Origin of the sequence: uncultured Salinicola sp. (genome assembly GCF_937921195.1) — a bacterium.
Lineage (GTDB): Bacteria > Pseudomonadota > Gammaproteobacteria > Pseudomonadales > Halomonadaceae > Salinicola.
This window is the reverse complement of record NZ_CALFQK010000104.1, coordinates 1-57,671: the sequence shown is the minus strand read 5'-3', so window position 1 is coordinate 57,671 and position 57,671 is coordinate 1. Positions and strand designations below refer to the sequence as shown.

The following is a 57,671-nucleotide window of genomic DNA, read 5'->3' as shown; positions in this document are numbered from 1 at the left end:
GAGTTGCAGCTGTTCGCCATGCTGGGCCAACTGCCGTGGACATCAATCACCTCGTTCGTCGGCATCATCCTGGTCATGGTGTTCTTCATCACCTCTTCGGACTCCGGTTCGCTGGTCATCGACTCGATCACCGCCGGCGGCAAGGTCGATGCGCCGACGCCGCAACGTGTCTTCTGGGCCCTGATCGAAGGCGCCATCGCCATCGCCCTGCTGCTGGGCGGAGGCCTGACGGCTCTGCAGGCGGCGGTCATCGCCACCGGCTTGCCATTTACCATCGTGCTGCTGGCCGCGTGCTACGCGATCATCCAGGGGTTGCGATCCGAGCCTCGTGGCTGACGACCTCGTTGCAGACGAGCATCATGAAAGCGGGCGGCTCCTGGAGCCGCCCGCTTTTTCTTTCGTCGGCGGGCTCGTCGCGCCCCGCCGGTAGCCGGCTCAACGCCACAGCGCGCCGACCGGCGTCTCCCAATCGTAGTGGTAGAGAATCTGCGCCTGCAGCAGCTCCGCCGTCGCCAGCGAATCGATCAGTGCGTGGTGTCCGGTATAGGCCGGAAGGTGATAGCGCTGGCGGCTCTCGTGCAGGCGAATCGACGCCATCGGTCGCCCCGCCCAGCGACGCAGTCTCGCCCACCAGGACTGCCGGTGGATCCGCGCCTCCAGCGACATGGTGTCGATCATCGGCATCAGCAGGCCATCGCCCAGCCGTTCTCGTATCGCGGCGTCGAGGAACGTTCTTTCCAACTGTCGGTAGTGCACGACGACCAGGCGGCCCGCGAGCATGGCCAACAGCTCATCGATGATAGCGGTGAAGTCGGGGGCGTCCGCCACCTCGGCGTGGGTGATGTGGTGGAAAGCGACCGATTCGCCGCTCAGCTTGCGGCGCGGTGACAACACCCAGTAGCGGCCGTCGGCCGGCCGGATCCGGGACAGGGTGAAAGGCATCACCCCGACACTGACGATGTCGTGACGGCTGCTATCCAGGCCGGTGGTCTCGAAGTCCATCGCGACCAGCGGCGCCTCGCCGATGGGTGTCTCGGGGTCCAGCGTTCCTCCGGCGAAGAAGCTGGCCAATCGGGGCTCGCGAACCCGCTGCGCGCGCGAGGCCATGTAGTCCGGCCAGGTCGGCGTGCTCTGCCCTCTCGCGGCGCGACGCAAGGTCATCGGCGGCTCCGCTGCGAAGCCTGGCTGGCGGAGCCTGCCGAGGAGGAGGTGTGGGTCTTGGAGGAACCCGACTTGGACGGCATGCTGTAGCGGAAGGAGAGGAACTTCTGGGCGTTGCTGATCGCTTCGAAGGCATCCTTCAGATGGTGGCGTTCCCGGCTGCCGATGTTCTCGGGATCGACGCTGTTGTCGGGCTCGGCGCCCCGCTCGATCGCATCGGCCTGATGGCGAATGCGGACCATCGACATGAACTCGAAGGCGTAGCGCAGACGCTCGGTGACGCCATCGGCCAGCAGTTTGGTCTGGGCGATGTCATCGAGGCGGGCAAAGCTGTTCTGCGCCTTGGAGCCGCAGGCCAGCGCATGCACGCGAACCAGGTCGGTCAGCGGCGCGGTTCCCCGGCGCTTGAGGTTGATCGACTTGCGATGTTCGCCGTCCTGCTCCATGACGAACTGACGGAAGAAGCCCAGCGGCGGCGTGCGATTCTTGGCGTTGCGTGCCAACGCCGCCAGAAAGACCGGCCGCTGCGGTGCCAGTTCGGCGATCAGGTCCTGCAACGCTTCGACCATGGGCGTCTCGCCATGCACTGGCGCCAGATCGAAGAAGATGGAGCTGTGCAGCAGCCGTTCGCCGTTGGGCTCGTCCATCCACTCGGTGAAATACTCCTTCCAGACCTGCAACGGCTGGCGCCAGCGCGGATTGGTCGCCATCACGTCGCCCTTGCAGTACGGATAGCCGCAGGCGTCGAGGCCGTCGCAGACGAACCTGGCCAGCGCCTCGAAATACTCGCCGTGCCGCTCGGGATCGTAGTCGTCATGGAGAACCAGCGCGTTGTCCTGGTCGGCATTGATGGTGGGCTCCTCCCGCGCCATCGACCCCAGTACCATGAAGCAGTAGGGTATCGGCGCCGGGCCCAGCTCGGCCTCCGCCAGCTCGATCAGGCGCTGCGTGAACGCCCGCCCGATCGTCGCCAGCGCCCGGCAGACCATCTCGGAGTTGGCGCCGTCGGCGACCATGCGCACGAACCCCGTGCCCACCTCCGGCGCCAGCCGTGCCAGCTGCTCGGGCGTGTTCTGGACGAAGATGTTGTTGACCAAAAACAGGCTGCTGTGGGTCTCGTGGCGAACGATATCGGAGAGGTGGAGCACGCCGACCGGCTGGCGCCGGTGCAGTACCGGCAGATGGTGAACCTGATTGCGCAACATGCACAGCATCGCTTCATAGACCGATTCGTCGGACTGGATGACGATGACTTTCCGCGACATGACCTCGCCCACCGGGGTCTGGGCCGACTTGCCCTCCGCCAGTACGCGGGTGCAGAAATCGCGATCGGTCAGAATGCCGTTGAGCTGCCAGTGCCGGCCGTCGGGGCCGGTGAAGGTATAGGCGGACTGGGTCTCGGTCACATCGACCACCAGCACGCAGGTGACGTTGGCGTCGCGCATCTGCCGGGCCGCCTGCTGCAGGGAGGTGGCGGCTTCGACCATCTGCGGCTGCCGGCTGATCAGCTTGCGCACCCGGGTCGTCATCAGGCCGCTGTCGTCGCGCTGCTGTTCCACCGTCACCTTGAGGCGCTGGCCACCGGTCTCCACGAACTCGGCGAAGTCGTCGTCCTCGTCGCAGATCGTCTCGAAGACATCGCCGGGGATGAAATAGATCAGCGTGTCCTCGATGGCGCTGACCGGATAGCGCACCCGGCGGTTGCTGCGCAGCAGGTCCGAGTAGCCGAAGATGTCGCCTTCGCTCAGGCGGTTGAAAAGCCGGCCGCTGCGCTGGTACATCTCCACCGCCCCGCTGCGGATGTACCACAGCGATTCGACCGGCTGGTCCTTGACCAGCAGTTCGCTGCCGGCCTGGAAATAGCGGATCTCGACCTCGCCGGCGATACGGTCGAGCAGCGCATCGGGAAGATCGTCGAACGGCGCGAACTGCGCCATGTGGCCACGGATATCCAACTGCTCAACGTTCATGCGCCTCTCCCCGTCGCGAGTTCTCATTGTCGAAGCGCCGGAAGATGGCGTCAACGACGACTTGGCCGCTATCCGGTTGATCTATCGATGGAAACGTCGAGGGTGTCGACCGGTAGGAAGATGACGCCGGCCATCCCGCCCACCCACCAGGCCCGGGTGCCAGGATCAGCGCTCGCCAGCGGCGGACTGCCTCAGGCGCTGTCGGCCCGGGAGAGCGGTGTGGGATGCTTGCCCTCGACCCAGCCCAGGCTGCCGCTATCGGTCGGCTTGAACCAGTCGAGACGCGAGGCCAACTCGACCACGCTGCCGATGACGATCAGCGTCGGCGGTCGAGGTTGATGATCGGCAAGACTCCCGGGGAGTCGTGCCAGCGTACCCAGATGCACCCGCTGGTTGGCCGTCGTGCCCTGCTCGATCAGCGCCAGCGGCGTGGCCGCGTCCAGCCCGTGTGCCACCAGCCGTTCGCGAATCAGCTCCAGCGCACCCAGGCCCATGTAGAAGACCAGGGTCTGGCCGCCCCGTGCCAGCGCCGGCCAGTCGAGGTCGCAGCTGCCGTTCTTGAGATGACCGGTGACGAAACGCACCGACTGGGCATGGTCGCGATGGGTCAGCGGCAGGCCGGCATAGGCCGCGCAGCCGGAAGCGGCGGTAATCCCCGGAACGACATCGAATTCGATCCCGGCGGCGACCAGCGCCTCGAGCTCTTCCCCGCCGCGCCCGAAGATGAACGGATCGCCGCCCTTCAGCCGAACCACCCGATTACCCGCCCTGGCCCAATCGACCAGTGCCTGGTTGATGCCCTCCTGCGGCACGCTGTGCCGGGAGCGCGCCTTGCCGACGTAGAAGCGCCTGGCGTCGGGCCTGGCCAGTGCCAGGATTTCCTGGCTGACCAACCGGTCGTGGATGACGATATCCGCCTGCTGCAGCTGCCTCAGGGCTTTCAGCGTCAGCAGGTCCGGATCCCCCGGACCGGCCCCGACCAGCGAGACGTGGCCGCGCCGCCAGCTGCCCGGCACCAGCCCTGCCGCGTTCTCGGCCGCGTCCCGGGTCGTCACCCGTGGCGGCAGGCGCACGCTGCACAGTGCCGGATGCGGCGGTACGAAAACCGCCACGCCGGCCTCCCGCGCCCGCGTGGCCACCTGGCGATCGCGCGCGGCGTCGCCACTGGCCACGAGCCATAGCTGGCCGATCCCCGGTTCCGGCTCGTCGCTGCGTACCGCCCAGCCCTGGCCCTGGCAAAGCGCCGCCAGCGCCGGCATCGTCGAGCCGGCGTGCACTGTCACCCGCGGCATCAGCCCGGCGACGCGCTGCGCCAGCGCCAGCGCCTCGCTGCCGCCACCGATCAGGTGCACGTCGAGCTGCGACGGGTCGTACTGCAGAGTCAGGGAGTCGGTCACGAATCGAGCCGTCATTGGAATGGGAGGAGCCGGCCTTAGATCGAAAAGCCGAAAAGAACGCAATGCTTATAGCGAAATTGTAAGACCACGACGCCGACGAACGAAGGAACGCTTTTTTTTAGCGTTATAACCAAACGCACCCTCGCCGCCCATCGGCGACGGGGCGCGTCGAGCCTACTCGACGTTGAGACGCGTCGATCCGCCCATGTAGGGCACCAGTACCGCCGGCAGATCCACGCTGCCATCGGCGTTCTGGTAGTTCTCCAGCACCGCCAGCAGGCAGCGCCCCACTGCCAGCCCGGAGCCGTTCAGTGTGTGCACCAGCTGCGGCTTCTTCTGCTCGGGGCTGCGGAAGCGCGCCTGCATCCGCCGCGCCTGGAAATCCTCGCAGTTGGAGACCGAGGAGATCTCGCGGTAGGTCCGCTGGCTCGGCAGCCACACTTCCAGGTCATAGGTCTTGGTGGCGCTGGCGCCCATGTCGCCAGTACACAGGGTCACCACGCGATACGGCAGTTCGAGCGCCTGCAGAATCGCCTCGGCGTGGCCACGCATCGCCTCCAGCGCCTCGTAGCTGGTCTCGGGGTCGACCACCTGCACCATCTCGACCTTGTCGAACTGATGCTGGCGAATCATGCCCCGCGTGTCGCGACCGTAGGCACCCGCCTCGCTCCGAAAGCACGGCGTATGGGCGGTCAGCTTCAGCGGCAGCGCGGCGTGATCGAGGATCTCGTCGCGCACGAAGTTGGTCAGCGGCACCTCGGCGGTGGGAATCAGGTAGTAGTCGCTGTCGGCGAGCTTGAACAGATCCTCGCCGAACTTGGGCAACTGGCCCGTCCCGGTCAGCGTCTCGGCATTGACCATGTAGGGCACGTAGCACTCTTCATAGCCATGATCCCGAGTCTGCGTATCGAGCATGAACTGCGCCAGCGCCCGATGCAGCCGGGCGATCGGTCCGCGCATCACGGCAAAACGCGAGCCGGTCAGCTTGGTCGCCATCTCGAAGTCGAGATAGCCGAACCGGGCCCCGAGATCGACGTGATCGCGCACCTCGAAGTCGAACTCGCGCGGTGCGCCCCAGCGATGCAGCTCGACGTTGTCGCTCTCGTCCGCCCCCTGCGGCACGTCGTCATGGGGCAGGTTGGGCAGCCCCGCGACCAGATCCTCCCAGGCCTGCTGCACCTCGCCGAGTTCGCGCTTGGCGGCGTCGAGATCGTCGCCGAGCTGGCCCACCTCCGCCAGCAGTGGCTGAATGTCCTCGCCGGCGGCCTTGGCCTTGCCGATCGACTTGGAGCGCACGTTGCGCTCGTTCTGCAACTGCTCGGTCCGCGTCTGCAGCTCGCGACGGCGGGACTCGAGCGACTCGAGCTGCGCGGTGTCGAGAGTGAAGCCCCGCAGGGCCAGGCGCTGGGCGACGAACTGCGGATCGCTGCGCAACAGCTTGGGATCGAGCATGACGAAATTCCGTTGGTTGAAATCGAAGACGGTGACGACAGGAATCGACCGAAGACGCACGACGACAGACGAACGTGTTGATGGTCATTCTTTGCGAGGGGAATATTGTAGGGAAAACCCCACCCCGGCACCATGCGCTACCGGGGATTCGTGTCACATCTCCGCCTGGCACGCTAAACTGTTCCACCCCGGTGCCCATGGCGCCACGGACCGGTTCCCGCCATCCCCGCGGCGCCGGGAATCGACAATCTGTCGGATGGGTCCCCATCCGATGAAGGCCGCCTGACCGGCCCGACGCGATGGCTTGATGCATGACAATGATGACACGCCTTGACCCGACCAGCGCCGAGCTGACGCTGCCCGAGCGCTATCGCCGCTTCCTCGCCGAGCTGGCCGCGGCCGGCTTTCGTGGCGATATCGCCGATGACGCGGCCAACCGCATCGTACTGGCCACCGACAACTCGATCTACCAGCGCCAGCCAGCGGCCGTTCTTTATCCCCGCGACGCCGCCGATCTCCAGCGGATCGCCCGGCTCATGGCGCAGGCAGCGTATCGCGACGTCGTGCTCGCGCCCCGGGGCGGCGGCACCGGCACCAACGGCCAGTCGCTGACCGACGGCCTGGTGGTGGACGTCTCCCGCTACATGAACCGGATCGTCGAGATCGACGTCGAGAACCGCCGCGTGCGCGTCCAGGCCGGCGTGGTCAAGGATCAGTTGAATGCTGCGCTCCGGCCCCACGGGCTGTTCTTCGCGCCGGAGCTCTCCACCTCCAACCGCGCCACGATCGGCGGCATGATCTCCACCGACGCCAGCGGCCAGGGCAGCTGCGAGTACGGCAAGACGCGCAACCACGTGCTGGCGCTGGATGTGGTGCTGCCCGGCGGCGAGCGACTCGAGAGCCAACCGCTGGACGACGCGGCCTTGACCGCCATGTGCCAGCGCGATGATCGGGTCGGCGAGATCCATCGCGCGGTCAGCGGCATCGCCGAGGCCGAGCGCGAGCGAATCGATGCCATCTTCCCGCCGCTCAATCGCTGCCTGACCGGCTACGACCTGGCCCATCTCACCGACGACCAGGGGCGCTTCGATCTCAATAGCGTCCTGTGCGGTTCGGAGGGCTCGCTGGCGCTGCTCAACGAGGCCACGCTCAACGTGCTGCCGCTGCCCCGGCATTCGACCCTGGTCAACGTGCGCTACGCCGGTTTCATGGAGGCGCTGCGCGACGCCAAGGCGCTGATGGCCGTGAGCCGTCCGACCTCGATCGAGACGATCGACGACCGCGTGCTGGCGCTGGCCATGGAGGATTTCGTCTGGGACAGCGTGGCGGCGTTCTTCCCCGCCGCCATCGATGCAGACGGCGAGCGCGGGACGCCGATTCGCGGGATCAACCTGGTCGAGTTCAACGACGACGATCCGGCTCGACTGGCCGATAGGGTGCGGGCCTTCACCGATCACCTGGGCTCGGACGCCAGCGTCGAGCGGCTCGGTTACACCCTGGCCGAGGGCCGCCCGCAGATCGGCCGGGTCTACGCCATGCGTAAACGCGCGGTGGGGCTGCTCGGCAATGCCAGTGGCGAGAAGCGCCCGATCCCGTTCGTGGAGGACACGGCGGTGCCGCCGGAAAGCCTGGCCGACTATATCGCCGAGTTCCGCCAGCTGCTGGATGCCCGCGGCCTGGAATACGGCATGTTCGGCCACGTCGATGCCGGCGTGCTGCATGTGCGCCCGGCCATCGACATGAAGGACCCAAACCAGGCGCGGCTGATCCGCGAGATCTCCGATCAGGTCGCGGCACTCACCCAGCGCTACGGCGGGCTGCTGTGGGGCGAACACGGCAAGGGCGTCCGCTCCGAGTACTCGCCGCGCTTCTTCGGCGAGCTCTACCCCGCGCTGCAGCGGGTCAAGGCGGCCTTCGATCCGTTCAACCAGTTCAATCCGGGCAAGATCGCGACACCGCTTGTTATCCCCCCCGATGATGCGGGAAAGACGTCTTTTCCCAGCCCGCCCGAAGCCGCGGGCAAGGCGGAAGATACCATCACGCACTCCGCAGCGCCGGGAGAGAGGTCAGGCGAGATCGGTATCGTCGACGGCCACGATCCCGGGCTGCTGGCGATCGACGGCGTCACCACCCGGGGCGAGCTGGATCGCCAGATCGACGAGCGGGTGTGGCAGGAGAACGCCAGCGCGGTCCACTGCAACGGCAACGGCGCCTGCTACAACTACGACCCCGCCGATGCCATGTGCCCCTCCTGGAAGGCGACCCGCGAGCGGGTGCACTCGCCCAAGGGCCGCGCCAGCCTGATGCGCGAGTGGCTACGCCGCCAGGGCAACGCCGGCGTCGACGTGCTCGAGGTGGCGCGGGAGCAGCGTCAGGCCGGCTTCAGTCACTGGCTCACTGCCCTGCCCGGCAAGTTCAAGCGCTCGCTGGCGAAACGCCGCGGTGAAGAGGACTTCTCCCACGAGGTCTACGACGCCATGGCCGGCTGCCTGGCGTGCAAGTCCTGCGCCGGCCAGTGTCCGATCAAGGTCGACGTGCCGGACTTTCGCTCGCGCTTTTTGGAGAGCTACCACAGCCGCTACGCGCGGCCGCTGCGCGACTATCTGATCGGCGGGCTGGAGTTCGTGGTGCCGCACCTGCAGCCGGTGGCGCCGCTCTACAACGCGCTGCTCGACAATCGCCTGATCGATCGCTTCCTGGCGCAACGCCTGGGCATCGTCGACAGTCCGAGACTGTCACGCGCCAGCCTCGGGAAGGTGCTCGACGCCTGGGGCGTTGCCGAGGCCACGCCGCTGACGCTGGGCAGGCTGACCGACGCCCAGAAAAGCCGCAGCGTGGTGCTGGTGCAGGACGCCTTCACCAGCCATTTCGAATCGCGGCTGGTGATGGACGTGGTCGAGCTGCTGTCGCGGCTCGATATCCGGGTCTTCGTCGCCCCCTTCCAGCCCAACGGCAAGCCGCTGCACGTGCAGGGATTTCTCGGCCGCTTCGGGCGGGTCGCGGAGAAGCAGGCCGCCCGGCTCCAGGCGCTGTCGCGTTTCGACGTGCCGCTGGTGGGCATCGATCCGGCGATGACGCTCACCTACCGCCAGGAGTACGTCAAGACGCTGGGGCCGCAGGCGGTGCCGGAGGTACTGTTGCTGCAGGAGTGGCTGCTGTCGCTGGGACCGTCGATACTGCCCCAGGGCTGGAACAGCGGGCGCATCGAGCAGCCCGACCCGGGCTATCGCCTGCTGAGCCACTGCACCGAGAGGACCAACGCGCCGGGCAGCCCCAGGGGCTGGCAGCAGCTGTTCGAGCGCTTCGGCCTCTCGCTGGGCCTGGTCGACACCGGCTGCTGCGGCATGTCCGGCACCTATGGCCACGAGGCGCGCCACCGCCGGACCTCGGAGACGATCTACGACCTCTCCTGGCGCGAGCCGGTGGAGGATCAGGCCAACGCGGGCCGGCTGCTGGCCACCGGCTACTCCTGCCGCAGCCAGGTCAAGCGGCTCTCCGATCAGGCGCTGCCGCACCCGCTGCAGGCGCTTTTGAAGCACGTCAAGGTCGCCGGCGCCATGTCTTGACGATGAGATAGGGCTAGACCACCGGCGAACGTCAGCAACCGTCGATCTCGTGCCATACTTTGCCGACTCATGGCCTGTCGCTTTACGTTCTGGCCTGTCGCCTCACGTTGTAGATAGGAGCGCCCTTCATGTCGAGCAGCTGGATTCTGGTCAATTTCATCGCCATCTGGACGGTAGCTGCCGTCACCCCGGGACCTAACTTCTTCCTGACGCTGCAGACGGGGATCGTACACGGGCGCCGGGCGGCGATGACTGCCGTCGCCGGGCTCGCCACGGGCACATTCGCCTGGGGGCTGTTTGGCTACTTCGGCATTGCACTGCTGTTTGCGCTGGCGCCGTGGCTCTACCTCACGCTCAAACTGGTCGGCGGTGTCTATCTACTGTTTCTCGGCGGACGACTGATTCTGCACAGCTTCCGCGGCGCAGGCGACGAGGCGGTCCACACGCCTCCCGGGCTCTCCGGTGGTCAGATCTATCGTCGGGGCTTGCTCACCGGTGCCTCGAATCCGAAGACGGCGCTGTTCGTTAGCAGCCTGTTCGCCTCGACGCTGCCGGCCCATGCACCGATGTGGATGGGCGTCGTCTGCATCGCCGCAATGCTGGCGGTCTCCGTGGGCTGGTACAGCCTGATCGCACTTGTCTCCACCACGCCGCGACTGCGCGTCCTGTATCGGCGCACGCGACACTGGATCGAATGTTGCGCCGGCGCCGTGTTCATGGGTTACGGCGGCCGACTGATCACGCTGCGCTGAAGTCGCGACACGCGAACGCGACACATCTGGAGCGGTCCCCAAAACCGCGTGACTCAACGGCCGTCTGTCATTCGAGCAACTGCGCTCTGATTCATCTATGCTCGGCGGCAATCCTTTACCAGGAGCCCGTCTCATGTCCGACACGCTTCACCTCGTCTGCCCCCACTGCCACGCGGTCAACCGGGTTGCCAGTACGCGCCTGGGGGATGCCCCGAACTGCGGTCGCTGTCACAACCTGCTGTTCACCGGCGAACCGCTGGCACTGGACTCCGCCAACTTCGACCGTCACCTGACGCGCAGCGATCTTCCGCTGCTGGTCGATTTCTGGGCCGACTGGTGCGGCCCCTGCAAGGCGATGGCGCCGGGATTCGCCAAGGCCGCGGGCGAGCTCGAACCCCACCTCCGCCTGGCCAAGCTGGATACCGAAGCGGCCACCGATATCGCGTCGCGCTTCGGCATCCGCAGCATTCCGACGCTGATCCTGTTCCGCGGCGGCCGCGAGATCGCGCGCCAGGCCGGCGCCATGGGGCAGTCGGACATCGTCGCCTGGACTCGGCGACAACTCGCCACACCCTGAAATCTGTCCGCCTCACGATTCGGCATTGCATCCATGCGGTGCCGCCGCTAGTCTGCGCGCCTTTTGCCACGCACCGGAGAGACCGCATGGAAAACGCCGCCCTTGCCCTGACCGGCATCGGCCTGCTGGCGCTGGGCTGCCAATGGCTCGCCTGGCAGATCCGGGTGCCGGCCATCCTGCCGCTGCTGATCGCCGGTATCGCCGCCGGGCCGATCACCGGGGTGCTCGATCCGGATGCGGTGCTCGGCGATCTGCTGTTCCCGCTGGTCTCCCTGGCGGTCGCGGTGATCCTGTTCGAGGGCGCCTTGACCCTCGATTTCCGGGAGCTGCGGGGTCACGGCCGCACCGTCAGCCGACTGGTGACCTGGGGCGCATTGATCACCGCGCTGCTGGCCATCGTGGCCGCGCACCTGATCCTCGGGCTCTCCTGGGAGATGGCCAGCGTGCTGGGCGCGCTGCTGGTCGTGACCGGACCGACGGTGGTCCTGCCGCTGCTGCAGTCGCTGCGGGCCCGCGAGCACGTCAGCCAGATCCTGCGCTGGGAAGGCATCCTGATCGATCCGATCGGCGCCATCGGCGCGGTCCTCGTCTATGAGTTCGTCGCCCTGGGACTCTCCAACGGCGCAGCGGCCCATACGTTAGTGAGCTTTGCCCAGACTGCGGTGATCGGCTTCGGCCTGGGGACGGCGGGCGGCTATCTGTGGGGCAGCGTGCTGCGTCACTACTGGCTGCCGCAACGCCTGCACAGCTTCGGCACCCTGATGATCATGCTGACGCTGTTCACCGCCTCGAACCTGCTGTTCCACGAGTCCGGCCTGCTGACCGTCACCGTCATGGGGGTGTGGATGGCCAACATGCGGGGCGTGCCGACCCAGCCGATTCTGGAGTTCAAGGAGACGCTGTCGATCCTGCTGATTTCGGGGCTGTTCATTCTGCTGGCGGCGCGCTTGAGTCTCGAGCAGCTGGGGCTGCTGTCGTGGGAGGCGTGGGCGTTCCTGGCGGTCCTGGTGTGGGTGGCGCGACCGCTGGCGGTGTGGGTCTGTACCTGGGGCAGTTCGCTCAACTGGCGGGAGAAGGCGCTGCTGGCCTGGCTCTCTCCCCGCGGTATCGTCGCCGCGGCGGTGGCCTCGCTGTTCGCGATCCGGCTCGAGGCGCTGGAGGTGCCGGGTGCGGAGCTGCTGGTCCCGATCACCTTCCTGGTGATCATCAGCACCGTCGTGGTACAGAGCCTGTTCTCGCGTCCGCTGGCCCGGTTTCTGAAGGTGGACGCGCCGACGGCGTCGGGCTTTCTGATCATCGGCGCCAACCCGGTGGCACGGGCCTTCGGTAGCGCCCTGCAGGAAGCCGGCTTCGCGGTGCGACTGTGCGATCACAACTGGGATGCGATCCAGGAGGCGCGGATGGCCAGCCTCCCGATCTACTACGGCAACCCGCTGTCGGAGCATGCCGCCCAGCATCTGGGGCTGACGGGCATCGGCCATCTGCTGCCGCTGTCGCCCTACCGCGAGCTCAACAATCTCGCCGCGCTGCACTTCGAACACATTCTCGGTCACGGCAAGGTCTTTCGACTGGCGGTGGAATCCTCCCGCAACGCCCGTCGCCACCATCAACAGGCGCTGGCCCACCTGCCGCTGCTGTTCGACGGTCACACCACCTTCACCCGCCTCTCCAGCCTGATCGGCCAGGGCGCGGTGATGCGCCACGCCAGGATCAGCGACAACTTCGACATCGAGGATTACCGCCGCATCCATCAGGACCGACTGCTGACGCTGTTCACGCTCTCCGCCAGCGGCCGCATCCGCATCGCCACCTCGGCCAGGCCGCTCAACCCCAAAGCCGGCGACACGCTGATCAGCCTGATCTTCCCCGACTCGCCCGAATTCTGACCGCCCCAGCCCGGCGATGCCTGGAAGCGGCCCTTTCTCCCCGCCAACGTGAAGCGCCGCCCCCTTTCATGGAGAGCGGCGCTCGAACGCCGGCGATGTCGCCGCCTGCGGCTAGAAAAACATCCGACGCAGCGCGCTACCGGGCTCTTCCTCGCGCATGAACGCCTCGCCCACCAGGAAGGCGTTGACGTCGAACTCCCGCATCCGCTCGACATCGTCACGACTGTGGATGCCGGACTCGGTGACGACCGTGATGCCCTGGGGGATCCGCTTCAGCAGTTCGAAGGTGGTATTCAGCGAGGTCTCGAACGTGCGCAGGTCGCGGTTGTTGATGCCCACCAGCGGTAGATCCAGCATCAGGGCCCGCTCGAGCTCGAAGATGTCGTGTACCTCCACCAGCACGTCCATGCCCAGGGCCGTTGCCTGCTGGTGGAGATCCTTGAGCTGCGCATCGCTCAGCGCCGCCACGATCAGCAGGATGCAGTCGGCACCGATTCCCCGGGCTTCGGCGATCTGATAGCCGTCGATGATGAAATCCTTGCGGATCACCGGCAGCTCGCAGGCACCGCGCGCGGCAATCAAGTCATCCTCGTGGCCCTGAAAATAGTCGGCGTCCGTCAGCACGGAAAGACAGCTCGCGCCCGCCGCCGCGTAGTCGGCCGCGATCTCCGCGGGTCGAAAGTCTTCACGGATGACGCCCTTGGAGGGGGAGGCCTTCTTGATCTCGGCGATGACGGCGGGGTCGCCGCCCTCGATACAGGCGTCGAGCGCGGCCACGAAACCTCTGGGCGCGGCCTGGGACTTCGCCCGCTCGAGCCACGCCTGCTCGCTGACGACAGGGCGACGCTCGGCAATCTCCTCGCGCTTGCGCGTCAGTATCTTGGCCAGGATGGTCGGCAGTTCACTATCGGCGACATCGGTCATGTAGCGGTTCCTGTTGGGCTTGTTCGGCGAGAACTCACTCGGCGAAGATACGCGTGAAATCGGAAAGCTCCTTGAGCTTTTCCAGCGGAAGTTTGGAAGCCTGGGCGTCCTGGGCCATCAACACGCCCTCTTTCAGCGAATCGGCGATACCGGCGGCAAACAGCGCCGCCCCCGCGTTGAGCGCGACGATATCGCCGGCCACGCCCTTGCCCACCAGCGCCTCCTTGACCAGCTTGAGGCTGTCCTCGGCGGTAACGACCTTCAGCGGTTCGAGCGATTGACGCTCGATGCCCAGCGACTCGGGGGTGATCGTGTAGTCGTGGATCTCGCCATCGCGGAGTTCGGCCACCCGCGTCGGCGCCGCCACCGAGATTTCGTCCAGACCGTCCTCGGCATGCACGACCAGTACGTGCCGGCTACCCAGCTTGCGCAGCGATTCCGCCACCAGCGGCACGAGATGGGGCGCATAGACACCCAGCAGCTGGTTGGGGGCGCCCGCCGGATTGGTCAACGGCCCGAGGATATTGAAGACCGTGCGCACCCCCATCTCTCTGCGCGGGCCGATGGCGTGACGCATCGCCTGATGGTGACGCGGCGCGAACATGAAGCCGACGCCGACCTGCTCGATACAGCGCGCGATGGTCGCGGCGTCGAGATCGAGATAGATACCCGCGACGTCGAACAGATCCGCACTGCCGGCTGAGGACGAGACGCCGCGGTTGCCGTGCTTGGCGACATGGCCGCCGGCAGCCGCGACGACGAAACTCGATGCGGTGGAGACGTTGAAAAGGTTGGCGCCGTCGCCGCCGGTGCCGACGATATCGACGACGTTGTCGCAGTCGATCGATACCGGCTGCATCAGCTCGCGCATGACCTGCGCTGCCGCCGTGATCTCGTCGGCGGTCTCGCCTTTCATGGCCAGCCCGATCAGGAAACCGCCGATCTGCGCTTCGGTGGCCTCCCCCGTCATGATCGCCTGCATGACGGCGTGGGTATCCTCGTAGCTGAGGTCCTGGCGGCGCATGATCGCGCCAATGGCATCCCGCATTTGCATGTTGGCTCCTCGCCTGTTCCAGTTAGCCGCGCCGTTTGAGGAAATTCGCCAGCAGCTCGTGACCTTGGCGAGACAGAATCGATTCAGGGTGAAACTGTACCCCTTCGATATCCAGCGTCTTGTGTTTCAGGCCCATGATCAGTCCCGGCGTCGGATCGTCGTCGCCGACCCAGGCCGTGACTTCGAGGCAGTCGGGCAAGGTCCCGGCATCCACCACCAGCGAATGATAACGGGTCACCTCGAGGGGGTCCTCGAGGCCGGCGAAAACGCCTTCGCCGCGGTGACGAATGCGGGACGTCTTGCCATGCATCACCTGCGGCGCACGCACCACATCGCCCCCGTAGACCTGGCCGATGGCCTGGTGCCCCAGACAGACCCCCAGTATCGGAATCCTGCCGGCAAAGTGGCGGATCGCCTCCATCGCTATCCCGGCTTCATTGGGCGTGCACGGGCCAGGCGACACCACCAGATGGGTCGGTTCGTGCTGCTCGAGACCGGCGATGTCCGTCTCGTCGTTGCGCACGGTCACCACATCCGCCCCCAACTCCCCCAGGTACTGGACGATGTTGAAGGTAAAGCTGTCGTAATTGTCGATCATGAGGACTGACATGGTGCAAGCTCCTGATATTCATACTAGATCGAGTAAAGGCCGTGATTGCTTACCCAGGTGATTACCCAAGTCGATCATTCCACCTATGCCAAACCCCACGAAGCGCAGCAGACAAACGAAAAATGCCGCCCCGAGGGACGGCATTTTCTACAGACGTCGGCATGCCGCCCTTGGATCAAAGGCGCCACCACCACTGGTTCGGTCTGAGCGTCGGAATCATGTTCATGAGCGGTATAGTGCCGTGGAGCGCCGATCACTGTCAACGCCGCCAGACGGGCGTCGCGGCCGGGGGCGCCGCCACCTCTCCCGCGTCATCCGGAGGCGTGGTTCGCGCCCGGAGACATGACTACTCCTCGCGGCCCCCTCCCTCGAGATCCGTCAACAAGTCGTCGATGTCGGGGAAGATGGGTTCGACTACCCGTTGGTCGGCCCGCCGGGGACCAAGCCTGACCCGCAGGAACTGCCAGAAGACCAGGCCGTAGCGATCCATGTAGTGGCCGGCTCGGGACTGCCTTGGTACGCCCTCGCCCCGCGCGAGCCGCTCGGCCAGAAAAGGAACGATCAATGTCTGGAGTCCTTCGAAGGCTTCCATGTCGGAAGACGCCTCCGCCACCAGACCGGGCAAGGCAGGCACCAGTGCCTCCCAGCGCTGCCGCGGCGGCACTGCCGGCCTGATGACGACGTCGAAAATGAACTCTGGCATACGCCCCTCGGAACCCCAAGGCCAATGGGAAACGGTCGCCGGCACTGCGCTGCGACCGCTCCTATTGTGCGAGAGGCACGGCGGATCGAATGGGTGAAGATCCATCTTCAAGCGGGCCAATTCATTCCCGAACCCGTTCACCGAATGGCGACGACGGCGGTCGCAACCCGATGGTCGGTGAAGGCGGGCGGCTGCCCGGAAACCGGGCGAGGCTGCTGGAATTTCAGGCATGAAAAAGCCGCTTGCACGGAGCGTGACAAACGGCTTGTTCATGAAGATCTGGTGGAGCCTAGCGGGATCGAACCGCTGACCTCAACACTGCCAGTGTTGCGCTCTCCCAGCTGAGCTAAGGCCCCAAAAAACGCGCTGCCCTGATGGACGCGACGCACTATAAAAGCCCCCTTCCCCCAGGTCAAGCCCCGCTTGCCCGGACTCGCCGACATCGAGGTCACGACCATCGACCTCGAAGCCTCGCATCGCCGCGCTTTGCGGGTCGCAAATTCCCCGCCAAACATGGAGTATTTGGTCCGAGAACGTGTCACACTACTTAACAGAACGGAGATGAATTAACAGAGCGGAGATGGAACTTCCATACTTAAACTTGCAAGTTCCAATGATGACGCTGTTGGCGATGCGCGAGCTTTCGCCGGATCGCTGAACGACAGCGCACGACCAATCATAAACAAGGCCCGCCGGTTGCTGGTACGGCAACCAACGGCAGGGTCTTCAGGGGCAGCGGGAATCCAGGAGTCATCTTGATCAGGGTATTAGTAGCCGACGATCATCACTTGGTGCGCACGAGTATCGCGCGCGTCTTGGACAGCGAACCCGATATCGAGGTCGTCGCCGAAGCCGACAGTGGAGAGAGTGCGTTACAGAGCTGCCGGGAACACCTGCCGGATATTGCGATGATCGACATACGCATGCCGGGAATCGGCGGTCTGGAAACCATTCTGAAACTCCTCAAGACTCAGCCCGATACGCGGATCATCGTGCTGACGGGACAGGTCGAGGAGAGCACGGCACAGCGTCTGATCGATTCCGGCGTGACCGGCTTCATCAGCAAGGGCACTGAACTGGATCTGATGATCGAGGCCGTGCGTCGGGTCGCGGAAGGCGAGCGCTTCATCAGCCCGGACATCGCCCAACGCGTGGTGTTGGCCCGCAGCGAGGGTCGCCAGAGTCCGTTCGACCAGCTTTCGCATCGCGAGCTGCAGATCGCGACGATGATCATTCACTGTCACAAGGTCAGTCGCATCTCCGAGCAGCTCTGCCTGAGCCCCAAGACCGTGAATACCTACCGCTACCGAATCTTCGACAAGCTGAAAGTGCAGTCCGACGTGGAGCTGACCCATCTTGGCCTGCGGCACGGGCTGCTGGACGAATTCGAGCCCCGATCGTGACGACAGTCGAACGCAATGGAAATGCAGGGAGCCCACCGTGCTCGTACGGGACTTTGATATACTCGGGGCATGAGTGAATCCTCGATCGATACCCCATTGCGCTTCGATGCCAAGCACTTCCTGAAGTCGGTCTCAGAATCGCCCGGCGTCTATCGCATGCTCGACGAGCAGGCCAACGTCCTTTACGTCGGCAAGGCCAAACGTCTGAAACCGCGACTTGCCAGCTACTTCAGAGGCGCCTTGAACGCCAAGACCCAGGCGCTGGTGGCGCGCATCCAGGACATCCAGATCACGGTCACACGCAGCGAGACCGAGGCCCTGCTGCTGGAGCAGACCTTGATCAAGGAGCTGCGGCCGCCCTACAACATCCTGCTGCGCGACGACAAGTCCTACCCCTACGTCTTCGTCACCGATCGACATCCCTACCCCGCCCTCGAGTTCAAGCGCGTTCGCCAGAAGCGGCGCGACGGCCGCTACCTCGGCCCCTACCCGAGCTCGACCGCGGTTCGGGAGAGCCTTTCGCTGATGCAGAAGATATTTCGCATCCGCAACTGTGAAGACAGCGTGTTCGCGCATCGGCACCGGCCCTGCCTGCAGTACCAGATCAAACGCTGCAGCGCGCCCTGTGTCGACTACATCAGTGAAGCCGACTACCGCCAGGACATCGAGCACGCCGTGATGTGCCTCGAGGGGCGCAGCGAGCAGGTGACCCAGCAGCTCACCGCCAGCATGGAGCGCGCCAGCGATGCGCTCGACTTCGAGGAAGCGGCCCGCTTGCGCGACCAGATCCAGCAATTGAGGCGATTGCAGGAGAAGCAGTTCGTCGACAACGCCGATGGCGATGCCGACATCTTTGCCCTGGCCGAGCAGCCCGGCGGACTCTGCATCAGCGTACTGTCGATTCGCCAGGGCCGCATGATGGGTGCGCGCCATCATCAACCCGACAACGGCCTGGATCTTGGCGCCGAGGAGCTGCTCAGCGAGTTCGTCAGCCAGTTCTACCTCGGTCAGTCCAAGGAGATCCCGCTCGAAATCATCGCCTCGCACCCGCTGACGGATAGCGAGTTGCTGCAATCGGCATTGAGCGAACATGCCGGCCGACGCATTCGCGTCGCGTCTCAGGTGCGGGGTCACCGCGCCCAGTGGCGCCGACTGGCCATCACCAATGCCGAGCAGCACCTGGCGACCCAACTCGCCAACCGCAGCCAGTTGGGCAAGCGTTTCGAGTCGCTGCGCCAGGCTCTGGACATGCCGATCTCACCCGCCAGGCTCGAGTGCTTCGATATCAGCCACAGCCACGGCGAGGCGACCGTGGCCTCCTGCGTCGTATTCGATCAGAATGGCCCGGCCAAATCCGACTACCGTCGCTTCAATATCGAGGGGGTGGCAGCGGGTGACGACTACGCGGCGATGCGCCAGGCCCTGACCCGACGCTTCAAGCGCCTGCAGAAAGGCGAAGGCAAGCTGCCGGACATCCTGATCGTCGATGGAGGCAAGGGCCAGTTGAACATGGCCCGGGAGGTTCTGGTCGAACTGGAAGTCGTCGATGTCGCCCTGATCGGCGTCGCCAAGGGGACTACCCGAAAGGCTGGCCTGGAGACCCTGTTCATCGAAACGGTGGACCGCACCCTCAATCTGGACACCAGCTCACCGGCGCTGCACCTGATCCAGCATATACGCGACGAGGCCCACCGCTTCGCCATCACCGGTCACCGCCAGCGTCGCGACAAGCAGCGCCGCACCTCTTCGCTGCAAGATATTCCCGGGATCGGACCGAAACGTCGCCGGGAGCTGTTACGCTTCTTCGGCGGCCTGCAGGGCGTGCGCAAGGCAACCCGGGACGATCTTTCCCGCGTTCCGGGGATCAACGAACAGATGGCGGCTACCATACATCAGGCGCTCCATGGATGAGCGCACGCAGCAGGCGTAAAATGCCCGACTCTCATCTCCCAGTAAGGACGCTAGCGGCACGATGAACATTCCCAATATGCTCACCCTGGCAAGAATCGTGTTCATCCCGCTCCTGGTGGTGCTGTTCTACTTGCCCTACGCCTGGAGCCTGTTGGTGACGGCCGCCCTGTTCGGGCTGGCGGCCGTCACCGACTGGCTGGACGGCTACCTGGCCAGGCGCTGGGACCAGAGCACGCCATTCGGCGCGTTTCTGGATCCCGTCGCGGACAAGGTCATGGTCGCCGTCGCGCTGGCGCTACTGGTCGAACGTTACGAGGCGTTCTGGCTGACGCTGCCGGCGCTGGTCATCATCGGCCGCGAGATCGTGATCTCCGCGCTGCGCGAATGGATGGCGGAAATCGGGCAGCGAAAGCAAGTCGCGGTCTCCTGGATCGGCAAGTCGAAGACCACCTTGCAGATGGTCTCCCTACTGCTGCTCCTGGGCTTTCCGCCGCTCTCCCCGATTGCCAACATCGGCATCGTGCTACTCTATGCAGCGGCCTGTCTGACACTGTGGTCGATGATCCAGTATCTCAGGGCGGCCTGGCCGGAACTCACCCGCTCGCTGTGAGCGAAAAGTGGCATAAGCGTTTGACAGGTACGCACTTATCCTTATAATGCGACGGCGTGTTCAGCGGGAATAGCTCAGTGGTAGAGCATCGCCTTGCCAAGGCGAGGGTCGGGAGTTCGAATCTCCTTTCCCGCTCCAGACACACAGTGCAAGGAAACGGTAAGCGAGGGTCGGGAGCTGGAACGCCAGCCCGACGGATGGCCGCCCCATCGATCTCCTTTCCCGCTCCAGACACGAATCTCGATCCTGCCGATTCGACGCGAATTGTCATGGTAATGACAGTTCGGGAGACATATCTGCAGTGAATCGATGAAAGGCTGGATGGCAGAGTGGTTATGCAGCGGACTGCAACTCCGTGTACGCCGGTTCGATTCCGACTCCAGCCTCCACTTCTTCTCGGCGTCGAGTCTTCATGATTCGTCGCTCTCCTGGTCACCGGCGCCCTGTCCTGCGAACAGGCCCCCCGGAAAACTGACCGAATGCGTCCGGCCCGGATGGCGAAATTGGTAGACGCAAGGGACTTAAAATCCCTCGGTGGCGACACCGTGCCGGTTCGAGCCCGGCTCCGGGCACCATCATCTCCGAGACTCTATCAATGGCAGGTAGCCGTTCCTCTCCGCTCGCCATGCTGCGACTTTGCAGAACGACGCCCCGGGTCGCCACTCCAGGCGACACAGTGGGCTGCCGGAACCACTATCACGACAACGAGCCTGCCGAACGCTTTCTGGTCGGCGTGACAGGATAGAGTGTCGGAGAAAAAGCGACCCGGTGGCACAAGGTGAGAAACCCCACATGTACCGGGTCGAAGTCGTCGCAGGGAAGCGACACAAAGCGATAGCGGATCCCGATCGACGTCGAAATCCGCCCGGCTACCGGCGCTGAACCCTCGCCCCAGACCGTCTGGTGCCTCTTCTATCGGCAACCGCCCCCAATGACTTGAGCTCGATGCCCGAACTCCCCGGGCGTACGCCTGAAAGCGTCGCACCGGCCTCAAGGTCCCGATCCGTAGCTCGCCCTTCGCCCGCAGGCCATCGAAACCCAGTTCCCTCTATTGGACCTGCCGCGAAACAGCTCGATGACTCATTGACAATAGATCGGCGGCGCATAAAAAACCCCGGCCAGGGGGAGTGGCCGGGGAAGTTGGAGACGACTGGAGGTCTCTCAAAAGCGCCCCAGACTCTCGAGGCGCAAGGCAGAAGATTCTATAACTGCGATCTTGCTTCCAGCTCAGTCAATGCTGGCGAAAGTCATTTCGACATTGCCATGACCGGACGGCTGGCCAGCGTTCTGCAACGCCTGGGCAGCTGCCACGCTCTGCCCTTCACCAATCAGGCTGCTGTCACCAGCCGAGATGCTGGTGGCGCGCATGGTGCTGGCTGAGACATAAGTCAGAGCCTGATCGGCCGCATCGCTGTGGCCACCATTGACCGGATCGATACGGTATTGAGTTGGCAGCGCCTGAAATTCGGAAGTCTGCTGTACGTTCAGCGCCTGCTGCTGGCTGGCAAAAGCCTCTTCGGCCTGGGCGCTGTTGGCCTGAGCAGCAGCGGGCAGAGCGATGGCGAGTGCGATGGCGGCAAGGATACGGGTTTTCATGATTCGTTCTCCAATGACATATTTTTCGTTTGTTCGGTTGGCCTCTTGGCCTTGACCGTTGATGTCATTATGGCAACGAGACAGTTAGCATGCGAATCGAAAGCCTCGAAAGCGACTATCGTCGAGATCAATAGATGAAGCCATGACAGCCGGATATACCGGCGGTGACCTCTTGTGCTGTCGGCGTCATGGCCTGTTCAGAGGCGACTCCTGTCGCAGGCACTCTTCCCCCCGCTCACGAGGATGCGGCTTCTTCCTGGGCTTGCGCTGAAGCAACGATGCGCTCCAGCACGGGGATCCAGCAGGACTCGACGTTCAACCCGAACCGTCCGCCCAGGGTATCGATCATCTCCTCGACCGTGAGGCGGTGCTCTTCGATACCGCCCTCTACCCGTGCGATCTTCAAACGATTGCTCGCCAACGTGTAACGCGCCTCCGGTGTGGTCACAGCCACCATCAACCGACTGCGAAAGTGCGAGTCCGGATAGCGGGAGACGTAGTGGTTGGCCACCTGGTAATCGATGGGTTCGCAGGGGAAATCGAGAATTTCGTACAGGGCTTGCCAAGCGTGATCATGGTATGACTCGACCATGAAGCCGCTCATCGTTTTACGCAGCCGATAATCGCCGTAGGCATGTTGCTGAGGAAGATCCGGCTGCCAGGCGAGCGGCTCATTGGGCATGAAACTGCCGAAGCCGACGTCCACCAGCCACAGGGCATCGTCCACCACCACCTTCAAGGACGCATGCGTAGCGGCCGGGGCGGGACCTTCCGGCATGTGGCCGACCCACACCCGGGCCAAGTGGGTTTCAACCGAGAATCCCAGGGCTTGCAACACACGCTGCAGCAGGCTGGTGTGTTCGAAACAGTAGCCTCCACGTTGGCGATGGAGCATCTTGTCATCGACGGCTTTCGGGTCGAGCGAGATATCCCGCCCCAGCAGCACATCGATGGCCTCGAATGGAATGGAGGCCATGTGATGAGAAATGATGGAGCGCAGCGTTTCCTGCGTAGGGGGCAAGGCGCCCGAGAGCCCGATGCGCTTCAGATAGGCTGCTAGATCGACGCAGGCCATCTGCCGGTCAGAGAGTGAAACGATAGCTGACATGATGGAGCTCCTCTGGAAGACGAGCGCAGCGTAATTCCTCGACTTAACTTGAGGTCAAGCCCGTGATGATCCGATGAACTTCCGCTCAGGGGATCCTTCGAACGCGGAGGATTCGGCGGGCACCGGGATGAACGACGACACCCACGCTCCCTGAACACCGCGTCTCGCTTGACTACAGCCTTGAGCCCAATTCACCTATGTCGACGCACGCCATCGAGGAGGACGGCTCTGTGACGGATCCCCTTTCTTCCGTACAATGGCGCGCCACCTCGTGCCACGCCGCCGAAAAGTCGCCATGGTGTACCACCTCTTCCAGGAGAAATAGGCTCGACCGGCCAACTGGTACACCACGGTGCAGTGAGCCGGGTCATCGGCAGGACTCGATGGTATCAACCAGTGTATGTTTACACCGCAGGCCATGACGCAACTAACTGATATACCGACACAAAGCCCAGCAGATCGAGCCCGCCGATTTTCGGTGGCCCCGATGATGGATTGGACCACCCGGGACTACCGGGCCTTCGCCCGCTGCCTGACTCGCCGCGCACTGCTGTATACCGAGATGGTCACCACCGGCGCGATCCTGCATGGCTCGCCGCGGGAGCGTTTTCTGGGCTACGGCGCCATGGAACACCCGCTGGCACTGCAATTGGGCGGCAGCGATCCCGGGGAACTGGCGGAGTGCGCGGCCATCGCCGAGGCGTGGGGCTACGATGAGGTCAACCTGAACGTGGGCTGCCCGAGCGATCGGGTGCAGAACAACCTGATCGGCGCCTGCCTGATGGGTCACCCCGACAAGGTGGCCGACGCCGTCGCCGCCATGCGCCGCGCGGTATCGATTCCCGTCACGGTGAAATGTCGCATCGGTATCGACGACCAGGACGAGGATGCCGATCTCGAACGCTTCATCGATCGGGTCGCCGGCGCCGGCTGCGAGACCTTCATCGTGCATGCCCGCAAGGCCTGGCTCCAGGGGCTCTCGCCCAAGGAGAATCGCGACGTCCCGCCGCTCAACTATCCCCGCGTCTACCGGCTCAAGACGCAGCATCCCGAGCTGCATATCGGTATCAACGGTGGTATCACCACGCTGGACGCCTGCAGGACGCATCTCGATGCTGGCGTGGATAGCGTGATGATCGGTCGCGAGGCCTACCAGAACCCGTGGCTGCTGGCCGATGTCGATCGTGCACTTTACGGCGAGCCCTCGCCTGCCGCTAGCCGCCACGACGTCGCGCGTGCGTTTCGTCCCTATGTGATCGAACGGCTGGCCGAGGGCGCCAAGCTCAACCACATCACCCGGCATCTGCTGGGACTGTTCCAGGGCTGCGCCGGGGGCAGGCGTTTCCGACGCTACCTCTCGGAAAGCGCCCACAAGGAGGGCGCCGGTATCAGCGTCTACGATGACGCCATCGGCCTGGTCGACGAGAGCCGGCTGGCCGGACCGGTCCGAGAGCGCGTCTAGAAGCCGGTCGTCTCGTAACGCGACTGGAAGCTCTCCACCGCGTTCTCGACATCGTCGATCTCCTGATAACGGGCGACGTGGAACAGCGCCTCGCCCTCGTTGACCAGCGGCAGGTTGCTCATGCCGATGACGATGCCATCGGCGCTGGCGACCACCGGCGCCTCGTCGTTGCCGAAGGGATCGGCCACCACCCCCAGCGACTGATGCTTGGCGACCCGCGCCCCCAGCCTGACACGCGGCCGCAGAATGCCATCGATCGGCGCCCTGGCCCAGCTCGAACCGTTGGCCACTTCGGCGGGAGGCGGCATGCGCCGGCGGTTGTCGGCCGGCAGCATGCCGATCAGGCGCATCACGCGCCGAATTCCCCTCACGCCCGGCGCGATCGCCCACTCGTCGAAGCGCAGCGCTTCGCCGGCCTCGTAGGTGAGCACGGGAACGCCACGATTCTGCGCGTACTCGCGCAGGCTCCCCTCGCGCAGCTCCGCGTTGAGGATCACCGGCACGCCGAACGCCTCGGCCATGGCCTGGGTCTCGCGGTTCTGGCGCAGTTGGGAGCGAATCTGGGGCAGATTGGTGCGGTGAATGGCGCCGGTGTGCAAGTCGATGATGTGGGTGGCCCGGTCGACCATCTCTTCCCGCATCAGTGCGGCGATGCGAGAGCCCAGCGACCCGCCTTCACTCCCCGGAAAGCAGCGATTGAGATCGCGCCGGTCCGGCAGGTAGCGCGACTGCTGGACGAAGCCGAAGACATTGACGACGGGCACGGCAATCAGCGTCCCGCGCAGTCGCGACAGGTTCGGCAACCTCAGCAGCCGGCGGACGATCTCGACGCCATTGAGCTCGTCGCCGTGAATCGCGCCGCAGACCAGCAACACCGGACCAGGCTGGCGACCGTGCACCACCTCCACCGGAATGTGCATCGGCGCGTGGGTATAGAGCTTGGCCACCGGAACGTCGACCTGCCGGCGGGTGCCGGGTTCGATTCGCTCGCCAACGAGGGTGAAGGCTTCCTGCGCCATGACGATCCTTGACAATGGTTGGGTCGGTAATGAAGAGCTCGTGCTCGTGAAGCCGCCATCTCATCTGGAAAGGGTCTCCCGCTGTACCGCTTCCAATTCGAAGATCAGGGTCACATGGTCGCCGACCATCCCGTTGTCGACGCCGTAATCCATCCCCCAGTCACTGCGATCGAGAGCGCCCCGGATGGACAGTCCCAGCGTGGGCTGCCCGTGCCCGAGCGGATATACCGCATCCTGGTTCAACGTGACGTCCAGCGTGACCGGCTCGGTACGGCCCAGCAGCGTGAGCTCGCCATTCAGCGTACCGGTCGTCGGAGACGACGGCTCGAAATCCGTGGCAACGAAATGTATCCGCGGATGCTCGTCCGCGTCCAGAAAGTCGCGCCCCCGCAGGTGTTCATCGCGAGCGTCGAGGTTGGTGAAGACGCTGTCGGACCGGATCGTGACCTCCGCCGAGACCAACGTTTGCGTCTCACGGTCGTAGACGAAGGTACCCTCGCCCTCCAGGAACTGTCCGAGCAGGTTTTCGTAGCCCAGATGATCCACCATGAAGGCGATGGAGAAGTGTTCGGGATCGATCTCGAAGCGCTGCGGCTCGGCACTTGCCGGCGACGATGCCAGCGCCAGCAGCACCAGAGCGGGAAGGATGTTCAACCGGGCGGATCTCATGACAGCCTCCTTGCGGGAAAATCGACCCAACAGGGGTCGGGAGAGACAGCGACGCCGCTCAGAGCTCGATGTCGCCAACGGGTCGATGGCGCCAGAGCCAGACGATGTCCCGGCCAAAGGAGAGGACCAGCAGCGCCGCCGCCACGAGCGTGAAAGCGGTAGCCCATGAGGGTTCGACGAAGGGAAGCAGGCAGACCATCAGCGTCGACACCTGCCAGACGCAGACCGTCTTGCGAAAATAGCTCTCGGGCAGGGAGCGATTGAGCCACGGCGAGTAGACGCCAGCTACCAGGAAGGCATACCGCGCCAGCCCGATGAGCAGGATCCAGGCACCCACCTTGTCCAGGGCGATCAACGCCATGCACAGCACGACGATGAAGAACGCATCCAGCTCCATGTCGAACCGCGCCCCGAAGGCGCTGGACGACCCGGTTCGCCGCGCCACCCAACCATCGATGCCATCGAGTGCCAGCGCCAGTAGCGATAGCGCCGCGATGCCCTCGGCATGGCGCTGGATGAAGTCTGGATATACCACGACGCCGGCAACGATCGCGATCAGCGCTGCGCGCAGCAGCGTGACACGGTTGGCCCAGCCGAGGCCCTGCCGCGAGGCTGGCCAGGCCCAGAGCACTGCCGTGGCGATCGCCACGTAGATGCCGCCGGCCGTGAAACGCAGGCCCGAAGGCGCCGAGAATGCCCAGTGCACCCACTCGGTCAGCAGGGCGACCAGCGCGAGGCCCGCCGCCATATCGACCCAGCCGCGCAGGGATCCGACCCGGCGGAGAGCCGCTGCCGAGATACGTGTCGATGAGTGTCGCATCGGCGACTTCCTCCCTAATGATGGCTCGCTCCTCGACCAGCCGTGACGCCAGATCGTAACGAGGCCCTCCAACCGATACGCTGCCCGTACAAGTTTGGATGCAGTTTGACCGATTTGCGAGAATTGCCGGTCATTGCGGCGATCGGCGGGGCGAGCAACGCCGGTAATTGGCCGATCTCTCCATCGCTCGTCAGGGGCCGGCGAATGGCCGGCACCGCCATCGGTTCGAAGTAATCTTGTTTTTAGATCTCTTCTTGTACACCATTTGTACAATGCTAATTCGTCACACTCTGCCATACTCTCAGCAGGACGACGAACCGCCATCCCGATCTGTCATCAAGGAACGGATATCGCAATGACGACGCCTTACGCTCATGCCTTCTGGTCTCTCGGCAACGGTAACGGCGAAATTCGCCAGGCCGAGCTGAGTGTCAGCGGCGACTTGATGATCCGCACCTGTTACTCCGCCATCAGTCGGGGCAGCGAGACCCTGGTCTTCAACGGCCAGGTACCGGCGAGCGAATACCAGCGAATGCGGGCCCCCTTTCAAAGCGGCGAGTTTCCCGGCCCGGTCAAATACGGCTACTCCAATGTCGGCGTCGTCGAACAGGGAGCGCACGACTGGCACGGGCGATACGTCTACTGCCTGCACCCTCACCAGACCCACTACCGTGTCGGCATCGGGGATGTCGTGCCGCTGCCGCCCGGCGTACCCCCGCAGCGCGCGATACTCGGCGCCAACATGGAAACGGCGCTCAACGCCTTGTGGGACGCGGCACCAGGCATCGGCGACCGGATCAGCGTCGTCGGCGCTGGCGTGGTCGGCGCCCTGGTGGCCTGGCTCTGCGCCCGACTGCCCGGGACCCACGTCCAACTGATCGATATCGACGAGCGCAAGCGCTTTCTCGGCGAGGCGCTGGGGGTGGATTTCCACACCCCCGAGACCGCCGAGGCCGAACAGGATCTGGTGGTGCATGCCAGCGCATCGGATGCCGGCTTGCAAAGCGCGCTTTCACTGGCAGGGTTCGAGGCCACCGTGCTCGAGATGAGCTGGTACGGCAGCCGCGAGGTCAATCTGCCGCTCGGCGAGGCGTTTCACGCCCGTCGCCTGACGCTGCGATCGAGCCAGGTCGGCAGCGTGTCGCCCGGGCATCGTCCGCGCTGGAATCACAAGCGGCGACTCACCCTGGCGCTGGCGCTGCTCGATCACGACTGCCTGGACGTGCTGATCAGCGGGGAGAGCCATTTCCGGGATCTGCCCGAGACCCTCAAGCGACTGAGCCAGCGTGACGACGACACGCTCTGCCAGCGCATCCGTTACGGCTGACGCCACGTAATCTCATCACACCGCCCCGGTGTCGCGCTCGCCACCGGGGGGATTCGCCAGGGACAGCAGGACGCAAGTTCGGCACCGGCCGCCCACCAGGCCGACTCATCAAGGAGCGAGAGACATGTTCAGCTTGACCGTTCGCGATCACATGATGATCGCCCACAGCTTCAACAGCGAGACTTTCGGACCGGCGCAGAAGCTGCACGGTGCGACCTACGTGGTCGACGCCACCTTCAAGCGCCCCGAGCTCGACCAGGACGATCTCGTCGTCGATATCGGTCTGGCCAGCGAGACACTGAAACGCGTGCTCGGTGAATTCACCCTGGGCAACCTTGACGATGTCGACGAGTTCAAGGGCCGCAACACCACCACCGAATTCATGGCCAAGGTCGTCTTCGACCGGCTCTCCCACGCCATTCGCGAGGGTGAACTGGGTGACGGCGGCCGCCACCTCACCGCCTTGACCGTGACCCTGCACGAGTCCCACGTGGCCTGGGCAAGCTACGAAGGGGGACTATGAGCGACTTCACCCTCATCGTCGCCGGAAACCCCGACCAACTGACCGGCGGCTACGTCTACGATGCGCGAATCGTCGAAGCGTTGCGCGCGGCAGGCTGGAGCATCGACGTCATCGGGCTCGAGGGACGCTTTCCCGAGCCGGATGCCGTCGCCTCCCACGCCCTGGACTGCGCCTTGACCGCCCTGGCGGACGGCAGCCGGGCCGTGATCGACGGGCTCGCCATGGGCGGGCTGCCGGCCATCGTCGAGCGTCACGCGTCGCGGCTATCGATCACCGCACTGGTGCACCATCCACTCGCCGACGAGACCGGCCTGGGCGCCCCGGAACAGCAGCGCTTCCGCGTCAGCGAGACCCGCGCCCTGGCGGCAGCCGCGAGCGTCATCGTCACCAGCGTCTATACCGCCCGTCGGCTTCGCGACTTCGATGTGCCGGCCGACAAGATCGCCGTCATCGAGCCCGGCGTCCAGACCGGCCCACTGGCGAGCGGCGACGGCAGTGGCACCCCTCGCCTGCTGTGCATTGCGACGGTGACACCGCGCAAGGGCCAGGATCTGCTGGTCGAGGCGCTGGCGGGTCTGACCGCGCTGCCGTGGCGATGCGATCTGATCGGCGCGCTGGATCGGGCCGACGCCTACGTCGCCAAGGTGCGCGAGGCCATCGACGAACACCAGCTGGGCGAACGCGTGCGACTGCTGGGCTCCCAACCCGCCGAGCGCCTGGCCGAGCATTATCGTCAAGCCGATCTCTTCGTGCTGCCTTCCCACTACGAGGGCTACGGCATGGTCGTCACCGAAGCGCTCGCCCATGGCCTGCCGGTAGTGACCACGACGGGAGGCGCCCTGGCCCATACGCTGCCAGACACCGCCGGCATCAAGGTGCCGCCGGGCGATGTCGCGGCGCTACGCCATGCACTCGAACGCATGCTGGAGGATTCGGAGCGCTACCAGCGCTACCGGACAGGGGCCAGAACGTGCCGCGAGACCCTGACGGACTGGCACACCGCCGCCGCCGCCTTCGGCCAGGCCCTGACACGCTCGAAGATGACAGAGGCAACGCGCTGATGCCGATGTCGCAGCTACCCGCCACCGACGCGCTGTTCAGCGATCAATGGCTGACGCTGAGGGAGCCCGCCGATCACAGGGCGCGCGATGCCCAGCTCACCCACGCCGTGGATCAGTGGCTGACGCGCCGCGCCGCGGCGCACCCACCGCGCGAGGCCCGGTCGCTCGAGACACCACGCAGCGTGGTCGACCTGGGCTGCGGCAGCGGCTCCAATCTGCGCTATCTGGCACCGCGGCTGCAGGGCGCCCAGTCCTGGCGACTCATCGACCACGACGCCGGGCTGCTGGCCCAGGCCCGACTTCGCTGCGAGTCGCTGTCGAGTGCCGACGGCCAGCCGATCCACCTGGAGACCGACCAACTGAGCCTGACGGCGGCCTGGGAGCACGGCCTGGAGGGCGCCGACCTGGTCACCGCCTCGGCGCTGTTCGACCTGCTGACGGCCGCCGATATCGAGGCATTGGCCGATGCCTGCCAGCGTAGCGGCTGTGCGGTGCTGTTCGCCCTCAGTATCGATGGCCTGATCCGTTTCCACGATGCCGGCGGCAGCGCGCTTTACGGCGACGACGACCGCTTCATGCTCGCCGCGCTCCAGGCCCACCAGCATCGCGACAAGGGGGGCGGCCCGGCGGTGGGCAGCGAGGCTCCCCGACGGCTTCGCGAGAGCTTCCACCGCCGCGGCTACCTTATCCGTGAAGCCGCGTCCCCCTGGCGGCTCGGGCCGGAATCGCTGCCTCTCGCCGAGGCGCTGATGGCCGGCTGGCGCAAGGCGCTTCACGAGCAACTGCCGCAGCAGCGGGACCGTGTCGACCATTGGCATGCCCGCCGTCTCGACGATCTGCGGCGTGAGCGGGCGACGTTGACCGTGGGTCACCGCGATCTGCTGGCGACCCCGACCGGCGGAACGCCCTCGGGAGCGCGAGCGTGAACCGGTGGCTGTCGCCCTGGCTGCGGCTGGCCGTGACGCTGGCGCTGCTGGGCCTACTGGCGTGGAAACTGGATACCGGCCAGCTGCTGGAACGGCTCATGGCGCTGTCGCCGGCCTGGGTCGCGGTCGCGGTCCTGCTCGGCATTCCCCAGGTCGCGATCTCGGCCTGGCGCTGGCGGATGACGGCGCACCGGATCGGCATCGCGCTGCGGTGGCCCGTGGCCATCCGCGAATACTATCTGGCCACCTTCCTCAACCAGGTGCTGCCGGGCGGCGTCCTGGGAGACGCCGCCCGAGCCTGGCGCCACGGCAATACCCGGACACACTCCGGTGGCGGCCACCCCCCGGCATCGGGGCCGGCGGTTCGCGCCGTGATCATCGAGCGCGCCTCCGGACAGGTGGCGCTGCTGCTCGTGGCGGTCGCCGCCATCTGTCTCTCGCCGGACCTACGCCACGGCATCGCCCGGGCGTGGCAAGCCCAGGCGACGACCCTGACGTGGCTTCTGCTGGCGGCACTGCTGCTGGTCGGCATCGTCATCGGCGTATCGAGGCGGTGGCGCTGGACGGCCCTGGCGACCTTCGGCCAGGACATCAGGCGGGCGTTGCTGACGGCATCCGTGTGGCCCGCCCAACTGCTCAGCTCGCTGCTGGTGACCGCCACCTACGTCGCCGTCTTTCTCTGCGCCGCCCAGGCCCTCGGCCTCCAGCGGCCGATCCCGCAGTTGCTGCCGCTGATCCCGCCCCTGCTGATGGCCATGGCGATCCCCCTGACCGTCGCCGGTTGGGGGCTAAGGGAAGGGGCCGCCGCAGTGATCTGGCCCCTGGCCGGCCTGCCGGCCCAGGAGGGAGTCGCGCTCTCAGTGGCCTACGGCCTGCTCGTGCTCGCCGCCAGCCTGCCGGGATTGGGAGTGCTGTTGTGGGACCGGCGTGCGAGCCGGGCAGCCTCGGTTCGCCGCAAGATGGCAGCGGAGGGACATCCCGGATGAGATCAGGAGGCCGATGGAGTTCTATCGCGCAGATCGAGATCGAACAGCATGTCCTGGCCGAGGCGGAAATGGCGACAGGCCGGTCGCAGCGCCACCTCCAGCGTCTCGATCTCCGGCAGCGTCAGCGCCGGACGGCCGGACCCGATCAGCATGGGTGCGACCACGCTGTGCAATCGGTCGAGACAGTCCGCCTCGAGAAAGCGGGAGATCGTCAGCCCGCCACCCTCGATCAGGATCCGACGATGGCCTTGCTCGGCCAGCACAGCGAGAACGCTGGCGGGATCGACGCCGGCCGCCCCCTGCGGCAGCGATTTGACGCTGACATGCGCCGCAAGCCCATGGCCTTCGACACCTTGGTTGACGAGGTGCCAGGTCGGCGCCGCCGGCTGGCGGAAGACATTGCGGTCGGCCGGCACCCGGCCCCGCGGGTCGAGCACCACCCGCAGCGGGTTGTCGCCCTCGACATGGCGCACCGTCAGCTGCGGATCGTCGGCATCGACCGTACCGGCACCGACCACGACCGCGTCGACCAGCGCCCGCATCCGATGCAGGTGGACCAGGCTCTGCTGTCCGGTCACGTAGTGGGAAGCACCGGTGACCGTCGCAATGCGACCGTCCAGGCTCTGGCCGAACTGGGCGATGACACGTGGCCCCCGGAGCAACGCCGCGGTGCACCACGGCAACCAGATCGACAGCAGCTGCGCGGCCTCCTCGTCGACCGGATGGCTGCAGCGCCAGTCGCCGGCGTCGTCGACTTCCAGGCGATGATGCCCATCGACGACGGTACCGTCGAAGGTGTCGTCACGGGTCAGGGCCGCCACCTGGCGAAGCCAGCGCCAGGCCTGGGGCGCGGACACGGTGGGTGTAACGGCATGAGCGGGATTATCGGACGAGGCAGTCACGGTCATTCCTTGGCCAGACGGCATCACAGCGTAACAAAGATCGCCCTTGGCGGAGAGCGTTCGGCGGTGAGCGCCGTCATTCCGTTTCACCTCGCCGCTCTTTCACGCCGGTCATGGGTGCCAATCACGGATAGCGATCACAGATGAGACTGATCATGGACGACAGGATAAGGAGACGATCATGCGACAGGTAGAACGCGCGATATTCGATCTGCGACGCGGCCTCCCGGTTCTCGTGCGTGCCCCCAGCGGCGACGTGGTGGTCCACCCGCTCGAGGGCTGCGACGACGACGCGCTGGCGGCACTGCCGGCGCTGGCCGGCGGCCCGGCCGCACTGGCGCTGACCCGCCACCGCCTGGCGCGGCTGGGCATCGACTTCGGCCCGCGCGTGGGGCTGGTGCCGGTCGCCCCCGCCGACGGCGCCCACGCCATCGTCGCCTGGGCCAGTGACGAAACGCAGCGGTTGCCCGTGGATCGCCAGCCCGTCGCCGCCGATCCGGCAAGCGAGGCGGCGCTGGATCTGATGCGAATCGGCCTGCTGATCCCCGCGGCCGTGGTCGCCGAGGTCAGCCACGCCCAGCGCGCCCAGGTCGAGGCGCTGGTCGCGGAGGGCACCGTTCTGGCGGTCGCCGCCGAGCAGATCGATGCCTACTCCGAAAGCCGGTCACGCTTCCTCAAGCGCACCAGTGACGCGGAGATCCCGCTGTCCCACGCCGAACGCGCGAAATTCGTCATGTTCCGGGAGGCCGACGGCATGCGCGAGCACATCGCGATCGTGATCGGCGATCGCCGCGAATGGAGCGATGCGGTGCCGGTGCGTCTCCATTCGGCCTGCCTCACCGGCGATCTGTTCGGCAGCTTGCGCTGCGACTGCGGCGAGCAGCTGCGCGAGAGCGTGCGCACCATCGACGAACGCGGCGGCGGCGTGCTGCTCTATCTCGCCCAGGAAGGCCGGGGTATCGGGCTGGCCAACAAGCTGCGTGCCTATACCCTGCAGGATGGCGGCCTGGACACGGTCGACGCCGACCAGGTACTCGGGTTCGGGGAGGACGAGCGAACCTACGAAGTCGCGCTGGAGATGCTCGAGCAGTTGGAGATCGCGCGGATCGAACTGTTGACCAACAACCCCGAGAAGATCGCCGCCATGGACCAGGGCGGCGTCGAGGTGGTCAACCGGCGCGGCGTCTACGGCAAGCTGACCAAGCAGAACCGACGCTACCTGGACGCCAAGGCCAAGCGCGCCGGCCACTGGCTGGAAGAGGTTCTCGAAGACGGCGAGAAGGAGTCGGCCACGCCTTTCCGGCGTCCGGTGGCGCGCTGAGCCTCACCCAATCGTCGCCGCAACCATCGGCGTTCGGGAGACGCACCCCGTCACCCCGACGCCGGATGGCGTCAACGCAGGGTGTCGAGATCGAACGCTCCCGCCTCCTCGATCACCTGCGCCAGCCGGGCGCCGAAATGATCGACAAGCCGACGCCCGGTCTCGGCGTCGGCCAGGGTCGCGTTGCCAGTCACCCCGCTGGCGTGCAGATCCTGCGCCATCCAGGCGTAGCCGGCATCCCCCTCCGGGCCCAGGGTCGATCCGGCCTGCTCGCGGATTCGCCCTTCGGAGACCGCATCGGCCAGCCGGGCAACCCGAACCTTGTCCGGGGCGAGATGTAGCATCATCGACGTTTCCAGCGCGCCGCCGTGCAGGCCATGGCGGAGTTCCTCGGCGGGCAGCGTCTGCGCCGGCGGCGTGAAGCGGAAGTAGTTGGCCTTGACCACCAGCATGGCGTGCCTCGCCCGCAGCTTGAGCGCGGCCAGGTCAATGACCGCCTTGTTGCCGCCGTGGCTGTTGAACAGCACCAGACGGCGAATACCGGCGCGGCTCACCGCCTCGCCCAGCGCCTCGATGACCGCGATCGCCGTTTCCGGCAGCAGGCTCAACGTCCCCGTGAAATCGGCGTGTTCCAGACTCGAGCCCAGCGCCAGCGGCGGCAGCAGGATCACGTTCCGGTCCGGTGCGAGTCTTGTCGCCGCCGCCTCGAGCAGGCCCAGTCCGATGTCCAGATCGGTGGAAAGCGGCAGATGCGCGCCGTGCTGCTCGATCGCCGCCAGCGGCAGCACGGCCACCGTCCCCGCGTCGACCAGTCCGGCCATTTCCGTCGTGGTCAGTTCCTGCCACTCGTGGACACTCATGTTTCACTCCCTGACGAATCCCTTGGCACGGATGATCCTGGCAGACCCAGCAGCCGCTCCGCGATCGCGCTGTCCCTGACCACCTGCCGGGCGATGGCCTCGCGTAACGTCCGCTCGTCGTTGCCACCCTGTGCCAGCGCCAGCGTCAGCCGCGAGCGGGCTCGCGTGATGCCAGTGTAGATCAGCTCCCGGGTGACGATGGGATTGGCCCGCGCCGGCAGTGCGAACAGGACGTGATCGAACTCCGATCCCTGGGATTTGTGCACGGTCATCGCGAATGCCGTCGCCGCGGCATCGAGCCGCGACGGCAGTACCTGGCGGATACCGTCACCCTGCGGGAAACAGACCCGCAGCCGGCCGGCGTCATCGGCCAACGTCAGCCCCAGGTCGCCGTTGTAGAGCCCCAGTTGGGGGTCGTTGTGGGTCACCATCACCGGGCGGCCGGCGAACCAGCCATCGGTGCGCGAGATCCAGCCCTGCTGCCACAGCGCCCGGGCGATGCGATCGTTCAGCCCCTCGACGCCCCAGGGCCCGCGGCGCAGGGCGCACAGCACCTGGAAGCGGCCCTGCAGGGCAAGAATCGATGCCACGTCCGCCCCGCCACGTAGCGCCTCGAACAGCGGCCGGTAGCCTGTCACCACGGCCCGCTCGAATGCCGCCGCGTCGATGTCTAGCGTCTCCACATCCTGGAAACCCGATTTCAACAGCCGCGTGAAGTCGCGGCCATCGCCGGCGTTGGCGGCCCTGGCGAGAGCCCCGATGCCGCTGTCCGACCGGAAGCGGAAACTCCGGCGCAGCATCGCCACGTGATCGGCCAGCGGATTGGTCTCGGCGGCAACGGGCAACGGCTCGCCCGCGATCGCCTGGAGATAGTCGCGAGTCGCCTCGGAGTATCCGGCGTCGCCGGCCCCCGCACACAGATCGCCCAGCACCGAGCCCGCCTCCACCGAGGCCAGTTGATCCTTGTCGCCAAGCAGGATCAGGCGCGCCTCCGCCGGCATGGCATCGAGCAGCGCCGCCATCATCTCGAGATCGACCATCGAGGCCTCGTCCACCACCAGCAGGTCGAGGCTCAGCGGCGCCTCGGCATGATGGCGGAAGTGGCGCGTGTCCGGGCGCGCCCCCAGCAGCCGGTGGAGCGTCTGCGCCTCCTGGGGTATGGCGGCGCGCACGGCGTCGGAGACCTCCAGCCGGCCGACCGCTCCCGCGATCGACTCCGATAGCCTGGCGGCCGCCTTGCCGGTGGGCGCGGCCAGCCGTATCCGCAGCGGCTCGCCCTCGCCCGACAGCGACTGCTCCTGCAGCAGCGCCAGCAGGCGAGTCACGGTGGTGGTCTTGCCGGTTCCCGGCCCGCCGGAGATGATCGTCAGCCGCTGCCGCAGCGCCAGGGCGCACGCCACGCGCTGCCAGTCAGGTTCGCCCTGCTCGCGCCGATTGCCGGCGAACAGAGCCTGCAGTCGCGTGGACAGCCCCTCGTCAACCGCCAACGGCGGCCCCAGACGCTGGCGCAGTCGTGCCGCCACCGCGCTCTCGGCCTGCCAGTACCGGCGCAGGTAGACCCGGTCGCCGTCCACGACCAGCGGTGTGGCGAGCCCCTCGGCCGCCGTCGCCTCGGCAACGGTGGTGGAGCCGATCAGCGCGGCGAACCATCGCGCCGGCGTGACCGGGTCGAGCAGGGATTCCGGCAGCACCACCGCCTCCGCCGATTCGTTCTCGCCCTCGTTCTCCAGGGGCGGCAACGACAGCGCGGAGCGTGGTGCGTCCAGCACCCGGGAGAGCGACAGGCAGACATGGCCCCGGCCCACCTGATGGCTGACCAGCGCTGCAGCCAGGCCGACCAGCGGATCGGCGGCGGGATCGCGTTCGAGCAGAAAGAGCGCGAAGTGGCGGTCCAACTGGCGCAGCCAGCCCAGCGCCACCCATAGCGACAGCGCCGCCAGCAGGGTGTCACGGCTGAGCGCGCCGGCCTCGGCCGCGGTCGGCGACATGGGGGCGTCGTCGCCATCCAGGGCCAGCGAGAACTGGTCCGCGCCCTGCGAGCCGGGGCTCGCCCCACGATTCGGCTGCGTTGTCGACGGTCGGCAACTCATGTCGGTATCTCCGTGGGTTGTCGCAGCAACGCGCCCGCCGGCCCGGCGTCACCCTCGAGCCACGCATCCAGCGCCTCGATCAACGCCCGCGACGGGCGCCGGTGGAACACCCCGGGGGCGACTTCGGACGCCATGCCAGGCTCGAACGCGCCCTGGGCCGCCATGGCAGACTCAGGCGCGTCTTTGGGCGCCTTGGCAGACTCAGGCGCGGCTTTGGGCGCCATGGACAGCGGCGCCTCGGAAAGTCCCCGCAGGAAGACGTAGCAGGCGCCGCCCATGTGCCGGTCGTAATCGTAATCCTCCAGCCGCGACGCGAGCAGGCGGTGTAGCGCCAGCACGTAGAGCACGTACTGCAGGTCGTAGCGGTGATCCACCATCGCCGCGGCCAGGCGCTCGCCCTGGTAGTCGTCCGGCGTATCGCCCAGATGATTGGATTTCCAGTCGAGCACGTACCAGCGCCCTCCCGATTCGAAGACCAGATCGATATAGCCCTTGAGCATGCCGTTGAGCTTGCGCGGCGTCAGCCGGGGTCGTCGGCCTGGCAGCGGCTCGAGCCGTGAGACGAGACGATCCAGCGGCTCGCTCCAGGCTGCCGATGCCGGCAGCCAGAACTCGAGCTCGGGCCGCCATGACTCGAGGCGATCGAGGCGCACCGAGTGGCCGTCGACGGCCATCAACGGCGAGCGCAGCCGCTCCAGCAGCAGCGCCTGCAACAGCGGCGCCCACTCGGCATCGAATCCGCTGGTCGCCAGACGGCGGTCGATCTCCCGGCGCAGCGCCACGGCATAGCCGGGCTCGTCCAGGCGATCGAAGTCGAGCGTTTCCAGCAAGCCGTGCAGGAAGGTTCCCGGGCGTGGCCCCCGCGGGAAATCGAACAGCGCACGGATACTGGGCCGCGGTACCGGATCCCGCTCGCGGCTGACCTCGATGTCCAGCGTCGCCGGCAGGTCCTCGCTGGCCGCGACCGCATCCTCGCCCCCACCATCGCCGGTGTCGTCGCCGTTCCACGCCTCCTCCTCCTCGCCCACGGTGCGACGGGCATCCGCTATCAGCGAGGTGTAGGAGGCGATCCACCAGTCATCGTCGATCTCGCCGTCGAAGATCCGCGCCGGTTTGGTCTCCGGGGCGGCCATCGCCGCTCGCAGCCGGTGATCCGGCGGTTCGGGCAGCGGCTCGACCGCCAGCCAGCCGTCGCGCTGGCCCTGCCGCAGCCGATCCAGCAGCGCCGCACCATCGTCCGTCTGCGCGCTGCCCAGCAACCGGCCCAGCGCGGTCTCGTGCAGGCAGCCGCCCTGGCCCCGCCCGCGACCGACATGGGCGACACCCAGTCGACAAGCGTAGGCGGCACGGGTCAGCGCGACGTAGAGCAGACGGACATCCTCGTCGAGTCGCGCCAGATCGGCCTCGCGCTGGTGATCGTCGTCAGGCGAGGCCACCAGCACGCTGCCTTCGTCGCCGGGAGGCCTCACCGCCAGCAGTCCGGTCCGGCGATCCGGCTCCGCCGGCCGATGCGAGCAGACGAACGGCAGCAACACGATGGGATACTCGAGTCCCTTGGACTTGTGCACGGTGACCACCCGGACCAGATCCTCGTCGCTCTCGAGACGCTGGCTGAGCGCCTGGCTGTCCAACGTCGCGACGCCCTCCTGCAGCGCCCGGTGCCACCAGCGCAGCAGCGCCTGTTCGCCATCGAGCCGCTGCTGGGCGTTCTGGGCCAGTTCACCGAGATGGAGCAGATCGGTCAACGCCCGCTCGCCGTCGACGCGCTGGGCCAGCCGTTCGGCGACGCGGAAATCCTGCATCACCCTGCGCAACATGGGCAGTACGCCGCGCCGTTGCCACTGGCGATGGTAGTCGCCGAAGCGCTCGACTTCGCGCTCCCACGCCAGCTCGTCGGCCAGCAGCGCTTCCAGGGCCCGCGGCGAATCGTTGAGCAACTGGGTCGCCAGTGCCGCCTTGAGCCGGGCATCCTGGCGCGGCTGGGCCACCGCCTCGAACAGCTGCAACAGCTCGAACGCCTGCGGGGTGTCGAACACGCTCGACTTCTCGCTGAGGTAGACGCTACGGATCCCGCCGTCGGCGAGCGCCCGTCGCACCTTGAGTGCCTCCGGCCCGTTACGTACCAGGATGGCGATATCGGCCGGCTGGACCGCACGCTCGCCGGTGGCGCCGGCGAAGCGCCACTCGCCCTCCAGCAACCGCTGGACCTCGGCCCGGGTCGCCGACGCCATCGTCGCCTGATAATCGCCCTGGCTGTAGCGCTCGGTGTCCGGCCACCACACTCCCAGCGCGGACACCGGCCCACCGTCTCGGTCGACCAGCCGCGTCGGCTTGGGCTGGGAGTCGATCGCCACGAACGGTATCTCGGCGCTGCCGAACGGCTGGGGGTGACGCTGGAACAGCGCGTTGGTGGCCTCGACCATGGTCTGTGTCGAACGGAAGTTGCGCATCAGCGTGAAGCGGCTCGGCGTGGCCCGACGCGCGCGCAGGTAGGTGTGGATGTCGGCACCGCGAAAGGCGTAGATCGCCTGCTTGGGATCGCCGATCATCAGCAGCGCGGTGGCGGTGGGGTCGCTCTCCGGGGCCCGATAGACCTGCGAGAAGATCCGGTACTGGACCGGATCGGTATCCTGGAACTCGTCGATCAGCGCCACCGGCAGTTCCTGGCGGATACGCGCCGCCAGCCGCAGCGCGGCATCGCCGCCGTTCCGGCCCGGCGCCAGGGCGGCATCGAGATCGTTGAGCAGATCCGAGAACTCCCACAGCCCGCGGCGCCGCTTCTCCTCCGCGAACGCTATCGCGATCCGGTCACGGGCGTGCACCAGCACCTGAGAGGCAATCGCATCGAATGGCGTGCCGGCCTCGGCGAGCCGATCCAGCCAGCCGAAGAACGGATGCTCGGGCACCGCCGCATTCTTCTTCGTCGCGCCCGCCAGCTTCTCCTGGCTGAGCCAGAAACGGCCGCTGCTGTCGGTGACATCCTCCGCCTTGTCGAAACTGCCCTGCTCGAGCCAGCTCTGGAAGGCGGCGAGACGGGTTTCGAGCTCTTCCGGCTTGTAGCTGTTCTTCTTCAGCGCGTCGGCGTCGAACGCCCCCTGCAGCGTCTGGCGGATCGCCTCCCCATCCCAGTGCCCGCGCAGGGCGGACTCGATCTCCTGGCGTTTCTCCATTTCACGCTCGAAACCGCCGAGCAACGCCGCCAGCGATGTGGGCGCAGTCACCGCCACGCCATCCACCCACAGCGGCTGTGGCTCGCCATCCTTCAGCAACGGCCGCAACGCGGTGGTCAGGGCCTCCGGCCCGCTCCAGCGCGAGCGGATCTGGCGCTGCCAGCGCTCGTCGAGCGGATAGAACTCGCACCGCCAGTAATCCTCCACCGTCCGGGCCAGCAGCGTCTGTCCATCCTGCAGCAGTTCGGCGGAGAACCGCGCTCCGGCGTCGAAGGCGTGGCGGGTCAGCATCCGCTGGCAGAAGCCGTGAATGGTGAAGATCGCCGCCTCGTCCATCAGTCGCGCGGCCTGGTCCAGCCGCTTGGCCCCGCCGCGGCAGGCGGTCTCTCCGGTAGCCGCAAGCGGTGCCAGCAGGGTCGCCAGCACCGGGTCGGCGCGGTCCTCGGGGCGGGCCAGCAGCCAGTCACGCGCCTGCTTGAGGCGCGCGCGGATACGCCCGCGAAGCTCGGCGGTGGCGGCCTCGGTGAAGGTCACCACCAGAATCTCCGGCGGCGTCAACGGACGCGGGAAATCCACCGCCTCGCGCCCGGGTAGCGGCCCCAGCACCAGGCGAACGTAGAGTGCCGCCAGGGTGAAGGTCTTGCCGGTGCCGGCACTGGCCTCGATCAGATGCCGTCCGGTCAACGGCAGGCCGTCGAGCGCCAGCGGGACGACCTCCTCGTCCATCGCGGCATCGGCACGGTCGCGGCTGTCGGTCATGAGTCGCCCCTCGGAAGATGAATGCGCTGCGACGCCTGGCGCATCGCCTCCAGCAGCGGCTGGTAGTGGCGGACGCTCTCGGCCACGCCACCGGCCGCCTCGAACGCCTCGAAGTCACGCCAGAGCTGGCCCAGGCCGCCCTCTCGCTGGACCAGCGCCGCGACTTGGTAGTTGCCGGCCTCGTAGTCCGCGGCAAGCCGCTCCCGCAACGCCGGTTCGGGCGCCTCTCCCGCGGCCAGGGCTTGCAGCGTCTCGGCACGGCACTGGCCCCACAGCGTGCGGACCAGCTCCCCCGAGGCCGGCAGCGGCTTGCACCAGGCCCGCCACCAGCTCGCCAACCACGCTGTCAGTCGCCGCCTCGCCTCGAGCCGTTCCAGCGGCGGGAAATCGAGACAGCGATCCTCGAAGATCGCCGTCCAGTGACACGACGCCTCGCCAGCCGCATTGACCAGCAGCCAGCGCAGATAGCCGGCATGGAGTCGATGCGGCTTGCCGAGCTTCTTCCACGGGCCGTCGCCCTCGGGCTTGAAGTGACCGAAATGGCTGGTTTCCAGCGTCATCAATCGGCAGCCGCCCTGCTCGTCCGTGAACAGTCCGTCGACGCGCGCCTCCAGCGCCAGCGACGGCACGTCGTCGGCAGCCGCTGCCTCGAAACGCAGCAGTGGCGGCTCCCGCTCGCTGGCGGTCGCGGTCAATCGTCGCCAGGTCTCCAGTTGCGTCTCCAGCCGTTTCAGCGTCGGCTCGATGGTGGCCAGGCCGAAACCGGCAGCCGGCAGGCGCCCCGCCAGACGCAGCCGGTCCGCCATCTGCACCAGCGGTTCGCCGCGGCGCCCGGCGTCCAGCAGTTCGCGCTTGACGGTGTGGTCCTCCAGCGCATCGAGGACGAAAGGCTCGCTATCCTCGTCGGGAACTTCGGCCTCCTGGAAACGCACTCCCAGGCGGCCGAGGTAGACGCTCCAGGGGCGGCGCAGCAGCCGCTGCAGGTCGGCCAGCGCCAGCGCTTCGTCCGGCGACGGGGGCGGGGCCGGCTCGGCGACGTTCTGCCCGGTGTCCCGTTCGGCATCGTCGCGGGTGTCGTGCAATGGCGCCCAACTGGCATCGAAGGTGTAGCGTGGATCGTCGGCCTGGAAGTAGCGACGCGAAAACGGTTGCAGCGGGTGGGTCTCGATCAGCCGTGCCGCCAGCGCCGTCTCGTCGTCCACCGCCGGGCCATCCCCCGGAGGGCCGGCCGGACGCCAGCCCTGCTCGAGGGTATCGAGCAGTTCGCCGATCAGCACCGAGGGCGGTCGCGGCGTGTTGTCGCGCTGGTCGAAGCCGACCCACGACAGCGTCAACCGTTCGCGGGCGGAGAGCAGCGCCTCGAGCAGCAGGTAGCGATCGTCGTCGCGGCGCGAGCGATCCCCCGGCCGCGGGCGCTGCGCCATCAGGTCGAAGTCCTGGGGCTGGCGGGTTCGGGGATAGGCGCCGTCGTTCATCCCCAGCAGGTAGACCTGCCGGAACGGAATGGCACGCATCGGCATCAACGTGGCGAAATTGACCTTGCCGGCGAGGAAGCGCTGGGCCAGGCCGCCGTCGTCGAGCTCGGCCTTGAGCGCATCGCGCACCACCGCCAGGCCGATCGGCTGCGAGAACGAGGCCAGCTCGCAGCTCTCCTGCCAGCGGCCCAGCGCCTGGTCCACCCGCGCCAGCACATCGTGCTCGTCCAGTGCCGTCGGCGCGAACAGCGCCTCCATCAGCGATCGCAGTCGCATCAGCCAGCCCGCTGGCGTGCCAGCTTCGCTCAGGGCCTCGCACTGGGCGGCCAGCACCTGCATCAGCTCGGCGAGCCGCCCCGCCAGATCCGCCTCCAACCCGCCCACCTCGTCGTAGGGCACGATGGCGTCGAACTGCCACGCGCTGTCGGCAGACGTCCCGTTCGGTACTTGCGGCCCGGCGGCATCGGGCCGGTGGACGGCCCCAGAGGATCGCCCCGACGGCATCGGGCCGGTGGAGGGCAAAGCGCCGGTGGAATACCCCAGCAGCATGCGTTCGAGCCCGAACGCCCAGCTGTTCTCGTGCAGCGCCGGAAACCCGAGCGCCTGGCGATGCGCGCCCGAGAGTCCCCAGCGCACGCCGCTGTCCGCCAGCCACCGCCGCAGGCGCGGCAGTTCGGCTTCGTCGATGGCGAAACGGGCCCGAAACGCCGGCACATCGAGCGCATCGAGCAGTTCGCTCACCCCCAGCCGCCGCTCGGGCAGTTCCAGTAGCGACAGGATCAGCACCATCATCGGATGCGCTTCACTGGCAACCTGGTCGGCGATGGTGAAGGGGATATGGCGCGGATCGTCCGTGGGCAGCCGGCCGAAAACCGCTTCGATATAGGGGGCGTAGACGTCGATCTCCGGCACCATCACCAGGATGTCACGCGGCCGCAGCGGCGCCCCCTCGGCACTGGCCTCCTCGAAGGCCGCCAGCAGCCGGTCGTGCAGCACTTCCACTTCGCGCAGCGGCGAATGCACGCTGAACAGCGACAGCGAGGCGTCGTCCGCCGCGATCTTGCGTTTACCGCTCTCCCGGGTGCGCTCCCCCGGATGCCTGAGATCGAGGATGTCCTGCTGCAACTGGTTGAGCAGGGGCGCTCGTTCGGCAGCCGATTCAGCGTCCGCCGCCGGGTCGCGAAAGAGATCGGTCTCGACGTCGAAACCGCCATCCTGGCTCTCGAACTCGTAGAGACCGACGATGAAGTCGCGGCCCTGGGCGCCCCAGGCGGCCAACAGCGGGTTGGCCTGAAGGTGCAGCGCCTCCTCGTCCAGCGTTTCGAGCCAGGGCGCTTCGGGGTGGCGGGCCTGCTGGCGTGCCACCGCCTCGGCGGAGAGCCGACCGGCGCGCTTGATCGCCTCGCGGTCGGAGACGATGTCGCCCCAGTAGTGGCGGCAGGGGTTGGTGATCATCAGAAACACATCGATGACCCCGGAGAGCGCATGCAGCGCCTCCAGCGTCTGCGACGGCAGCGCCGAGATGCCGAAGACGAAGAGCCTCGGCGGCAACCCCCTGGGGCAGCTCTGCAGTCGCCTGGCGGCGTGCAGGAAACGACCATGCAGGTTGGCGCGGTGAAACGCCCGCTCGTCGGGCCCGGCGTCATCGATCAGCGCCCGCCATAGCGCCGGCTGCCAGCGCTGGTCGACGGGCAGGTCCCGAGGCGACTCCTCCCCCGCCTCCCACGCTGCCAGCCAGTCCGGGCGATAGTTGAGATACTGGTCGAACAGATCCGCCAGGCGGACCGCCAGTTGCCAGCGCTTGCGCTCCGCCTGCTCGGCCGCCCTGCGCTGCACGCCAGTCATCGCAGGGACCTCGCCACCGGACTCGCCCCCCGCAGCGTCTGGCATCGCGCCAGCCGGCCCGGCGCCCAGATAGTGGGCGAGCGGCGCGAATACGACCGGTTCCGCGGCGACCGCGCTCTCCAGCAGCCGAAAGATACGCCACGCCAGCGGCCGCTTGTCGAACGGCGAGTGCAGCGGAATCGACTGCCCCTCGTCCTCCCCTCCGGCCTGTTCGAGCACCGCGCGGTAGGCACGCCAGACGAAGCTCGAGGGCAGCGGGAAATCCACCGAGGCGGCGATCCCGTCGGCTTCGGCCAGCGACAGGCGCAGCCACTGGGCCATGCCGTTGGACTGCACCAGGAAAGTCTCCGGGGTCAGTGGCGGCAGTCGATGGCGCTTGATCAGCGCCAATGCCAGGTCGTGCAGATCTTCAAGATGATTGGCATGCAGGACGCTGAACATCCGTTCTCCGGGATTCACGGGGCGACGGGGATCGATGAGGCACCGATCATGGTCGTGCCATCCTACCGTGGCGCAGGGCGACGATCACCCGAAGCCTGTGGCAAGATATGACAATTGAATGACAGCCGTAGCGTCATTGCCCTCGAATACCCGCAGTGAAAAGGATTTGCGTTGACGACGCCCGTCTTCCTCGCCGTGCTGGCCGGTGCCCTGATGCACGCCAGCTGGAATGCGCTGGTCAAGGTGGGCCTGGACCGGTTGCTGAGCATCTCGCTGATTCAGGCCGCCTGCGCTGTGATCGCCCTCGCCGGGGTCGCCTTCGTGCCGCTGCCGCGGGCGGAAGCCTGGCCGTGGCTGGCGGTATCGGCGGTTCTGCATATCGGCTACAACGTGTTCCTGGCCCGGGCCTACCGGGTCGGCGACCTCGGCCAGATCTACCCCATCGCCCGGGGTTGCGCACCGCTGCTGGTGACGCTGATCGGCGTCTTCGCACTCAGCGAGCACCCCTCGTGGATCGGCTATGCGGGGATCGCGGTGCTGGTCCTCGGCATCCTGTGCATGGCCTTCCGGGGCGGCAAGGGGCCGCGCCTGGAACGCGCCTCGCTGGTCAATGCCCTGACGACCTCCGCCTTCATCGCCGGCTACACCCTGGCCGACGGCAGCGGCGCACGCGCCAACGGCGATGCGATCGGCTACGTGATCTGGCTGTTCCTGCTCGACGGCTTCGGCATGCTGCTGGCGCTGGTGGCCATGCGCGGCGCTCGGACGCTGCCCGAGTTGACCCGCCACTGGCGGGTCGGTCTGATCGGCGGCGCGCTCTCCCTCGGCGCCTACGGCATCACCATCTGGGCCATGACCCAGGCGCCGATCGCGCTGGTCGCGGCCTTGCGCGAGACCAGCGTGCTGTTCGCCATCGCCATCGGCGTGATCTGGTTGAAGGAGCCGTTGCGCCGCGAGCGGCTGCTCGCCGGCGGACTGATTCTCGGCGGCGTCATCCTGACCCACTGGGGCTGACTGTCATCCCCTGCCAGGACTGCTAGGCTTAGCGGAGCGAATCACCGCTCTGCCAACGCCGTTGCCGTGTCTTCCGGCGCCCATTCGACGCTCATCCAGGCGACAGCAATCGGCAAGGAGCCCATCGTGTCTCTCACCGCGCCAACGTACACCACCAACGCCGACGACCAGCCGCGCCGGGTCGGTGTCGAGATCGAGTTCGCCGGCATCGGCCCCATTCAGGCGGCACGCCTGGTCGAGATGACGTTCGGCGGTCGCGTCCAGCAGCATAGCGCGCATCGCCTTCAGGTGACCGGGACGCCATGGGGCGTCTTCCATGTCGAACTGGACAGCAAGTACGTCCATCCGGACGAGCGCTTGCTCGACCGTGCCCGCGCCATCGACGGCCAGCCGCCGGGCATCGGCGAGCATCTGCGTGCCAGCCTGCACAGCCGCACCCGGGAGTGGCTGGGCGACATGGTGGCGGGCCTGGTGCCGACGGAGATCGTCTGCCCGCCGATTCCCTGGCATGAACTGGAGCGCCTGGACGAGCTGTTCGCGGCGCTGCGCCGGCACGGGGCGGAGGGTACCGATGCCAGCCTGCTGTACGGCTTCGGTCTCCACCTCAACCCGGAAATCCCCTCTCCCGACGTCGAGAGCGTGGTGGCCTACCTGCGAGCCTATCTGATACTCGCCGACTGGCTGCGCGACGAGATCGTCGTCGACGTGACGCGGGACATGCTGCCCCATACACGCCCGTTCCACAGCGACTACACCCGCCGGATACTGGCGCCGGACTACGCTCCCACGCTGCAGGCGCTGATCGACGACTACCTGGTTGCCAACCCGACCCGCAACCGTGAGCTGGATCTGCTGCCGCTGTTCGCCTGGCTGATGCCGGACCACCCCAACGCGCTGCTCCGGGAGACGCTGGTCAAGCCCCGGCCGACCTATCATTACCGCCTCCCCAACGCCGCGCTCTCGGACCCGGAGTGGGGCGTGAGCGTCGAATGGAATCGCTGGGCCGAAGTCGAACGCCTGGCCGCCGATCCGGACCGCCTGGCGGAACGCAGCGCCGCCTACCGCGCGCACCTCACCCAGCCGACCCTGAGCCGCTGGCTCGACTCCCTGCGCCACTGGATGCGCCACTGATGGATTCGACGCAAGCCCAATCCGAACGTAAACGGCGATCCGGATCGACACGCAGGACGAGCCGGCCGCTGATCGGTATCACCACCTCGGATCACAAGAGCTTCCTGGCCTGGTGGTGCGACTGGATCTCGGTCTGGCGCGCCGGAGGCAGGCCGCTGCGGATCTCGCCCGCGCGTCCGCTGCGACGGCCGGTGGACGGCCTGATCATCGGCGGGGGCGACGATATCGGTGCCCAGCGCTACGGCGGCGAGATGCAACTCGACGTTCGCATCGACCCCGCCCGCGACGAGCTCGAACTCGAACTGCTGGCCCGCTATCTACCGGAGCGGATACCGATCCTGGGCATCTGTCGCGGCGCCCAGATCATCAACATCCACTGCGGTGGCAGCCTGATCGAGGACATCCAGACGACCTATCGCCACATTAGGAACCGGCGCATGGTGCTGCCGCGCAAGCGCATCGAGATCGAGCCATTCAGCCAGCTGGCCGACATTCTCAACCGCCGCTACTGCCACGTGAACAGCCTTCACCACCAAGCGGTGGATCGGCCGGGGGACGGGCTGAAGGTGGTCGCCCATGACCGCGACGACCTGGTGCAGGCGATCGAGAGCGACCGCCACCCCTTTCTCATTGGCGTGCAGTGGCATCCGGAGTTCCTGCTCTTCAGCCGCTCGCAACAACGGTTGATCCGGGCGCTGGTGGATGCGGCCCGAACGGGGGCTGCCACCCCGATGCAAAGCCCCGGGGATGACGGCCGATCACTTGACCGCAGTGACGACCACCTCCAGTAGCGCACCCGGAGCCAGATCGCTCACGCCCAGGGTTGCCCGCGCCGGCAATGGCGCCGGATCCAGCCAGACCTTCCAGACATCGTTCATGGCATCCTTCTGCCCTAGGTCGGTCGCATAGAGCGTCGCCGCGACGATCTTGTGCTTGTCGGAACCCGCCTCGGCGAGGTAGGCATCGATCTTGTCCAGAATCTGGCGAGTCTGCCCTGCCATGTCCTGAGACCGGTCCTCGGCCACGATTCCTCCCAGGAACAGAAAACCGTTGGCCTCGACCACACGGTGCATGATGGGTGTCGGAATATGACGCTTGATATCGCTCATGAAGAACGCTCCTGTCGATCGCTGTCGAAAAGTCGACGGCCGATGCCGTCAGTGTGTATGACTCGCCCGCGCAGCCGCGGAGGACGAATCGAAACGTCGTATGTCGAACGGCGCGATCGGCAACGCGGGTTCCCGCTCCAGCGCGAGGTCCCGGACGATTTCGCCGGTAATGGCCGACAACTGGAAGCCGTGGGCCGAGTAGCCGAAGGAGTGGATCAGCCTCGGATGTCGCCAGCTCAGGCCCAGCACGGGAATGCCATCCCCGGTCACCCCCTCGATACCCGCCCAGGTGCGCACCACGCGAACGTCGCGCATGAACGGGAACAGCCCAAGCGCGGTCTGCACGTTCTGGGCCAGGCCCGCCAGGCGCACGTCTGCATGCTCGCCGCCGGTATCGATGCATCCCGCGATGCCGCCGCCGATCATCACGCTGCCGTTGTCCATCTGCTTGAATGACAGCGCGCGCGATGCGCTGCCGATCACCGGGCCGAGAAACGGCGTCACGCGCTCGGTGATCGTCAGCATCAACGCCTGGGGCTGCATCGCCACGCACTCGTCGAGTGCCCCACACAACCCACCCGCCCAGCCGCCGGCGCAGTTGATCAGCCAATCGGCATCCAGGCCGGGCAGATCGGGATGATCGGTGGAGAGTCGCCAGCCGCCACCGGGGACCCGGTCCACGCGGGTCACCTGCACGCCTTCCCGCCATATCGCACCTTCGCGCTGTGACTGTCGACGCCAAGCGGTCAGCGTGCGGTAGGGATTGGCCGCACCATCGCCATCGCAGGCCAGCGCGCCCACGCAGTGCGGTGCCACTGCCGGCACGCGTCGGCGCAGCTCTTCCCGGGAGAGGATGATTTCATGATCGAAGCCGAGCTCGCGGACCTCGGCCGCACGCGACACCAACCTGGCCATGTCCTCGTCGTTCTCGGCCACCTTGATCTGGCCGCAGGGATGGAATCCGCCATCGTCGCCGATCAGCGTTTCGAGTCGCTGCCAGCGCGCGAGGGCAGCGACCGCCAGCGGGATTTCGGCGGGATGCCGGCCCAGCCGCCTCACGCCCCCGGCATTGACGCCGGAGGCGTGCCGACCGGCGTAGTTCTTCTCGACCACGGTCACCCGGAAGCCGCTACGCGCCAGTTGCGTCGCCGCGCTCGCGCCATGTAGACCGCCCCCGATGACTAGCGCCGTGGGCTTCACGAAGCGGTCTCGGTCTCGTTCCGCGCCGGCGCTTCCGGGGCACCCCCCGCCGCGCTGGCCAGTTGCCCCAAAGTGATGGGCTTGAAAGGCGGACGCAGGCGGTAGTAGCCGGTCTGCTCCAGACTCTGGTCGTTTTCCGCAGCGAGGATCTCGCTCACCGTCAGACCACACAAGCGTCCCTGACAGGGCCCCATGCCGCAGCGGGTGAAAGACTTCATCTGATTGGGGCCCGCACAGCCGAGCTTGGCGACGCGGCGGATCTCGCCGGCGGAGATCTCCTCGCAACGGCAGACCACGACGTCGTCGTCCGGCCGTCGCCAGCTGTCGCCTGGCCGATAGAGGGCATCCAGGAAGGGACGAACGACGAGCTCTGCGTCGAGTTTCCTGCGTGCTGGCGCAGCCTCGCGTGCCAGCGTGGGGCCATCGATATGGCCCAGCGATTCGAGCGCCGCCAACGCCGCTAGCTCGCCCTGAAGTTGGGCCGCGCGTGCTCCTCCGATCCCGCCACCGTCACCAGCGATGAAGAAGTTCTCGATGTCGCTGCGGCCGAACGCATCCCGCCGCGGCCGCCAGCAGAGCTGCTGTTCGGACCAGTCGTGCGCGCCGCCAAGCGCTCTGGTCATCTGGACGTTGGGCACCACGCCGTGATGGAGCAGCAGCGTGGTCGCCTCGCAGTGCTGCCAGTCGTCGGGTCGGTCGGCCGTCCGCCAACCCACGCCGGTCAGCGTCTCATCACCCTCGGCGCGCAACGCGACGACGTGACGCTCGTGACGGACCCCGGCGCGCTTCAGTTCGCGCAGTAGCTCCGCCCCTTTCTTCAGGTAGCGCCAGCCTCTGATGGCCCCGCCGATATGCGCCAGGGCCAGTCGCCGGTTCTCCTTCGATGTCGTCTCGAGAATGGCGGCAACTTTCGCCCCGGCACGCAGGTACTGCACCGCCACCAGATAGAGCAGAGGCCCGCTACCGGCCAGGACCATGGGAGCCTGGGCGACGACACCGGAGGTCTTGAGCAGTACCTGAGCGGCGCCGGCGCCCATGACGCCGGGCAGCGTCCAGCCGGGGACGGGAAATGGCCGTTCCTGGGCACCGGTGGCGAGAACGATGCGCTCGGCCCGGATCAACGCTGCGGTGTCACCTGCGAGCACGCCGATCTCACCATCCCGGGTCAACTGCCACACCATATGGCCGGGGCGATAGTCGACCGACTCGCGTCGCAGTGCCTCGATCAACGATCGTCCGTGCCAGTAATCCTGGCCCAGCAGTTCGGGATCGCGCAGCGGCGTCGATTCCAGTGCCCGGTAGATCTGTCCGCCGGGTGCGGGCTGCTCATCGAAAACGACCGGCTTCAGCCCATGGCGTGCTGCGGTTAGCGCCGCCGCAATCCCAGCCGGGCCGGCACCGATAATCGCCAGTGGAATCGTCTTCATGGCGAGACCCTCCGTGCGCCTTGCTGGCTTCTCACCGTCATGCCCTCGACCACCGTAACCTGACATCCCTGGCGGTTGGGCACACCATCGATCTCCAGCAGGCAATCGAAACAGGCGCCCATCATGCACCACGGGCCTCGCGGCGACTGGCTGACCGGCGTGGACCGGAAGCGATCGATACCGGACGCGAGGAGTGCCGCCGCAACCGTGTCTCCGGCCCTGGCGATCAGCTTTCGACCCTCATACTCGATGGTGACGGTACGGCCCTCTTCAGGCCGTTTCAGATACGCGAACATGGAATCTCTCCGCGGTGAGTGGGACGATCTCCTCGGGGTATTCGCCGCCGCCGATCCAGGGGGCGAGACGTTTGGCATGTGCCGCCGCCAGCGTCACGCCGCTGTGGCAGCAAGCCAGGTAGGCTCCCGGATGAGTGACGGAGGCCTGGTAGATCGGACAGCCGTCCGGCGTCATCACCCGCAACGCTCCCCAGCTCCGGACGATGCGCACATCGCGCAGGCGAGGAAAGGCCCGTAACGCCCGCTGCGCGATATCCGCCAGGACTTCGGTGCGGGTGCCGTCGTTCATGCCGACATCCTCGTGGGAGTCGCCGATCTGCAGTGAACCCTCGCCAGTCTGGCGCAGGTAGGTCGTGGGGATGTCCAGCAGCGGTGCGACGCGCTCGGTGATCATCACCTCGCCGCGGTTGGGCAGCAGCGGTGCCTCGAGTCCAACCTGCTCCGCCAGCCCTCTGTTGCCCAGACCGGCGGCCAGCACCACCCGTTGGCAGTGGACACTCTCGCCATCCCGTTCGAGCCGGAACGCCCCACCGTCCCGCGCGATACGACGCACCGGGCCCCCACGGCGATATTCACCGTCCCGCTGGTGAATTCCGGCATGCAGCGCACGCAACAGGTAGAGTGGGTTGGCGTGGCCATCCATTGGCGTCCACGAGGCGCCGAAGACATCACCCCCGATCGCGGGCACCAGCGACGCCAGCGCCCGGTGATCGAGCATCTCGAAATGAAACCGCCCTTCGGTCTCGCGCGATAGCCGATCCATCGTCTCGCGGCGCTGCAGCCACTCCCGTTCGGTGTGGCAGATATGCACGCCACCGCTGCGCTGGTGCTGGACATCGATGCCGGTCAACTCCTTGAGCTCAGGCGCCAGTTCGAGCCACAGTCGTGACGAACTCTGGCTCCAGTCCGAATAGTTGGGCATGCCCAACCCCTTGCTCTGGATCCACACCAGGCCGAAGTTGCCCCGCGACGCGCGATAGGCGACGTCGCCCTCGTCCATCACGACGACCCGATGTCCCTCGCCGCACAATCCGTAGGCGATGGCGCTACCGACCAGACCGCCACCGACCACCGCAAAATCGTAATTCGCCATAACCCATCCCAAGCCCTGACGGCTGTCACCGATTCGATTGCACCGCCATGAACGGCGGTCGCCCCGGCTCGACGCGCGAACGCCGAACCCCTGCTCTAACCCTTGCCGCTCAGCACCCGATCCAGGCCATAGAAGCGATCCAGCACCAGCATGAACGCCACGGTCAGCACGATGATCACGGTCGATACCGAGGCCAGCAGCGGATCGATGGTCTGCTCGATGTAGTTGTACATCTTGACCGGCAGTGTGGTGTTGCTCGGCGAGGCGACGAACACGGTCATGGTGAGTTCGTCGAAGCTGGTGATGAAGGCCAGCATCCAGCCACCTGCGACGCCGGGCAGCATCTGCGGCAAGGTGATCCGACGAAAGCTGGTGAACGGGTTCGCCCCCAGCGAAACGGCGGCGCGCTCCGTCTCGCGATCGAGCCCCATCACCGCCGCCAGCACCAGGCGGAGCGTGTAGGGCATGACGATGATGACGTGGGCTAATACCAGCGAGGCGAAGGTGCCGCCGATACCGATCTCGGAAAAGAAGCGCAGGAATGCCACCCCGAGCACGATGTGCGGGATCATCAACGGGGAGAGGAACAGGCCATTGAGAAACTCGCGCCCCGCGAAACGGAAACGCGCCAGCGCCAACGCCGCCGGGATCGACAACAGTGTCGCCAGCGTTGCCGAGACTATGCCCAGGTTGAGGCTATGGTAGAAGGCGTCGATGAAGTCGGGCCGTTCCAGAATCTCGCGAAACCAGCGCAGCGAGAAGCCGGCGGTAGGATACGAAAGGTAGCCCTTGGGCGTGAAGGCCACCAGGATTATCACCACCAGTGGCGCCAGCAGGAAGATCACGAACAGGGTATGAAAAGCGAGCGCCAGGCGCCCGTTGCGACGGCTGTCGACACTCATGCTCAGCCCTCCCCCAGGGTGCGGCGAAAACGCCTCTCTACCCATCTGCTGTAACTCATGACGATGATCACGTTGAGCAGCAGCAGCACGATCGAGATCGATGCACCCAGCGGCCAGTTCATGGTGCTGAGGTACTCGTCGTAGACGCTGGTGGCGACGACCTTGAGGCGCCGGCCGCCGATGATCGAGGGCGTGGCGAAATAGCTCGCTGTCAGCGCGAACACGATCAGACTGCCCGACAGCACGCCCGGCAGGACCTGCGGAAAGATCACCCGGCGCATCACGGTGAACGGCTTGGCGCCGAGCGAAAGTGCGGCATCTCCGGTACTCAGATCGACCTTGCGCAACGACGCCCAGACCGAAATCACCATGAACGGCACCAGCACGTGAACCATGGCGATCACCACCCCGGTATGGGTGTACATGAGACTCACGCCGCGCGAACCGGCCAACCCCAGCCCCTGCAACAGCTGACTGAGCAGGCCATTGCCGCCGATCAGCAGCACCCAGCCCAGGGTTCGCACGACCACCGAAATCAACAGCGGCCCTAGCGTCACCAGCAGGAAGATCGATCGCCAGGGGCTACGCATGCGATAGAGGATGTAGGCCTCGGGCGCGCCCAGCAGCACACAGAGCACCGTGGTGACGAGGCTGATGGCGTAGGTTCGCAGGAAAATCTCGTGGAAATAGCCGTCGAAAAGCACTTCAGCGTAGTTGGCGAAGGTCAGTGTCTTATCGATCCCGGCGGTATAATCGAAGGTGTAGAACGATAGCGCCAGCGTCATCAGCAGCGGCATGCCCAGCAGCACCAGGAAGAACACGGCGGCGGGCCCGGTGAGCCACAGCGGCAACCAACGCTCCAGGTGCCTGGCGCGGTTCGGCGACCTCGGCCGCATTGTCTCCATTACCGTTTCGGTCATGACATGCCTCCAAGCGACAGCGTCGTTTTCGGCCGGTCCTTCAACAGGCGCATCGAGTCCGGTGTCCAGCGCACGCCGACCTCGTCGCCGACATCGAAGCTGGCCGGACCACAGTTGGGGCAGGTCGCCAGCAGTAGACCGACCGGCGTGTCGATCTGATAGAGCCAGTGGTCGCCGGCGAACTGGCGCGTCTGGACCCTGCCGTCGACCAGCCCCTGACGACAGGCCGTCATTTCTAGCCTCTCGGGCCGGATCGACACCCGCACGGGTCCGTCCCCCACCATGCCCGCACCGAACAGGTCCAGGCGCTGCCCCCCAAGGTCCACGCAGGGCTGCCCGTTGGTGCCAGCGGCCACCTGGCCTTCGAGCAGATTGGTCTTGCCGACGAACGTCGAAACGAAGATGTCGGCGGGCTCTTCGTAGGCACGGAATGGCTCAGCGATCTGCATCGCCCTGCCCTGATCCATCACCACCACCCGATCGCTCATCGACAGTGCCTCACCCTGATCGTGCGTCACCATCAGCGTGGTCGTTCCGACGTTGCGCTGGATGTTGCGCAGCTCCAGTTGCATTTCCTCGCGCAGCTTGGCATCGAGGTTGGAGAGCGGCTCGTCAAGCAGCAGCAGTGGCGGCTCGATCACCAGCGCTCGCGCCAGTGCCACGCGCTGGCGCTGGCCGCCGGAGAGTTCTCGCGGGTAGCGATCATCGAGATGATCCAGGCGAACCAGCCCCAATGCCTGACGGATGCGTCGACGTCGCTCTGGCGCCGTGATCTTGCGCATCTCAAGACCGAAACCGACGTTTTCGGTGACGGTCATGTGCGGAAACAGCGCATAACTTTGGAACACGATGCCGAAACCGCGGGCATTGGGCGCCAGATCTGTCATGTCCCTGCCATCCATGACGATGCGTCCCGCGCTTGGCAGCGCGAAACCGGCGATCATCTGGAGTGTCGTGGTCTTGCCGCAGCCCGACGGGCCCAGTAGCGAGACGAACTCGCCGCGCTCGATGGAGAGATCGAGCGTGTCTACCGCGGTCGTATCGCCATAGCGCTTGGTCAAGGAATCGAGAGTCAGGAAGCTCATGCTCAGTCACTCCCGGGCGGCGCCGTCCATGGCGGCAGCGCCACCCGCTGATGGGTTTACCGTTGACAATGATCTTGAGACGGCACCGAATCAGCGCTCGATGCGTCGATTCCAGAGATTGGTCCAGGCCTGACGGTTCTCGTTGACCGTATCCCAGTCGAGCGTCACGAGATTGGCGACGCGGTCGCCGTAGGGAACCTTGGCTGCCAGCGCCTCGGGCAGTTCGACCTGCTTGTTGGTGGGACCGTTACCGCGCTCGCGCGCCAACAAGATCTGCACGTCAGGCGTCAGTAGGTAGTCGATGAATGCCTGGGCCAGGTCGGCATGGCTAGACCCTTCGACCAGACAGGCGCCCTGGACCAGGGCGACTGCCCCCTCCTTGGGGTAGACGAACTCGATGGGGAAACCGGTATCGGCCAGCGACTGCACGCGACCGCTTCCCCAGACCGACATTACGATCTCGTGGTTCTGGTAGAGTTCGGACGTCTTGCCGGGGGACGGCGTGAAAGAGAGCACGTTGGGCGAGATGTCACGCTCGAAGACCTTGAAACCCGGCTCGATATCGCTCTCGCCGCCTCCATTCATGCGTGCCATCATCACCAGCGCATAAAGCCCATAACTGTTACTGATGGAGGGGACGTTGATGGCGCCGGCGAAGCGCTCGTCGCGAAGGTCGTCCCAGGAGTCGGGCGCCGCCCAGCCCTCCTCGTCGAAGATCGCCTTGTTATAGGCCAGACCGCCGGCAATGATGCCGATGCCCGCCGCCTTGTCGTCGGGGAAACGCGCGAAATCGTAGAGTGCGTCGAGGCTGGAATCCTGATCCTGGGACTGACACAGCCCGTAGTTGATCGCCTGATAGGTGGGGCCGTCGTCCATGATGGCGACGTCCATCTGCTGATCGTTGCGCTGGGCCTGCAACTTGGCCAGGGTGTCGGTGGAATTGCCCGGAACGTAGACGATGTCGACGTTGTGAGCCTTCTCGAACGCGGGAATGATGGAATCGCGGAAGATACCTTCGAAGGACCCGCCATAAGCCCCCAGATAGAGCGTCGGCTTGTCCTGCGCCTGCACGGTGGCAGCGGTGGAGAGTGCCATGACGGCACAGACCATTAGCTTGCGTTTCATACTCTAACTCCGTTGTTTTTATGCGTCGTTATGAGTCGTGAACGGATCAGCTCGCTAGTTGAAGCGGCTGTCCTGCAAGCTATCGTCGTTTTTCCATCAGGCCCAATGCCGTTTTAAATGCCGGCTATTCATTAATGTTATGGCTGTTGGCGATTCAAGGCTTTGCCCCCTCCAACTGGCGCACTAGGGCCCTTCTACCGCCTTGATGAACTCGGTGGCCAGCCGGGAAGGCGGGCGAAAAGCGGGTAGTAATGCGCTGTATCGAAACAGGATGGACGGCTCGAAATCCCGGACCGCCAGCCCACGGCTCACGTAGCTGTAAGCCGTGGCCGGTTCGATCAGGGAAATACCCGCCCCCGCCAGTACCATTTCGCAGGCCACCGATGAGAGCTGCGTCTCCAGGCGCAGGTCGCGCTTGATACCCGCCTCGGCGAAGACGCGATCGATGTCGGGCCGAACGTCCAGGAACTGCCCCACGGAGATGAAAGGCTCCCCGGCGAGATCGCTGGCCCGAACCCATTGCCTCGCTGCCAGCGGATGATTCGGCAACATCACCAGCTTGAGCGGCGCCTCGATCATGGTCCGTTCCTCGACCCCCGGGTCCTCGAAGCTCAGTCCGATGAAACCGACATCGCACTGCTGGGTCGAGACCCATTCGACGACTCGCTTGGAGCTGTGGGCCTGCAATGAGATCGACACCGCCGGATAGCGCTGGGAGAAACGGTGGACGATGTCCGGCAGCAACGAGATGGAGAGCGCCGGCATGGCGCAGATGAACAGCCGTCCGGAACGGAATTCGCGAATGTCGCGGGCGGTTTCGGTGATGCGCTCCAACCCAACGAACGAGCGTTCCACCTCCTCGTAGAAGGCCAGCGCTTCCGGTGTGGGTACCAGGCGCCCCTTGTGGCGAAGAAATAGCTCGAAACCGATGTAGTACTCGAGATCGGCAACCAGCCGACTGACCGCCGGCTGGGAGACGTAGAGCGTCTGAGCGGCGCGGGTCACCGTCTTGTGGATCATCACCGCGCGAAAGGCTTCTATCTGTCTGAGATTGATCATGATGTCAGGCGTCGTCCGATCAGCGAAATCCCGGCCCAACAATGTAAGCGCTTCCAAGGCCGGCGCCCAGCCGCGCCGCCGCTTCCGCGCCAGACCCAGCCTAACGCAAGACACCCCGAGCGCACGGAGCGCACGGAGCGCGACGGGGTGTCATCGAAGCGCCAGGACCCTACGACTACGACGGCATGACCGCCAGCCGGCGCCCGGCAGGCGTGCGCAGCAGAAACAGGCCGATGAGGACACCCATGACCGATAGCGCGGCGACGTAGATCGCCGGCGACATCGGGTACCAGCGCATCAGCGTGGTAACGATGATCGGCGTGAAGCCACCGAATATCGCGTAGGCGACGTTGTAGGAGAACGACAATCCGCTGAACCGGACCGCCGCCGGGAACGCCTTGACCGCCACCGCCGGGATGGCACCGGTAATCCCCACTGAGAAACCGGCCAGGGCGTAGAGCGGCATCAACTGGTCGGGACGCTGGCCGACGACGCTCATCATCAGCCAGTAGCTCGTCCCCAGCAGCACGCTCCAGCCGATCAGGGTCGCGCCGCTGCCGAAACGGTCGGCGCACCAGCCGGCGACCACGCAGCCCACGATCAGGCACAGGATCGCCACCACGTTGGCCAGCGAGGCGTCCAGCCCGGCGTACTGCGCCGCCAGCAGCGGCGGCGTCATCAACATCACCACGACGATGGCCGCGGTCAGAATCCAGCTGACGGCCATGGCCAGCAGCACACCGCCCAGGTGATCGCGAAGCACCGCCTTGACCGGCAGCTCGGCGGCCAGCGCCCGGCGTTCGCGCAGCTCGGCGAAGACCGGGGTCTCGCGCAGCCAGCGACGCAGGTAGACCGCGATCAATCCGAATCCCCCGCCGATCACGAACGGAATTCGCCACGCCCCTTCGGCCAGTTCGCCAGCCGAGTAGTGCGATTTCATCGCCGCCGACACCAACGAACCGATCAGAATGCCC

Annotated in this window: 47 protein-coding genes and 4 tRNA genes (1 of these 51 running past the window's edge); 21 read left to right on the top strand and 30 right to left on the bottom strand. The window is 66.3% G+C overall.

Annotated features, from left to right (window positions below):
- On the top strand, positions 1–336 hold the final stretch of the coding sequence (locus Q0602_RS10770) for a BCCT family transporter (protein WP_295034840.1). Its footprint begins 1,296 nt before the window's first position; the window shows 336 of its 1,632 coding nt (coding positions 1,297–1,632); the start codon falls outside the window, past its left edge; its stop codon occupies positions 334–336.
- 99 nt (positions 337–435) lie between these two features.
- Here Q0602_RS10770 and Q0602_RS10765 read toward each other — a convergent pair whose 3' ends face one another.
- The 4 genes from Q0602_RS10765 to serS all read right to left on the bottom strand — a co-directional run bounded on the left by Q0602_RS10765 (position 436) and on the right by serS (position 5,980).
- Positions 436–1,161 carry a 3'-5' exonuclease gene (locus Q0602_RS10765; protein WP_298842781.1) on the bottom strand — a complete coding sequence of 242 codons (726 nt, stop codon included), beginning with the start codon at positions 1,159–1,161 and terminating at the stop codon, positions 436–438.
- Positions 1,158–3,131: a DUF294 nucleotidyltransferase-like domain-containing protein gene (locus Q0602_RS10760; protein WP_295034843.1), complete on the bottom strand. Its 1,974-nt coding sequence runs from the start codon at positions 3,129–3,131 to the stop codon at positions 1,158–1,160. Before Q0602_RS10760 ends, Q0602_RS10765 begins: the two co-directional genes overlap by 4 nt.
- Before the next feature lie 191 nt (positions 3,132–3,322).
- Positions 3,323–4,150, bottom strand: coding sequence for a uroporphyrinogen-III C-methyltransferase (gene cobA, locus Q0602_RS10755; protein ID WP_298842800.1), 828 nt, complete (start codon positions 4,148–4,150; stop codon positions 3,323–3,325).
- A gap of 552 nt (positions 4,151–4,702) precedes the next feature.
- On the bottom strand, positions 4,703–5,980 hold the full coding sequence (gene serS / locus Q0602_RS10750) for a serine--tRNA ligase (protein WP_295034845.1): 1,278 nt from the start codon (positions 5,978–5,980) through the stop codon (positions 4,703–4,705).
- A 317-nt stretch (positions 5,981–6,297) separates the two neighbouring features.
- On the opposite strand from serS, the gene Q0602_RS10745 reads away from it, so the two are divergent.
- The 4 genes from Q0602_RS10745 (at position 6,298) to Q0602_RS10730 (ending at position 12,761) form a co-directional block, all read left to right on the top strand.
- A complete protein-coding gene (locus Q0602_RS10745) occupies positions 6,298–9,546 on the top strand; it encodes an FAD-binding and (Fe-S)-binding domain-containing protein (protein WP_298842777.1) in 3,249 nt (1,082 codons plus the stop codon).
- Between the two features lie 128 nt (positions 9,547–9,674).
- Positions 9,675–10,298 carry a LysE family transporter gene (locus Q0602_RS10740; protein WP_298842771.1) on the top strand — a complete coding sequence of 208 codons (624 nt, stop codon included), beginning with the start codon at positions 9,675–9,677 and terminating at the stop codon, positions 10,296–10,298.
- Positions 10,299–10,431: 133 nt separating this feature from the next.
- Entirely contained in the window at positions 10,432–10,875 is a 444-nt protein-coding gene (gene trxC, locus Q0602_RS10735; protein WP_149433886.1) for a thioredoxin TrxC, read from the top strand.
- 86 nt (positions 10,876–10,961) lie between these two features.
- Positions 10,962–12,761 carry a sodium:proton antiporter gene (locus tag Q0602_RS10730; protein ID WP_295034850.1) on the top strand — a complete coding sequence of 600 codons (1,800 nt, stop codon included), beginning with the start codon at positions 10,962–10,964 and terminating at the stop codon, positions 12,759–12,761.
- A 111-nt stretch (positions 12,762–12,872) separates the two neighbouring features.
- Here Q0602_RS10730 and trpC read toward each other — a convergent pair whose 3' ends face one another.
- The 5 genes from trpC to Q0602_RS10705 form a co-directional block, all read right to left on the bottom strand.
- Positions 12,873–13,685 (bottom strand): indole-3-glycerol phosphate synthase TrpC, encoded by an 813-nt coding sequence (trpC, locus tag Q0602_RS10725; protein WP_298842767.1) that lies wholly within the window; start codon positions 13,683–13,685, stop codon positions 12,873–12,875.
- Positions 13,686–13,719: 34 nt separating this feature from the next.
- Entirely contained in the window at positions 13,720–14,739 is a 1,020-nt protein-coding gene (gene trpD / locus Q0602_RS10720; protein WP_298842764.1) for an anthranilate phosphoribosyltransferase, read from the bottom strand.
- 22 nt (positions 14,740–14,761) lie between these two features.
- A complete protein-coding gene (locus tag Q0602_RS10715; protein ID WP_298842761.1) occupies positions 14,762–15,349 on the bottom strand; it encodes an aminodeoxychorismate/anthranilate synthase component II in 588 nt (195 codons plus the stop codon).
- 346 nt (positions 15,350–15,695) lie between these two features.
- Positions 15,696–16,052, bottom strand: coding sequence for a hypothetical protein (locus tag Q0602_RS10710; RefSeq protein WP_298842758.1), 357 nt, complete (start codon positions 16,050–16,052; stop codon positions 15,696–15,698).
- A gap of 280 nt (positions 16,053–16,332) precedes the next feature.
- Positions 16,333–16,408, bottom strand: a tRNA-Ala gene (locus tag Q0602_RS10705).
- Between the two features lie 399 nt (positions 16,409–16,807).
- Between Q0602_RS10705 and Q0602_RS10700 the strand changes: the two genes are divergently transcribed.
- The 6 genes from Q0602_RS10700 (at position 16,808) to Q0602_RS10675 (ending at position 20,551) form a co-directional block, all read left to right on the top strand.
- The gene (locus tag Q0602_RS10700) at positions 16,808–17,455 is read left to right on the top strand and encodes a response regulator (RefSeq protein WP_295034861.1); all 648 of its coding nucleotides are present in this window, start codon (positions 16,808–16,810) and stop codon (positions 17,453–17,455) included.
- Positions 17,456–17,551: 96 nt separating this feature from the next.
- Complete coding sequence (uvrC, locus tag Q0602_RS10695) at positions 17,552–19,366, top strand: excinuclease ABC subunit UvrC (RefSeq protein WP_295034879.1); 1,815 nt, start codon at positions 17,552–17,554, stop codon at positions 19,364–19,366.
- Positions 19,367–19,427: 61 nt separating this feature from the next.
- A complete protein-coding gene (pgsA, locus tag Q0602_RS10690; protein WP_295034863.1) occupies positions 19,428–19,976 on the top strand; it encodes a CDP-diacylglycerol--glycerol-3-phosphate 3-phosphatidyltransferase in 549 nt (182 codons plus the stop codon).
- Positions 19,977–20,039: 63 nt separating this feature from the next.
- Positions 20,040–20,114, top strand: a tRNA-Gly gene (locus tag Q0602_RS10685).
- A 177-nt stretch (positions 20,115–20,291) separates the two neighbouring features.
- Positions 20,292–20,365 (top strand) — tRNA-Cys (locus tag Q0602_RS10680).
- A 99-nt stretch (positions 20,366–20,464) separates the two neighbouring features.
- Positions 20,465–20,551 (top strand) — tRNA-Leu (locus tag Q0602_RS10675).
- 652 nt (positions 20,552–21,203) lie between these two features.
- On the opposite strand, the gene Q0602_RS10670 is transcribed toward Q0602_RS10675, so the two are convergent.
- Both Q0602_RS10670 and Q0602_RS10665 read right to left on the bottom strand, forming a co-directional pair.
- Entirely contained in the window at positions 21,204–21,572 is a 369-nt protein-coding gene (locus tag Q0602_RS10670) for a hypothetical protein (protein ID WP_298842753.1), read from the bottom strand.
- A 235-nt stretch (positions 21,573–21,807) separates the two neighbouring features.
- Positions 21,808–22,680, bottom strand: a complete 873-nt coding sequence (locus Q0602_RS10665; RefSeq protein WP_298842750.1) for an arylamine N-acetyltransferase — start codon at positions 22,678–22,680, stop codon at positions 21,808–21,810.
- Positions 22,681–23,098: 418 nt separating this feature from the next.
- Between Q0602_RS10665 and dusA the strand changes: the two genes are divergently transcribed.
- On the top strand, positions 23,099–24,142 hold the full coding sequence (gene dusA / locus Q0602_RS10660) for a tRNA dihydrouridine(20/20a) synthase DusA (RefSeq protein WP_298842747.1): 1,044 nt from the start codon (positions 23,099–23,101) through the stop codon (positions 24,140–24,142).
- Here dusA and Q0602_RS10655 read toward each other — a convergent pair.
- The 3 genes from Q0602_RS10655 to Q0602_RS10645 are packed head-to-tail and all read right to left on the bottom strand — an operon-like array spanning position 24,139 to position 26,650.
- Positions 24,139–25,161 carry a succinylglutamate desuccinylase/aspartoacylase family protein gene (locus tag Q0602_RS10655; protein ID WP_298842743.1) on the bottom strand — a complete coding sequence of 341 codons (1,023 nt, stop codon included), beginning with the start codon at positions 25,159–25,161 and terminating at the stop codon, positions 24,139–24,141. The two genes, dusA and Q0602_RS10655, sit on opposite strands and share 4 nt — an antisense overlap.
- A 60-nt stretch (positions 25,162–25,221) precedes the next feature.
- The gene (locus Q0602_RS10650; protein ID WP_298842740.1) at positions 25,222–25,830 is read right to left on the bottom strand and encodes a YceI family protein; all 609 of its coding nucleotides are present in this window, start codon (positions 25,828–25,830) and stop codon (positions 25,222–25,224) included.
- 58 nt (positions 25,831–25,888) lie between these two features.
- Positions 25,889–26,650 (bottom strand): CDP-alcohol phosphatidyltransferase family protein, encoded by a 762-nt coding sequence (locus tag Q0602_RS10645; protein ID WP_295034875.1) that lies wholly within the window; start codon positions 26,648–26,650, stop codon positions 25,889–25,891.
- 355 nt (positions 26,651–27,005) lie between these two features.
- Between Q0602_RS10645 and Q0602_RS10640 the strand changes: the two genes are divergently transcribed.
- The 5 genes from Q0602_RS10640 (at position 27,006) to Q0602_RS10620 (ending at position 31,473) form a co-directional block, all read left to right on the top strand.
- The gene (locus Q0602_RS10640) at positions 27,006–27,977 is read left to right on the top strand and encodes a zinc-binding alcohol dehydrogenase (protein ID WP_298842735.1); all 972 of its coding nucleotides are present in this window, start codon (positions 27,006–27,008) and stop codon (positions 27,975–27,977) included.
- Between the two features lie 124 nt (positions 27,978–28,101).
- Entirely contained in the window at positions 28,102–28,500 is a 399-nt protein-coding gene (locus Q0602_RS10635; protein ID WP_295038877.1) for a 6-carboxytetrahydropterin synthase, read from the top strand.
- On the top strand, positions 28,497–29,561 hold the full coding sequence (locus Q0602_RS10630; RefSeq protein WP_298842734.1) for a glycosyltransferase family 4 protein: 1,065 nt from the start codon (positions 28,497–28,499) through the stop codon (positions 29,559–29,561). Before Q0602_RS10635 ends, Q0602_RS10630 begins: the two co-directional genes overlap by 4 nt.
- Positions 29,561–30,487 carry a class I SAM-dependent methyltransferase gene (locus Q0602_RS10625; RefSeq protein ID WP_298842731.1) on the top strand — a complete coding sequence of 309 codons (927 nt, stop codon included), beginning with the start codon at positions 29,561–29,563 and terminating at the stop codon, positions 30,485–30,487. Before Q0602_RS10630 ends, Q0602_RS10625 begins: the two co-directional genes overlap by 1 nt.
- Complete coding sequence (locus Q0602_RS10620) at positions 30,484–31,473, top strand: lysylphosphatidylglycerol synthase transmembrane domain-containing protein (protein WP_298842728.1); 990 nt, start codon at positions 30,484–30,486, stop codon at positions 31,471–31,473. Before Q0602_RS10625 ends, Q0602_RS10620 begins: the two co-directional genes overlap by 4 nt.
- A gap of 2 nt (positions 31,474–31,475) precedes the next feature.
- On the opposite strand, the gene Q0602_RS10615 is transcribed toward Q0602_RS10620, so the two are convergent.
- On the bottom strand, positions 31,476–32,375 hold the full coding sequence (locus Q0602_RS10615; RefSeq protein ID WP_298842725.1) for a RibD family protein: 900 nt from the start codon (positions 32,373–32,375) through the stop codon (positions 31,476–31,478).
- Between the two features lie 181 nt (positions 32,376–32,556).
- Between Q0602_RS10615 and ribA the strand changes: the two genes are divergently transcribed.
- Complete coding sequence (gene ribA, locus Q0602_RS10610; protein WP_298842722.1) at positions 32,557–33,696, top strand: GTP cyclohydrolase II RibA; 1,140 nt, start codon at positions 32,557–32,559, stop codon at positions 33,694–33,696.
- 71 nt (positions 33,697–33,767) lie between these two features.
- Here the strand turns inward: ribA and Q0602_RS10605 are convergent, their stop codons facing one another.
- From Q0602_RS10605 to Q0602_RS10590, 4 genes are read right to left on the bottom strand one after another with little or no spacing between them, the layout of a single operon-like run.
- The gene (locus Q0602_RS10605; protein WP_298842719.1) at positions 33,768–34,556 is read right to left on the bottom strand and encodes a creatininase family protein; all 789 of its coding nucleotides are present in this window, start codon (positions 34,554–34,556) and stop codon (positions 33,768–33,770) included.
- Positions 34,553–36,646 carry an exodeoxyribonuclease V subunit alpha gene (gene recD, locus Q0602_RS10600; RefSeq protein ID WP_298842711.1) on the bottom strand — a complete coding sequence of 698 codons (2,094 nt, stop codon included), beginning with the start codon at positions 36,644–36,646 and terminating at the stop codon, positions 34,553–34,555. The genes Q0602_RS10605 and recD overlap by 4 nt, the downstream gene beginning before the upstream one ends.
- Complete coding sequence (gene recB, locus Q0602_RS10595) at positions 36,643–40,575, bottom strand: exodeoxyribonuclease V subunit beta (RefSeq protein WP_298842707.1); 3,933 nt, start codon at positions 40,573–40,575, stop codon at positions 36,643–36,645. Before recB ends, recD begins: the two co-directional genes overlap by 4 nt.
- On the bottom strand, positions 40,572–44,336 hold the full coding sequence (locus tag Q0602_RS10590) for an exodeoxyribonuclease V subunit gamma (RefSeq protein WP_298842704.1): 3,765 nt from the start codon (positions 44,334–44,336) through the stop codon (positions 40,572–40,574). The genes recB and Q0602_RS10590 overlap by 4 nt, the downstream gene beginning before the upstream one ends.
- A gap of 171 nt (positions 44,337–44,507) precedes the next feature.
- Here Q0602_RS10590 and Q0602_RS10585 point away from each other — a divergent pair, with 171 nt between their 5' ends.
- The 3 genes from Q0602_RS10585 to Q0602_RS10575 all read left to right on the top strand — a co-directional run bounded on the left by Q0602_RS10585 (position 44,508) and on the right by Q0602_RS10575 (position 47,272).
- Positions 44,508–45,350: an EamA family transporter gene (locus Q0602_RS10585; protein ID WP_298842702.1), complete on the top strand. Its 843-nt coding sequence runs from the start codon at positions 44,508–44,510 to the stop codon at positions 45,348–45,350.
- A gap of 126 nt (positions 45,351–45,476) precedes the next feature.
- Positions 45,477–46,481, top strand: coding sequence for an amidoligase family protein (locus Q0602_RS10580; RefSeq protein ID WP_298842699.1), 1,005 nt, complete (start codon positions 45,477–45,479; stop codon positions 46,479–46,481).
- On the top strand, positions 46,481–47,272 hold the full coding sequence (locus Q0602_RS10575) for a gamma-glutamyl-gamma-aminobutyrate hydrolase family protein (RefSeq protein ID WP_298842696.1): 792 nt from the start codon (positions 46,481–46,483) through the stop codon (positions 47,270–47,272). The genes Q0602_RS10580 and Q0602_RS10575 overlap by 1 nt, the downstream gene beginning before the upstream one ends.
- On the opposite strand, the gene Q0602_RS10570 is transcribed toward Q0602_RS10575, so the two are convergent.
- From Q0602_RS10570 to Q0602_RS10520, 11 genes are all read right to left on the bottom strand, one after another.
- Positions 47,240–47,590, bottom strand: coding sequence for a RidA family protein (locus Q0602_RS10570; protein ID WP_298842693.1), 351 nt, complete (start codon positions 47,588–47,590; stop codon positions 47,240–47,242). The two genes, Q0602_RS10575 and Q0602_RS10570, sit on opposite strands and share 33 nt — an antisense overlap.
- Positions 47,591–47,638: 48 nt before the next feature.
- Positions 47,639–48,790, bottom strand: coding sequence for an FAD-binding oxidoreductase (locus Q0602_RS10565; protein WP_298842690.1), 1,152 nt, complete (start codon positions 48,788–48,790; stop codon positions 47,639–47,641).
- Entirely contained in the window at positions 48,787–50,217 is a 1,431-nt protein-coding gene (locus Q0602_RS10560) for an NAD(P)/FAD-dependent oxidoreductase (protein WP_298842687.1), read from the bottom strand. Before Q0602_RS10560 ends, Q0602_RS10565 begins: the two co-directional genes overlap by 4 nt.
- On the bottom strand, positions 50,214–50,513 hold the full coding sequence (locus tag Q0602_RS10555; protein ID WP_298842684.1) for a (2Fe-2S)-binding protein: 300 nt from the start codon (positions 50,511–50,513) through the stop codon (positions 50,214–50,216). Before Q0602_RS10555 ends, Q0602_RS10560 begins: the two co-directional genes overlap by 4 nt.
- Positions 50,488–51,606: an FAD-binding oxidoreductase gene (locus Q0602_RS10550; protein ID WP_298842681.1), complete on the bottom strand. Its 1,119-nt coding sequence runs from the start codon at positions 51,604–51,606 to the stop codon at positions 50,488–50,490. Before Q0602_RS10550 ends, Q0602_RS10555 begins: the two co-directional genes overlap by 26 nt.
- A gap of 95 nt (positions 51,607–51,701) precedes the next feature.
- Positions 51,702–52,508: an ABC transporter permease gene (locus Q0602_RS10545; protein ID WP_298842678.1), complete on the bottom strand. Its 807-nt coding sequence runs from the start codon at positions 52,506–52,508 to the stop codon at positions 51,702–51,704.
- 2 nt (positions 52,509–52,510) lie between these two features.
- Positions 52,511–53,428 (bottom strand): ABC transporter permease, encoded by a 918-nt coding sequence (locus tag Q0602_RS10540; protein ID WP_298842673.1) that lies wholly within the window; start codon positions 53,426–53,428, stop codon positions 52,511–52,513.
- Positions 53,425–54,513, bottom strand: coding sequence for an ABC transporter ATP-binding protein (locus Q0602_RS10535; protein WP_298842669.1), 1,089 nt, complete (start codon positions 54,511–54,513; stop codon positions 53,425–53,427). The genes Q0602_RS10540 and Q0602_RS10535 overlap by 4 nt, the downstream gene beginning before the upstream one ends.
- A 90-nt stretch (positions 54,514–54,603) precedes the next feature.
- Positions 54,604–55,638: an ABC transporter substrate-binding protein gene (locus Q0602_RS10530; protein ID WP_298842665.1), complete on the bottom strand. Its 1,035-nt coding sequence runs from the start codon at positions 55,636–55,638 to the stop codon at positions 54,604–54,606.
- A gap of 183 nt (positions 55,639–55,821) precedes the next feature.
- On the bottom strand, positions 55,822–56,697 hold the full coding sequence (locus Q0602_RS10525) for a LysR substrate-binding domain-containing protein (RefSeq protein WP_298842662.1): 876 nt from the start codon (positions 56,695–56,697) through the stop codon (positions 55,822–55,824).
- Between the two features lie 175 nt (positions 56,698–56,872).
- Positions 56,873–57,671, bottom strand: a 799-nt coding sequence (locus Q0602_RS10520; RefSeq protein WP_367276961.1) for an MFS transporter, incomplete at its 5' end; no start/stop codon positions are given.

Excerpts from the sequence above, each read along its gene's own strand:
- Q0602_RS10765 (WP_298842781.1), bottom strand. The coding sequence starts at position 1,161 with ATGACCTTGCGTCGCGCCGCGAGAGGGCAGAGCACGCCGACCTGGCCG.
- Q0602_RS10760 (WP_295034843.1), bottom strand. The coding sequence starts at position 3,131 with ATGAACGTTGAGCAGTTGGATATCCGTGGCCACATGGCGCAGTTCGCG.
- serS (WP_295034845.1), bottom strand. The coding sequence starts at position 5,980 with ATGCTCGATCCCAAGCTGTTGCGCAGCGATCCGCAGTTCGTCGCCCAG.
- Q0602_RS10745 (WP_298842777.1), top strand. The coding sequence starts at position 6,298 with ATGATGACACGCCTTGACCCGACCAGCGCCGAGCTGACGCTGCCCGAG.
- Q0602_RS10740 (WP_298842771.1), top strand. The coding sequence starts at position 9,675 with ATGTCGAGCAGCTGGATTCTGGTCAATTTCATCGCCATCTGGACGGTA.
- trxC (WP_149433886.1), top strand. The coding sequence starts at position 10,432 with ATGTCCGACACGCTTCACCTCGTCTGCCCCCACTGCCACGCGGTCAAC.
- Q0602_RS10730 (WP_295034850.1), top strand. The coding sequence starts at position 10,962 with ATGGAAAACGCCGCCCTTGCCCTGACCGGCATCGGCCTGCTGGCGCTG.
- trpC (WP_298842767.1), bottom strand. The coding sequence starts at position 13,685 with ATGACCGATGTCGCCGATAGTGAACTGCCGACCATCCTGGCCAAGATA.
- trpD (WP_298842764.1), bottom strand. The coding sequence starts at position 14,739 with ATGCAAATGCGGGATGCCATTGGCGCGATCATGCGCCGCCAGGACCTC.
- Q0602_RS10715 (WP_298842761.1), bottom strand. The coding sequence starts at position 15,349 with ATGTCAGTCCTCATGATCGACAATTACGACAGCTTTACCTTCAACATC.
- Q0602_RS10710 (WP_298842758.1), bottom strand. The coding sequence starts at position 16,052 with ATGCCAGAGTTCATTTTCGACGTCGTCATCAGGCCGGCAGTGCCGCCG.
- pgsA (WP_295034863.1), top strand. The coding sequence starts at position 19,428 with ATGAACATTCCCAATATGCTCACCCTGGCAAGAATCGTGTTCATCCCG.
- Q0602_RS10670 (WP_298842753.1), bottom strand. The coding sequence starts at position 21,572 with ATGAAAACCCGTATCCTTGCCGCCATCGCACTCGCCATCGCTCTGCCC.
- Q0602_RS10665 (WP_298842750.1), bottom strand. The coding sequence starts at position 22,680 with ATGTCAGCTATCGTTTCACTCTCTGACCGGCAGATGGCCTGCGTCGAT.
- dusA (WP_298842747.1), top strand. The coding sequence starts at position 23,099 with ATGACGCAACTAACTGATATACCGACACAAAGCCCAGCAGATCGAGCC.
- Q0602_RS10655 (WP_298842743.1), bottom strand. The coding sequence starts at position 25,161 with ATGGCGCAGGAAGCCTTCACCCTCGTTGGCGAGCGAATCGAACCCGGC.
- Q0602_RS10650 (WP_298842740.1), bottom strand. The coding sequence starts at position 25,830 with ATGAGATCCGCCCGGTTGAACATCCTTCCCGCTCTGGTGCTGCTGGCG.
- Q0602_RS10645 (WP_295034875.1), bottom strand. The coding sequence starts at position 26,650 with ATGCGACACTCATCGACACGTATCTCGGCAGCGGCTCTCCGCCGGGTC.
- Q0602_RS10640 (WP_298842735.1), top strand. The coding sequence starts at position 27,006 with ATGACGACGCCTTACGCTCATGCCTTCTGGTCTCTCGGCAACGGTAAC.
- Q0602_RS10635 (WP_295038877.1), top strand. The coding sequence starts at position 28,102 with ATGTTCAGCTTGACCGTTCGCGATCACATGATGATCGCCCACAGCTTC.
- Q0602_RS10630 (WP_298842734.1), top strand. The coding sequence starts at position 28,497 with ATGAGCGACTTCACCCTCATCGTCGCCGGAAACCCCGACCAACTGACC.
- Q0602_RS10625 (WP_298842731.1), top strand. The coding sequence starts at position 29,561 with ATGCCGATGTCGCAGCTACCCGCCACCGACGCGCTGTTCAGCGATCAA.
- ribA (WP_298842722.1), top strand. The coding sequence starts at position 32,557 with ATGCGACAGGTAGAACGCGCGATATTCGATCTGCGACGCGGCCTCCCG.
- Q0602_RS10605 (WP_298842719.1), bottom strand. The coding sequence starts at position 34,556 with ATGAGTGTCCACGAGTGGCAGGAACTGACCACGACGGAAATGGCCGGA.
- recD (WP_298842711.1), bottom strand. The coding sequence starts at position 36,646 with ATGAGTTGCCGACCGTCGACAACGCAGCCGAATCGTGGGGCGAGCCCC.
- recB (WP_298842707.1), bottom strand. The coding sequence starts at position 40,575 with ATGACCGACAGCCGCGACCGTGCCGATGCCGCGATGGACGAGGAGGTC.
- Q0602_RS10590 (WP_298842704.1), bottom strand. The coding sequence starts at position 44,336 with ATGTTCAGCGTCCTGCATGCCAATCATCTTGAAGATCTGCACGACCTG.
- Q0602_RS10575 (WP_298842696.1), top strand. The coding sequence starts at position 46,481 with ATGGATTCGACGCAAGCCCAATCCGAACGTAAACGGCGATCCGGATCG.
- Q0602_RS10570 (WP_298842693.1), bottom strand. The coding sequence starts at position 47,590 with ATGAGCGATATCAAGCGTCATATTCCGACACCCATCATGCACCGTGTG.
- Q0602_RS10560 (WP_298842687.1), bottom strand. The coding sequence starts at position 50,217 with ATGAAGACGATTCCACTGGCGATTATCGGTGCCGGCCCGGCTGGGATT.
- Q0602_RS10555 (WP_298842684.1), bottom strand. The coding sequence starts at position 50,513 with ATGTTCGCGTATCTGAAACGGCCTGAAGAGGGCCGTACCGTCACCATC.
- Q0602_RS10550 (WP_298842681.1), bottom strand. The coding sequence starts at position 51,606 with ATGGCGAATTACGATTTTGCGGTGGTCGGTGGCGGTCTGGTCGGTAGC.
- Q0602_RS10545 (WP_298842678.1), bottom strand. The coding sequence starts at position 52,508 with ATGAGTGTCGACAGCCGTCGCAACGGGCGCCTGGCGCTCGCTTTTCAT.
- Q0602_RS10540 (WP_298842673.1), bottom strand. The coding sequence starts at position 53,428 with ATGACCGAAACGGTAATGGAGACAATGCGGCCGAGGTCGCCGAACCGC.
- Q0602_RS10535 (WP_298842669.1), bottom strand. The coding sequence starts at position 54,513 with ATGAGCTTCCTGACTCTCGATTCCTTGACCAAGCGCTATGGCGATACG.
- Q0602_RS10530 (WP_298842665.1), bottom strand. The coding sequence starts at position 55,638 with ATGAAACGCAAGCTAATGGTCTGTGCCGTCATGGCACTCTCCACCGCT.
- Q0602_RS10525 (WP_298842662.1), bottom strand. The coding sequence starts at position 56,697 with ATGATCAATCTCAGACAGATAGAAGCCTTTCGCGCGGTGATGATCCAC.